At 69.8% G+C, this 55,917-nt stretch carries 50 protein-coding genes, 1 pseudogene and 1 riboswitch (2 of these 52 only partly in view); of the genes and pseudogenes, 21 read left to right on the forward strand and 30 right to left on the reverse strand.

Annotated elements, in window-relative coordinates; translation table 11 throughout:
* Positions 1 to 165, reverse strand: the start of a protein-coding gene (gene ilvD / locus ABTW65_RS21610; protein ID WP_350663885.1) for a dihydroxy-acid dehydratase. 1,683 nt of this gene lie to the left of the window's left edge; only the first 165 of its 1,848 coding nucleotides appear in the window; its start codon is at positions 163 to 165; its stop codon lies off the left edge, out of view.
* A 74-nt stretch (positions 166 to 239) separates the two neighbouring features.
* The gene (locus ABTW65_RS21615) at positions 240 to 1,307 is read right to left on the reverse strand and encodes a WD40/YVTN/BNR-like repeat-containing protein (protein WP_350663887.1); all 1,068 of its coding nucleotides are present in this window, start codon (positions 1,305 to 1,307) and stop codon (positions 240 to 242) included.
* Positions 1,308 to 1,435: 128 nt separating this feature from the next.
* Here ABTW65_RS21615 and ABTW65_RS21620 point away from each other — a divergent pair, with 128 nt between their 5' ends.
* From ABTW65_RS21620 to ABTW65_RS21640, 5 genes are all read left to right on the forward strand, one after another.
* Positions 1,436 to 2,188 (forward strand): HAD family hydrolase, encoded by a 753-nt coding sequence (locus ABTW65_RS21620; protein ID WP_350663889.1) that lies wholly within the window; start codon positions 1,436 to 1,438, stop codon positions 2,186 to 2,188.
* A 23-nt stretch (positions 2,189 to 2,211) separates the two neighbouring features.
* The gene (locus tag ABTW65_RS21625; protein ID WP_350664343.1) at positions 2,212 to 4,830 is read left to right on the forward strand and encodes a glycoside hydrolase family 65 protein; all 2,619 of its coding nucleotides are present in this window, start codon (positions 2,212 to 2,214) and stop codon (positions 4,828 to 4,830) included.
* A 30-nt stretch (positions 4,831 to 4,860) separates the two neighbouring features.
* A complete protein-coding gene (locus ABTW65_RS21630; RefSeq protein WP_350663891.1) occupies positions 4,861 to 5,748 on the forward strand; it encodes an EamA family transporter in 888 nt (295 codons plus the stop codon).
* Between the two features lie 120 nt (positions 5,749 to 5,868).
* Complete coding sequence (locus ABTW65_RS21635; RefSeq protein ID WP_350663893.1) at positions 5,869 to 6,126, forward strand: hypothetical protein; 258 nt, start codon at positions 5,869 to 5,871, stop codon at positions 6,124 to 6,126.
* Positions 6,123 to 7,046, forward strand: a complete 924-nt coding sequence (locus ABTW65_RS21640; protein ID WP_350663896.1) for an alpha/beta fold hydrolase — start codon at positions 6,123 to 6,125, stop codon at positions 7,044 to 7,046. The genes ABTW65_RS21635 and ABTW65_RS21640 overlap by 4 nt, the downstream gene beginning before the upstream one ends.
* On the opposite strand, the gene ABTW65_RS21645 is transcribed toward ABTW65_RS21640, so the two are convergent.
* From ABTW65_RS21645 to ABTW65_RS21665, 5 genes are read right to left on the reverse strand one after another with little or no spacing between them, the layout of a single operon-like run.
* A complete protein-coding gene (locus ABTW65_RS21645) occupies positions 7,043 to 7,825 on the reverse strand; it encodes an ECF transporter S component (RefSeq protein ID WP_350663898.1) in 783 nt (260 codons plus the stop codon). The two genes, ABTW65_RS21640 and ABTW65_RS21645, sit on opposite strands and share 4 nt — an antisense overlap.
* A complete protein-coding gene (locus ABTW65_RS21650) occupies positions 7,822 to 9,411 on the reverse strand; it encodes an ABC transporter ATP-binding protein (protein WP_350663900.1) in 1,590 nt (529 codons plus the stop codon). The genes ABTW65_RS21645 and ABTW65_RS21650 overlap by 4 nt, the downstream gene beginning before the upstream one ends.
* Positions 9,408 to 10,523 carry a CbiQ family ECF transporter T component gene (locus ABTW65_RS21655; RefSeq protein WP_350663902.1) on the reverse strand — a complete coding sequence of 372 codons (1,116 nt, stop codon included), beginning with the start codon at positions 10,521 to 10,523 and terminating at the stop codon, positions 9,408 to 9,410. Before ABTW65_RS21655 ends, ABTW65_RS21650 begins: the two co-directional genes overlap by 4 nt.
* On the reverse strand, positions 10,520 to 11,131 hold the full coding sequence (locus ABTW65_RS21660) for a hypothetical protein (RefSeq protein ID WP_350663904.1): 612 nt from the start codon (positions 11,129 to 11,131) through the stop codon (positions 10,520 to 10,522). The genes ABTW65_RS21655 and ABTW65_RS21660 overlap by 4 nt, the downstream gene beginning before the upstream one ends.
* Positions 11,125 to 12,198, reverse strand: coding sequence for a prenyltransferase/squalene oxidase repeat-containing protein (locus ABTW65_RS21665; protein WP_350663906.1), 1,074 nt, complete (start codon positions 12,196 to 12,198; stop codon positions 11,125 to 11,127). Before ABTW65_RS21665 ends, ABTW65_RS21660 begins: the two co-directional genes overlap by 7 nt.
* Positions 12,199 to 12,264: 66 nt before the next feature.
* Positions 12,265 to 12,387, reverse strand: a riboswitch (cobalamin riboswitch).
* A 78-nt stretch (positions 12,388 to 12,465) separates the two neighbouring features.
* On the opposite strand from ABTW65_RS21665, the gene ABTW65_RS21670 reads away from it, so the two are divergent.
* Entirely contained in the window at positions 12,466 to 13,104 is a 639-nt protein-coding gene (locus tag ABTW65_RS21670) for a glycoside hydrolase family 19 protein (RefSeq protein ID WP_350663908.1), read from the forward strand.
* A gap of 10 nt (positions 13,105 to 13,114) precedes the next feature.
* Here ABTW65_RS21670 and ABTW65_RS21675 read toward each other — a convergent pair whose 3' ends face one another.
* The 4 genes from ABTW65_RS21675 to gatC all read right to left on the reverse strand — a co-directional run bounded on the left by ABTW65_RS21675 (position 13,115) and on the right by gatC (position 17,390).
* Positions 13,115 to 13,879 carry an NYN domain-containing protein gene (locus tag ABTW65_RS21675; RefSeq protein ID WP_350663910.1) on the reverse strand — a complete coding sequence of 255 codons (765 nt, stop codon included), beginning with the start codon at positions 13,877 to 13,879 and terminating at the stop codon, positions 13,115 to 13,117.
* Positions 13,880 to 14,009: 130 nt separating this feature from the next.
* Positions 14,010 to 15,518, reverse strand: a complete 1,509-nt coding sequence (gatB, locus tag ABTW65_RS21680; RefSeq protein ID WP_350663912.1) for an Asp-tRNA(Asn)/Glu-tRNA(Gln) amidotransferase subunit GatB — start codon at positions 15,516 to 15,518, stop codon at positions 14,010 to 14,012.
* A complete protein-coding gene (gene gatA, locus ABTW65_RS21685; protein WP_350663915.1) occupies positions 15,515 to 17,011 on the reverse strand; it encodes an Asp-tRNA(Asn)/Glu-tRNA(Gln) amidotransferase subunit GatA in 1,497 nt (498 codons plus the stop codon). Before gatA ends, gatB begins: the two co-directional genes overlap by 4 nt.
* Positions 17,012 to 17,090: 79 nt before the next feature.
* Positions 17,091 to 17,390 carry an Asp-tRNA(Asn)/Glu-tRNA(Gln) amidotransferase subunit GatC gene (gatC, locus tag ABTW65_RS21690; RefSeq protein ID WP_350663917.1) on the reverse strand — a complete coding sequence of 100 codons (300 nt, stop codon included), beginning with the start codon at positions 17,388 to 17,390 and terminating at the stop codon, positions 17,091 to 17,093.
* A 90-nt stretch (positions 17,391 to 17,480) separates the two neighbouring features.
* Between gatC and ABTW65_RS21695 the strand changes: the two genes are divergently transcribed.
* From ABTW65_RS21695 to ABTW65_RS21705, 3 genes are read left to right on the forward strand one after another with little or no spacing between them, the layout of a single operon-like run.
* Positions 17,481 to 18,065: a TetR/AcrR family transcriptional regulator gene (locus ABTW65_RS21695; protein ID WP_350663919.1), complete on the forward strand. Its 585-nt coding sequence runs from the start codon at positions 17,481 to 17,483 to the stop codon at positions 18,063 to 18,065.
* Positions 18,062 to 18,844: an ABC transporter ATP-binding protein gene (locus ABTW65_RS21700; RefSeq protein ID WP_350663921.1), complete on the forward strand. Its 783-nt coding sequence runs from the start codon at positions 18,062 to 18,064 to the stop codon at positions 18,842 to 18,844. The genes ABTW65_RS21695 and ABTW65_RS21700 overlap by 4 nt, the downstream gene beginning before the upstream one ends.
* A complete protein-coding gene (locus ABTW65_RS21705) occupies positions 18,841 to 19,641 on the forward strand; it encodes a hypothetical protein (protein ID WP_350663923.1) in 801 nt (266 codons plus the stop codon). Before ABTW65_RS21700 ends, ABTW65_RS21705 begins: the two co-directional genes overlap by 4 nt.
* Before the next feature lie 4 nt (positions 19,642 to 19,645).
* On the opposite strand, the gene ABTW65_RS21710 is transcribed toward ABTW65_RS21705, so the two are convergent.
* Together ABTW65_RS21710 and ligA are read right to left on the reverse strand one after the other, a co-directional pair.
* Positions 19,646 to 21,913, reverse strand: coding sequence for a glycosyltransferase family 2 protein (locus ABTW65_RS21710; RefSeq protein ID WP_350663925.1), 2,268 nt, complete (start codon positions 21,911 to 21,913; stop codon positions 19,646 to 19,648).
* Positions 21,914 to 21,938: 25 nt separating this feature from the next.
* Entirely contained in the window at positions 21,939 to 24,044 is a 2,106-nt protein-coding gene (gene ligA / locus ABTW65_RS21715; protein WP_350663927.1) for an NAD-dependent DNA ligase LigA, read from the reverse strand.
* Positions 24,045 to 24,286: 242 nt separating this feature from the next.
* Here ligA and ABTW65_RS21720 point away from each other — a divergent pair, with 242 nt between their 5' ends.
* Positions 24,287 to 25,762, forward strand: coding sequence for a hypothetical protein (locus tag ABTW65_RS21720; RefSeq protein WP_350663929.1), 1,476 nt, complete (start codon positions 24,287 to 24,289; stop codon positions 25,760 to 25,762).
* Between the two features lie 6 nt (positions 25,763 to 25,768).
* Here ABTW65_RS21720 and ABTW65_RS21725 read toward each other — a convergent pair whose 3' ends face one another.
* From ABTW65_RS21725 to ABTW65_RS21740, 4 genes are read right to left on the reverse strand one after another with little or no spacing between them, the layout of a single operon-like run.
* Entirely contained in the window at positions 25,769 to 26,866 is a 1,098-nt protein-coding gene (locus tag ABTW65_RS21725; RefSeq protein ID WP_350663931.1) for a hypothetical protein, read from the reverse strand.
* A gap of 9 nt (positions 26,867 to 26,875) precedes the next feature.
* Complete coding sequence (locus ABTW65_RS21730) at positions 26,876 to 27,874, reverse strand: uroporphyrinogen decarboxylase/cobalamine-independent methonine synthase family protein (protein WP_350663933.1); 999 nt, start codon at positions 27,872 to 27,874, stop codon at positions 26,876 to 26,878.
* Positions 27,871 to 28,971 carry a tRNA 2-thiouridine(34) synthase MnmA gene (gene mnmA / locus ABTW65_RS21735; RefSeq protein WP_350663935.1) on the reverse strand — a complete coding sequence of 367 codons (1,101 nt, stop codon included), beginning with the start codon at positions 28,969 to 28,971 and terminating at the stop codon, positions 27,871 to 27,873. Before mnmA ends, ABTW65_RS21730 begins: the two co-directional genes overlap by 4 nt.
* Entirely contained in the window at positions 28,968 to 30,161 is a 1,194-nt protein-coding gene (locus ABTW65_RS21740; RefSeq protein ID WP_350663937.1) for a cysteine desulfurase family protein, read from the reverse strand. Before ABTW65_RS21740 ends, mnmA begins: the two co-directional genes overlap by 4 nt.
* Before the next feature lie 109 nt (positions 30,162 to 30,270).
* On the opposite strand from ABTW65_RS21740, the gene ppk2 reads away from it, so the two are divergent.
* Positions 30,271 to 31,161 (forward strand): polyphosphate kinase 2, encoded by an 891-nt coding sequence (ppk2, locus tag ABTW65_RS21745; RefSeq protein WP_350663939.1) that lies wholly within the window; start codon positions 30,271 to 30,273, stop codon positions 31,159 to 31,161.
* A gap of 4 nt (positions 31,162 to 31,165) precedes the next feature.
* On the opposite strand, the gene ABTW65_RS21750 is transcribed toward ppk2, so the two are convergent.
* The 3 genes from ABTW65_RS21750 to ABTW65_RS21760 form a co-directional block, all read right to left on the reverse strand.
* Positions 31,166 to 31,660 carry a phosphotransferase gene (locus tag ABTW65_RS21750; RefSeq protein ID WP_502890648.1) on the reverse strand — a complete coding sequence of 165 codons (495 nt, stop codon included), beginning with the start codon at positions 31,658 to 31,660 and terminating at the stop codon, positions 31,166 to 31,168.
* A gap of 172 nt (positions 31,661 to 31,832) precedes the next feature.
* Complete coding sequence (locus tag ABTW65_RS21755; RefSeq protein WP_350663942.1) at positions 31,833 to 31,982, reverse strand: hypothetical protein; 150 nt, start codon at positions 31,980 to 31,982, stop codon at positions 31,833 to 31,835.
* A 654-nt stretch (positions 31,983 to 32,636) separates the two neighbouring features.
* Positions 32,637 to 33,911: an HNH endonuclease signature motif containing protein gene (locus ABTW65_RS21760; RefSeq protein ID WP_350663944.1), complete on the reverse strand. Its 1,275-nt coding sequence runs from the start codon at positions 33,909 to 33,911 to the stop codon at positions 32,637 to 32,639.
* 451 nt (positions 33,912 to 34,362) lie between these two features.
* On the opposite strand from ABTW65_RS21760, the gene ABTW65_RS21765 reads away from it, so the two are divergent.
* Complete coding sequence (locus ABTW65_RS21765; RefSeq protein WP_350663947.1) at positions 34,363 to 34,902, forward strand: GNAT family N-acetyltransferase; 540 nt, start codon at positions 34,363 to 34,365, stop codon at positions 34,900 to 34,902.
* A gap of 12 nt (positions 34,903 to 34,914) precedes the next feature.
* Here ABTW65_RS21765 and ABTW65_RS21770 read toward each other — a convergent pair whose 3' ends face one another.
* The 3 genes from ABTW65_RS21770 to obgE are packed head-to-tail and all read right to left on the reverse strand — an operon-like array spanning position 34,915 to position 38,545.
* Positions 34,915 to 35,889, reverse strand: coding sequence for an endonuclease/exonuclease/phosphatase family protein (locus ABTW65_RS21770; protein ID WP_350663949.1), 975 nt, complete (start codon positions 35,887 to 35,889; stop codon positions 34,915 to 34,917).
* Complete coding sequence (proB, locus tag ABTW65_RS21775; protein ID WP_350663951.1) at positions 35,886 to 36,998, reverse strand: glutamate 5-kinase; 1,113 nt, start codon at positions 36,996 to 36,998, stop codon at positions 35,886 to 35,888. Before proB ends, ABTW65_RS21770 begins: the two co-directional genes overlap by 4 nt.
* Positions 36,995 to 38,545, reverse strand: coding sequence for a GTPase ObgE (gene obgE / locus ABTW65_RS21780; RefSeq protein ID WP_350663953.1), 1,551 nt, complete (start codon positions 38,543 to 38,545; stop codon positions 36,995 to 36,997). The genes proB and obgE overlap by 4 nt, the downstream gene beginning before the upstream one ends.
* Before the next feature lie 77 nt (positions 38,546 to 38,622).
* Here obgE and ABTW65_RS21785 point away from each other — a divergent pair, with 77 nt between their 5' ends.
* Positions 38,623 to 39,477 (forward strand): LLM class flavin-dependent oxidoreductase, encoded by an 855-nt coding sequence (locus tag ABTW65_RS21785; protein WP_350663955.1) that lies wholly within the window; start codon positions 38,623 to 38,625, stop codon positions 39,475 to 39,477.
* A gap of 66 nt (positions 39,478 to 39,543) precedes the next feature.
* Here the strand turns inward: ABTW65_RS21785 and rpmA are convergent, their stop codons facing one another.
* Both rpmA and rplU read right to left on the reverse strand, forming a co-directional pair.
* Positions 39,544 to 39,801, reverse strand: coding sequence for a 50S ribosomal protein L27 (gene rpmA / locus ABTW65_RS21790; RefSeq protein ID WP_350663957.1), 258 nt, complete (start codon positions 39,799 to 39,801; stop codon positions 39,544 to 39,546).
* Between the two features lie 36 nt (positions 39,802 to 39,837).
* On the reverse strand, positions 39,838 to 40,140 hold the full coding sequence (rplU, locus tag ABTW65_RS21795; protein ID WP_160024636.1) for a 50S ribosomal protein L21: 303 nt from the start codon (positions 40,138 to 40,140) through the stop codon (positions 39,838 to 39,840).
* A 287-nt stretch (positions 40,141 to 40,427) separates the two neighbouring features.
* Between rplU and ABTW65_RS21800 the strand changes: the two genes are divergently transcribed.
* From ABTW65_RS21800 to ABTW65_RS21820, 5 genes are all read left to right on the forward strand, one after another.
* Positions 40,428 to 41,210 carry a DeoR/GlpR family DNA-binding transcription regulator gene (locus ABTW65_RS21800; RefSeq protein WP_350663959.1) on the forward strand — a complete coding sequence of 261 codons (783 nt, stop codon included), beginning with the start codon at positions 40,428 to 40,430 and terminating at the stop codon, positions 41,208 to 41,210.
* Between the two features lie 109 nt (positions 41,211 to 41,319).
* The gene (locus ABTW65_RS21805; RefSeq protein ID WP_350663962.1) at positions 41,320 to 42,696 is read left to right on the forward strand and encodes an ABC transporter substrate-binding protein; all 1,377 of its coding nucleotides are present in this window, start codon (positions 41,320 to 41,322) and stop codon (positions 42,694 to 42,696) included.
* Positions 42,696 to 43,655: a carbohydrate ABC transporter permease gene (locus tag ABTW65_RS21810; RefSeq protein ID WP_350663964.1), complete on the forward strand. Its 960-nt coding sequence runs from the start codon at positions 42,696 to 42,698 to the stop codon at positions 43,653 to 43,655. The genes ABTW65_RS21805 and ABTW65_RS21810 overlap by 1 nt, the downstream gene beginning before the upstream one ends.
* Positions 43,652 to 44,488 (forward strand): carbohydrate ABC transporter permease, encoded by an 837-nt coding sequence (locus ABTW65_RS21815; protein WP_350663966.1) that lies wholly within the window; start codon positions 43,652 to 43,654, stop codon positions 44,486 to 44,488. The genes ABTW65_RS21810 and ABTW65_RS21815 overlap by 4 nt, the downstream gene beginning before the upstream one ends.
* Positions 44,485 to 45,960, forward strand: coding sequence for a mannitol dehydrogenase family protein (locus ABTW65_RS21820; protein WP_350663968.1), 1,476 nt, complete (start codon positions 44,485 to 44,487; stop codon positions 45,958 to 45,960). The genes ABTW65_RS21815 and ABTW65_RS21820 overlap by 4 nt, the downstream gene beginning before the upstream one ends.
* A 19-nt stretch (positions 45,961 to 45,979) precedes the next feature.
* Here the strand turns inward: ABTW65_RS21820 and ABTW65_RS21825 are convergent, their stop codons facing one another.
* A complete protein-coding gene (locus ABTW65_RS21825; protein WP_350663970.1) occupies positions 45,980 to 46,993 on the reverse strand; it encodes a helix-turn-helix domain-containing protein in 1,014 nt (337 codons plus the stop codon).
* 68 nt (positions 46,994 to 47,061) lie between these two features.
* Between ABTW65_RS21825 and ABTW65_RS21830 the strand changes: the two genes are divergently transcribed.
* A complete protein-coding gene (locus tag ABTW65_RS21830) occupies positions 47,062 to 48,273 on the forward strand; it encodes an MFS transporter (RefSeq protein WP_350663973.1) in 1,212 nt (403 codons plus the stop codon).
* A gap of 967 nt (positions 48,274 to 49,240) precedes the next feature.
* Here the strand turns inward: ABTW65_RS21830 and ABTW65_RS21835 are convergent.
* The 3 genes and pseudogenes from ABTW65_RS21835 to ABTW65_RS21845 form a co-directional block, all read right to left on the reverse strand.
* Positions 49,241 to 51,892, reverse strand: a pseudogene (locus ABTW65_RS21835) (Rne/Rng family ribonuclease); the annotation flags it as partial.
* Between the two features lie 411 nt (positions 51,893 to 52,303).
* Positions 52,304 to 53,500, reverse strand: a complete 1,197-nt coding sequence (locus ABTW65_RS21840; RefSeq protein ID WP_350663977.1) for a winged helix DNA-binding domain-containing protein — start codon at positions 53,498 to 53,500, stop codon at positions 52,304 to 52,306.
* A gap of 24 nt (positions 53,501 to 53,524) precedes the next feature.
* The gene (locus ABTW65_RS21845) at positions 53,525 to 54,253 is read right to left on the reverse strand and encodes a TIGR03936 family radical SAM-associated protein (RefSeq protein ID WP_350663979.1); all 729 of its coding nucleotides are present in this window, start codon (positions 54,251 to 54,253) and stop codon (positions 53,525 to 53,527) included.
* A gap of 99 nt (positions 54,254 to 54,352) precedes the next feature.
* Between ABTW65_RS21845 and ABTW65_RS21850 the strand changes: the two genes are divergently transcribed.
* Positions 54,353 to 55,342 (forward strand): endonuclease/exonuclease/phosphatase family protein, encoded by a 990-nt coding sequence (locus ABTW65_RS21850; protein WP_350663981.1) that lies wholly within the window; start codon positions 54,353 to 54,355, stop codon positions 55,340 to 55,342.
* Between the two features lie 36 nt (positions 55,343 to 55,378).
* Here the strand turns inward: ABTW65_RS21850 and ABTW65_RS21855 are convergent, their stop codons facing one another.
* Positions 55,379 to 55,747: a nuclear transport factor 2 family protein gene (locus ABTW65_RS21855; protein ID WP_350663984.1), complete on the reverse strand. Its 369-nt coding sequence runs from the start codon at positions 55,745 to 55,747 to the stop codon at positions 55,379 to 55,381.
* A gap of 48 nt (positions 55,748 to 55,795) precedes the next feature.
* Here ABTW65_RS21855 and ABTW65_RS21860 point away from each other — a divergent pair, with 48 nt between their 5' ends.
* On the forward strand, positions 55,796 to 55,917 hold the 5' portion of the coding sequence (locus ABTW65_RS21860) for a GNAT family N-acetyltransferase (protein WP_350663986.1). It continues 301 nt past the right edge of the window; only the first 122 of its 423 coding nucleotides appear in the window; it begins with the start codon at positions 55,796 to 55,798; the stop codon falls past the right edge of the window.

Genomic DNA, 55,917 nt, shown 5'->3' on the forward strand with positions numbered 1-55,917 from the left:
GTCACGGAGGTGGACATGGCCGGGCACGAACTCGGTGAACGAGTTGGCAATCGCGATGATCGGCTTGCCGAAGTCGTCATCAGTCATGCCGGTCGCGCGCCAGAGCGCGCGAGCACCCGCCATGTTGCGGCCCGAGGTCGAGGTTGCGGAGCGAAGAGTGGGCATGCCAGAAGGCTAGACCCGTCGGCACAGGTCTTCTGACACGCGCCACGCGATGGACTGTCGGCCCCGGACGGGACTCAGACCTTCGCGGCCCGAACCACCATCACGTCGGGGATGTCGCGGAGGATCTCGCGCCAGGTCTCGCCTGCGTCGGCGGAGGCCCAGACCGAGCCGTTGCGGGCACCGAAGTAGACACCGGCCGTCTCGTGGTCGTCGGCGCACATCGCGTCGCGCATGACGCCCACGTAGAAGTGGTCGGGCAGGCCCTTGTCGAGCGCCTCCCAGTGGTCCCCGGCGTCGCGCGAGCGCCACACGATCGGCTTGGCCTCCGGTGGGTAGCGGGACTCGCCGGCGCCGATCGGGAAGGTGAAGATCGTGTCCGGCTCCTTCGGGTGGACGACCATCGCGAAGCCGAAGTCGGTGGGCAGGCCGTCGGCGATCGACTTCCAGGAGCCCCCTTCGTCGTCGGAGCGGTAGACGCCGCCGTGGTTCTGCAGGTAGAGCCGCTCAGGACGGGCGGAGTGGCGGGCGACCTTGTGGACGCACTGGCCGAACTCGGGGTACTGCTGCCCCTCGGGCAGGAAGACCGCGATGATGCCGTTGTTGCGCGCCTCCCAGGTCTCTCCTCCGTCGCGGGTCTGGTAGACGCCGCCGGTCGAGATCGCCGCGGTCACCGAGTCCGGGTCGGTGGGGTGCGGCAGGATCGTGTGGAACGCCTGCCCACCGAAGCCCTCGCTCCACTCGGTGCGGTGTGGGTGGTCCCACAGCCCGCGCACCAGCGAGAAGCTGGCTCCGCCGTCGGTCGATCGGAAGATCGCGCCGGGCTCGACCCCGGCCCAGATCGTGCCCTCCGGCAACCCGGGCTGGAGCTGCCAGATCCGGGCCAGGCTCGCGTCGACGTCGTCGGGGAACGACATCGAGGTCTCGGTCCAGGTCTCGCCGCCGTCGGCCGAGGCGCGCACCAGCGCACCCAGCCACAGCGAGGAGCATCCGGCAAGGACTCGCCCGGTTCCGGGCTCGATCATGGCGGAGTAGATCTCCTCCATGTCATGGTGCGGACCGGTGAAGTCCCAGTCCTGCCGGGCGTCGTCAGAGCGCCCTATCCACAGACCCTTGCGGGTCCCGACAAGCAGCTGCGTACCCATGCCTTCCAGCATCCACCCGGTCGCCTTCTGTGGCCAGGAGATTTCGACGAGAGAACGGTGAGGGAAAACACCAGCCCCAGCGGGGGCGGATTCTTCGGCCTGGGCCACCCAGCCCCTAGCCTGAAGTCATGACCAGACCTGTTGCCTGGGAGACGTTCACCGCGATCCTCTTCGACCTGGACGGCGTGATCACGCCGACCGCTGTCGTGCACATGCGTGCGTGGGAGGAGATGTTCAACGCCTACCTGCAGGAGAAGACCCCGGGGGCGCCGGCCTACACCGACCAGGACTACTTTGCGTACGTCGACGGCAAGCCGCGCTACGACGGCGTCCGTGACTTCCTCGCCTCCCGCGACATCCGGCTTCCCGAGGGCACGCCGGACGACGCGCCGGAGCTCGAGACCGTTTGTGGTCTCGGCAATCGGAAGAACAACGCCTTCAACATGGTGCTCGAGCGCGACGGCGTCGAGGCCTACCCCGGCTCGGTGCAGTTCCTGGACTATCTGACCACCCTCGACGTCCGGCTCGGCGTCGTCTCGTCGTCGGTCAACGCGCCGACCGTGCTCAAGGCGGCCGGGCTGCTGGACCGTTTCGAGACGGTCGTGTCGGGAGCCGTCGCAGATGAGCAGGGCCTGCCCGGCAAGCCTGCACCGGACACGTTTGTCTACGCCGGTAAGGTCCTCGGAGCCACCCCGAGCGAGGCCGTCGTGCTCGAGGACGCCGTCTCCGGGGTGCGCGCCGGCAAGGCAGGAGATTTCGCGCTCGTCGTCGGGGTGGACCGTGGCGCAGGCCACGACACCCTCACGGCCGCCGGCGCCAGTCTCGTCGTATCCGACCTTGCTGAACTCATTCCAGACCCTGCTCGAGGAGCACAGCAGTGAAGACCAACGTCGGCCCGAACCCCATGGACCGGGCCCGTTACCCCATCGACCCGTGGCGACTGGTGGAGACCAGCTACTCCCCCGACGACCTCGGCCTGACCGAGACGCTCTTCAGCGTCGCCAACGGCTATCTCGGCATGCGCGGCACCCCCGAGGAGGGGCGCCCGACCTACGCGCACGGCACCTTCATCAACGGGTTCCACGAGACCTGGCCGATCCGCCACGCCGAGAACGCCTACGGCTTCGCCAAGACCGGCCAGACCATCGTCAATGCCCCCGACTCCAAGATCATGAAGATCTACGTCGACGACGAGCCGCTGACCTTCGGCACCTCCGATCTGGAGGAGTACGAGCGGGTGCTCGACTTCCGCGAGGGTGTGCTGCGGCGGCACCTGGTGTGGCGTACGCCTTCGGGCAAGCGGGTCGCGATCAAGTCGACCCGGATGGTGTCGATGACGCAGCGTCACCTCTCCATCCAGACCCTCGAGATCACGATGCTGAGCGGGGCGGCGCCGATCGTGGTCTCCTCCCAGCTGCTCAACCGGCAGGACGGCAAGGACGAGTACCACGTGCCGTCGGCGGCGCTGGGCGAGGGCATGGACCCGCGCAAGGCCTCCGCCTTCGACACCCGCGTCCTGCTCCCGCAGATGTCGGTCGCCGACGAGGAGCAGATGACCCTCGGCTACCGGTGCGCCAACTCGGGGATGACGATCGCGGTCAGCGCCGCCCACCAGATCGACACGCCGGACCCGGTCGAGACCGTCGTCCGTGCCGAGGACGACCTGGCCAAGACGGTCTTCCGGGTCGACGCGACCGAGGGCAGCACGCTGCGGTTGCAGAAGACCGTGGCGTACCACACCTCCCGCGGGGTGCCGGTGCGCGAGCTGGCCGACCGCTGCGGACGTACGCTCGACCGGGCGATCCGCCTGGGCGTCGGCCACTTCGAGCGCGACCAGCGCAACTGGTACGACGACTTCTGGTCCGCCGCCGACGTCGAGATCTCCGCCGCCACGGAGGACAAGGTCGAGGACATCGCTGCGGCCCAGCAGGCGATCCGGTTCAACCTGTTCTCGCTGGCCCAGGCGACCGCCCGCACCGACGGGCTCGGCGTCCCCGCGAAGGGCGTCACCGGCTCCGGCTACGAGGGGCACTACTTCTGGGACACGGAGTGCTACGTCGTCCCGTTCCTCTGCTACACCCAGCCCGAGGTCGCCCGCAACGTGATGCACGCCCGATCGGTGATGCTCCCCGCGGCCCGGCAGCGGGCGCTGGAGATGGCCGCGAAGGGCGCGCTGTTCGCCTGGCGCACCATCAACGGGCAGGAGGCCTCGGCCTACTACGCGGCCGGCACCGCGCAGGTGCACATCGATGCCGACATCGCCTTCGCGCTGATGAAGTACGTCTACGCGACCGGTGACATCGGCTATCTGATCCGCGAGGGCGTCGACATCCTGGTCGAGACCTCACGGATGTGGGCCGACCTCGGCTTCTGGCGCCACAACGGCGAGCCGTCCTTCCACATCCACGGGGTGACCGGGCCGGACGAGTACACCACGGTGGTCAACAACAACCTGTTCACCAACGTGATGGCCCGCTACAACCTGGAGAAGGCCGTCGAGACCATCGAGATGCTCCGGGCGGACTACCCGCGCGAGTACGCGCAGGTCATGGGCCGGCTCGACATCTCCCCCGACGAGGTCGAGGAGTGGGGCCGCTGCGCCGCCGCGATGCACATCCCCTACGAGGAGGGGCTCGGCATCCACCCGCAGGACGACAACTTCCTCGACCGCGAGGTGTGGGACCTGCCCAACACCCCCGATGACGTACGTCCTCTGCTGCTGCACTACCACCCGCTGGTGATCTACCGGTTCCAGGTGCTCAAGCAGACCGACGTGGTGCTCGCCCTCTTCCAGCAGGGCAACCGGTTCACCCCTGAGCAGAAGCGGGCCGACTTCGAGTACTACGACCCGATCACCACCGGCGACTCGACGCTGTCGGCTGTCGTGCAGTCGATCGTGGCGGCCGAGGTGGGCTACCAGGACGACGCGCTGCGCTACTTCTACGACGCGCTCTATGTCGACCTCCACAACATGCACGGCAACACCGTCGACGGGATGCACATCGCCTCCACCGGCGGCGTGTGGGGCGGGCTCGCGTTCGGCTTCGGCGGGATGCGCGACTACGACGGCAAGCTCTCCTTCGACCCGCGCCTACCGGTCCAGTGGGGCTCGCTGATCTTCCGGGTCCAGTGGCACTCGACCCGGATGCAGGTCGCGCTGACCAGCGACCAGATCGTGTTCACCGTCGTGGACACCCCGGGCGAGGAGTTCGACATCCCGATCAGCGTCCGTGGGAAGGAGTTCGTGGTCTCGAAGGGCTCGCCGGTCATCGTGCCGCTCGACGACCAGGGCCCGCGGATCGGCACCCACATCGACGAGGAGCCGCACGGCGGCATCCGCCCCGACGGATCGCGGATCACCGCCACCGTTCCCCCGCCGATCCCGCCGGAGCTCTACGAGCAGGACCACGTCGAGCACGCGACGCTCCCGCAGGAGTCGCGGCGCGGGTCGGAGCGGCTCGCGGAGGAGGCCAACAAGGCCCTCAACCTGTCCAACATCTCGCAGACGGACTCGGCGCAGTAGCGGGTCTTTACGTGGTCCTAGACTGACCGGGTGGTCAAAGCTTCTTCCTCTCAGCGGGCGAGGCTGGCCCACCCGGTCGTCCTGGTTCTGATCGGGATCGCGTCTGTGCAGATCGGCGCGACCTTCGCGAAGTCGCTCTTCGACGAGGTCACCCCGACGGCCATGGTGTGGCTGCGACTGTCGCTGTCGGCGCTCATCCTGCTGGCGATCACCCGGCCCCGGGTCCGCGGCCTCTCCCGCCGCGACTGGCTGGTCGTGGTCGCCTTCGGGGCCTCGCTCGGGCTGATGAACTGGGCCATCTACCAGGCGTTCGCCCGGCTCCCGATCGGGATCGCGGTCACCATTGAATTCATCGGCCCGCTCACGATCGCGCTGGTCACCTCGCGGCGGGCCCGCGACCTGGTCTGGGTCGCGCTGGCGGCCGCCGGGGTGGTGCTGCTCGGTCTCGAGCCCGGGCGGATCTCGATCGTGGGCGTGCTGTTCGCGCTGCTCGCGGGGGCCTGCTGGGCTGCGTACATCGTGCTGTCGAAGGCGACCGGAGCGCGGTGGGAGGGGCTCGACGGACTCGCTCTGGCCTCCACCGTCGCGGCGGTGGCGCTGACGCCTGCGGCGATGGCGTACGCCGACGGGCTGGGGTCTCCACACGTGTGGCTGGTCGGGCTGATCGTGGGCCTGATGTCGTCGGTGATCCCGTACTCGCTCGATCTCGTCGCCCTGCGTTCGATCAAGTCGGGGCTCTACGCGATCCTGATGTCGCTGGAGCCGGCCGCCGGCGCTCTGGCCGCGATCCTGATCCTCCACGAGGGACTCTCGGTCCTGCAGTGGCTGGCCATCGCCTGCGTCGTGGTCGCCTCTGCCGGGGCGACGCGCACCGGGAAGCCCGAACGCCACGTCCCGGCCGAGTCCACCCCTGTGTAGTGGGGCGTTTCACACAAGCGACATCCGCACGTCACTGACTCCGAACGTTGAGGTCACTACAGTTCGGTGACAACTCCCCCTCCGCCGCCCGGTCCGCCGCCTGTCTTTGGAGTTGCTCCGTTGTCGACCATCACCGCACCCGTACACACTGCTGCCGTCGCTCAGGTGGCCGCCCTCCTCGCCGCTCGCACAGCGGGGCGAATGGTCGGCCCGTTCCTACGACCCATCCAGCTGCTGCTCGCCTGGCCGGTGGCCTCCCACCTCGTCGCCCGGCACAACGCCAAGGCCGCCGAGGAGGTCCTCCTGCTGCGGCGTGCCGAGCGTGAGGATGTGCAGCACTATCTCCAACTGCTCGCTTCGGAGAGAATGACCGCATGAGTCTTCCGCGGGCGATGGCCGAGTCGACGATTGTGTTCCGGGACGTGCTCTCCGACGACGGCACGCTGATCCGCGCCTGGACCAACGACCCCGAGGGTGTGATCGACGGGCCGACGGTGCTGCTGTGCAACGGCCTCGGCACCAGCCCGTGGAACTGGCCGGCGCTGCTGCACACCTCGTGCGGCGTACGCGTCGTCTCCTGGCAGCACCGCGGCACCTCCGGCTCGGCGCGGCCGAAGGACCCGGAGCAGACCACCTCGAGGCACTTCGCCGAGGACGCTTTGTCGGTGATGGACGCCTTCGCGCTCTCCCGGCCGGTCGTGATGGGCTGGTCGATCGGGGTCAACACCGCGTTCGAGCTGGCCGCGGACCATCCCGAGCGCGTCTCCGGCGTCTTCGGCGTCGCCGGGGTGCCCGGCGACACGTTCAAGTCGATGCTCGGACCGCTGCGGCTGCCCGCCCCGGCGGCCGCGATCGTGACCCGGACCGCCTCGAGGGTGCTGTGCCGTACCGGCTCCCTGATCACTCCGCTGGCGGGGCGCCTCGACCTCGGACCGCGGGCGATCGAGGTGTTCTCGAAGGCCGGTCTGATCGGCAAGGTCCCTGATCCCGAGCTCGCAGCGGCGGCGCTGGCCGAGTTCTTGACCACCCCGGTCGAGTGGTACTTCCACCTCGCGCTGCGCACCTCCCAGCGCCGCTCGGTCTCGCTGCGCCGGATCAAGGTGCCGGTCGTGCTGGTCGCGGGCACCCGGGACCTCATCGCCGGGGCGCGCCACATGTCGCGGGTCGCCGCCGGGGTCAAGAACGGCACCTTCATCGAGCTCGACGGCACCCACTTCGTACAGATGGAGCAGCCCGACCGCGTCCACCAGCTGCTGCTCGGCTTTCTCGCTCGGGTCTCCGAGCATCAGCGCGTCTAGGGTGCCGAGACGACGCCTGTGACGGTGGCCCGGCGGGCGACGCGGCGCAGGGTGGCGAGGACGGCGGGGCCGAGGAGGGCGATGGCGACCGCGGTGGTGATCGCGCGCACGGTGTCCCAGCTGCTGGTCGAGGTGACCAGGGTGTAGCGCAGGAACGTCGCCAGGTTCTCGCCGAACGCGGCACCGGGTTCGTAGGAGAGGTTGCCGCTCGCGCCGGGCACCGTGACGCCGGTGAGCAGCGGCCAGCCCTGCAGGTTGAGGAGGAGCCCGTAGGCGTACGAGGCGAAGATCCCGTACGCCGCCAGCAGCCCGATCTCCCGGCGGCCGCTGGCGCGAGGCAGGAACCCGGCTCCCATCGCCACCCAGGCGGCGCCGAGCATCTGGTAGGGCAGCCACGGTCCGACGCCGGCGGTCACGAGCGCGGCGACGAACAGGCTGGTGCAGCCTAGGACGAAACCGAAGGCCGGACCGAAGACCCGTCCGCCGAGGATGAGCATGAAGAAGACCAGCTCCACCCCGCCGGTGCCGGCGGAGACGGCGCGCAGGACGGCCTCGATCGCGCTGAGCACGCCGAGGACCGCAATCATCCGGGTGTCGATCCCGCCCGTGGAGAGCTCGCTCAGCAGCACCACCAGCATCAGCGGCAGCAGCGCCAGGAAGATGAACGGCGGCTGCACCCGCTCGTAGCCGTGGAGCAGCAGCGGCCAGCCGAACATCATCAGCCCGGCCACGGAAATGATGGCGAGCAGGACGGCCGTGCGGGGCGAGAACCTGATCATCCCTCGCCCACCGCCTCGACGATCTCGCGTACGTTCAACCAGCCCGGGCCGAAGACCTTGCTCACCTGGGGCGCGAAGGCGGGCGACTCGGCCGTGACGCTGCGTACGTCACCGGCGGAGACCACCTCGCCGTCGGCGAGCACCACCACGTCGTCGGCGGCCTCGGCGACGAACTCGACGTCGTGGGTCGCCACCAAGACCGCCTTGCCGGCCTCGGTGAGCTCGCGCAGGATCTCGGACAGGGCGTGCTTGGCGGCGTAGTCGAGCCCCCGGGTCGGCTCGTCGAGAAGCACGACCGGCGGGTCGGCGCTCAGGATCAGCGCCAGCGCCAGGGCGAGGCGCTGGCCCTCGGAGAGGTCGCGCGGGTGCTGGCCGTCGGGGATGCCGGGGACGAGACTGTCCAGGATCTCCCGAGTCCGCGGGCCACCCGCGTCGCACTCCTCGGCCACCGTCTCCAGGTAGAGCAGATCGGCCGCGGTCTGCGGCAGCAGCCCGACGAGCTCGCGTCGCTCTTCGGGGTCGAGGGTCGCCGGATCCTTGCCGCCGACGTCCACCGACCCGGCCAGGCGCTTCTGGGTCCCCTGCAGCGTCCACAGCAGCGTCGACTTGCCCGATCCGTTGCGTCCCATCAGCGCCGTCACCCGCCCCGCGGGCAGCTCGATCGAGACGTCGTGGAGGACCGGCCTACGTCCTCTGGTGACGGTGAGACCGGAACTTCTCAGGCTTTTCCTGCACTTCTCTGGCGTTGCAACGCCTGAGAAGTGCAGGGATACCCGGTTAACCGGGTATTCCAACGACCGCGCCCGCCGCCTCGCATCCCGCACCGTGAGCGGCAGCGGCGACCAGCCGAGCTCGCGACCGAGCTCGACGAGCGGCGGGACGATGGGCGAGGTCTCCAGGACCTCGGCGGGGTCACCGACGGCGACGGAGCCGTCGCCGACGAAGAGCGCAATGCGGTCGGCGAACGGTACGACCCGCTCGAGGCGGTGCTCGGCGAGCACGACGGAAGTGCCGAGGTCGTGGACCAGCCGGGTGATGGTGGCGAGCACGTCCTCGGCGGCGGTGGGGTCGAGGGCGGAGGTGGGCTCGTCGAGCACGACGACCCGCGGGTGGGTGGTGAGCACCGAGCCGATCGCGACGCGCTGCTGCTGCCCTCCTGAGAGGGTACGCAGCGACCGCTGCCGCAGCTCGGCGATGCCGAGCAGGTCGAGGGTCTCCTCCACCCGGCGCCGCATGGTCGCCGGGGGAAGGCCGAGCTGCTCCATCCCGTAGGCGAGCTCCTCCTCGACCGTGTCCGTGACGAATCCGGCCACCGGGTCCTGCCCGACGTAGCCGATGATCCCGGCGCGCTCGCGCGGCGGCGTACGGACGATCGAGGCACCGTCCAGCAGCACGTCACCGTCGAGCACGCCGCCGGAGAAGCGCGGCACCAGGCCGGCGAGTACGCCGAGCAGCGTCGACTTCCCCGAGCCGGTCGGGCCGGAGACGAGCAGCAGCTCGCCCTCCTCGATGGTGAGGTCGACGTCCTTGAGCACGTGCTCGGAGGAGTCGGGCGGCGTGAAGGTGATGCCTCGCAGCTCGATCATGCGACTGCCTCCTCGTGAACGAGCGATGATGCCGGTAGCGGAGCGGCGACGGCCGGGACCAGCCCGACGAGCACACCCAGCATGGCGGTCAGCGTGACTTCCGGGACGGTGCTCACTCCCGGAAAGGCGACCGGGACCTGATAACGGGCGACCCACCAGCCCACGGCGACGACCACGATCCCGCTCAGCGCCACCACGACCTCCGGCCAGCGCCACCGGTCGGGCCGGTAGACGGTCCGCGTCACGCGGCGGCCGGCGAGCGCCAGCCCTCCGGCGGCGGTGCCGACGCCCAGGCTCAGCATGGTGGCGGCCAGCCAGCCAGGCGTGGTGCCGTCCAGCACCGCGTAGACGCCGGCGCAGAGCCCGACGAGCGAGACCAGCATGAGCGCCGAAGTGATCCGCCTGGTGGCGACCGGGACGCCGGCCGTACGTCCGTAGCCGCGGGTGTCCATCCCCGCCGCCAGCGCCATCGACCGCTCCAGGGCGTCCTCGAGCACCGGCACCAGGAAGCGGCGCAGGCGCCTGACGTTTCCGGTCGCACCGGCACGCAGCCGTTGCGCGGCGCGCACCCGCTGCACCGATTCGGCCAGCTGCGGCAGCACGGTCACGGCGACCACGACAGCGGTGCCGATCTCGTAGAGCGCCGGCGGCAGCGAGCGCAGCAGCCGCTTCGGGTTCGCCAGCGCGTTGGCCGCGCCGACGCAGATCACGATGACGCCCAGCCGCAACCCGTCGTAGAGGCCGGCCAGCAGCGCCTCGCGGGTGAGCGGCCCGAGCAGCCTGATCCCCAGCACCCACTCCGGAAGCGGGATCTCGGGCAGGTCGATGAGCACGTGGCCCGGCACCGCGCCCAGGAGCACTCGGAAGAGCACCCGGGTCACGACGATGAACACCGCGAGGCCGACGTAGAGCCGGAACGCCTTCGCCCACGGTTGCTCGCCTCGGCGCGCGGCGACCACGACCGACACCACCCCCACCAGGAGCAGGAGCAGCAACGGGTTGGTGGTGAAGGAGGCGTACGCAGCCAGGCCGATCGCCCACACCCACCAGGCGACGGGGTGCAGATCGCGGGGCAGGTGCGCGACCGCGGCCGTACGGAACAGGGTGCTCATCGCCGACGCCACCACACGGCACCGGCGACGGCGAAGAGTGCGAGGATCCCCGCGGGTGCGACCCAGGCGGGCAGATGCTCGGAGGCCGAATCTGTCGGTTCTTCCGGAAATAACTCCGGCGACGGGCTTGAGGGCGCCCCCACAGCATCCCCAAGCTCCGTCGCCGGAGCGGTAACGACATCGTCGTCTATCCACGTGAACGCAACACCCTGCCCGGAGGTCACGCTGATTTCGGTAACATTTCTGGAGGCGTAGCTCCAGGCCCCCGAATCGTCGGTGATCCAGAGCGACCAGTACGCGTCGGCAGGCGGCATCTGGGCGCAACCGGCCGCCTTCGGGCGCTCATCGACGCGGCATACGACGCTGGGCATCGAGGTCACAAAGGTGAGCGGATGTCCGGCCTTCTCGAAGAGATCGGCGCCGGTGTCGCCCTCCTCGGGCTGGACACAGGTGACCTCGGGGTCGCCACCCAGCGCGTTGGGCTCGACGACGACGGTGACCCCGTCACACGTCTCGGCGGCAGACGATGCGGCGACCGGGGCGAGGACGGGTGCGGTGGCCCCGGCGAGGAACGCCAGGGCCACCAACGAGGACCGCAGGATCAGCACGAGCTCTTCGCGGTCGCGTCCTTGGGCAGGAAGACCAGCGACGGCAGCGCCTGAGCAGCGGCGAGGCGATACATCCCCTCGGACTCCTTGGTCAGGCCCTTGGCGTTGCCCTCGGTCAGCGCGGCGTCGTCATAGGCCACCGCGCCGGCGTCGTCGCCACAGGTCACGACGTGGTCGGCGACCCAGGCCGCCGCCTTCTCCGCGGCAGCGGTCTCACCGGCGCGCCCGAACGCCCATCCGGCCAGGCCGGTGGTGTTGGAGTTGGCGATGTTGCCGGTGGCGGCCTTGAACGACCCGTCCTTCGCCTGGGTCTCCTTCAGCCACTCCACGCCGGCCTCGACGGCCTTCTCCGCCTCCGGGGACGCAACCCCGGACAGGGCGATCAGCGCGAACGCGGTGGCGTCGGCGTCCGGGACGGCCTTCGGGTCGGCGTCGCAGGTCTGGTCAGCGGCGGCGGGGTCGGCCGCGAAGGTGACCCGGAACCAGCCCTCCTCGCACTGCTGCCCGGCCAGGAACTCCGTCGCGGCCGCGGCTTCCTTGCTCTCGGCGTTGTTGAGAGCCCACACGGCGTACGACTGTCCGATGGTGTTGGAGTAGTCGGCCGCCTCCTTGTTCTTGGGGTCGAGCTTGTCGGCGATGCGGCCGTTCTCGGCGACCGTGCCCTCGAGCTGCTTCAGCAGACCGGGGTCGGAGGCGTCGACGTTCTGCTGGAGGACCAGCGCCTTCGCGGTGGCCCCGGCCGAGGTGATGGTGCCGAACCCGGGCGAGGTGTAGGCCTTCTTGTTCTCCATCACGGCCGCGGCGATCGTCGAGATCTCCTCGTCGTAGCCACCGACCTCGGCCAGCGCGATCCCGATGTCGGCGCTGAGCCCGAAGTCGTCGGTGCCGTACTGCGCGTTGCGGGCCACACCCTCCGGCGCCTGGGCCACGAGCCAGTCGGCCACCGAGGTGGACACCTTGGCGTCGTAGGTGGGCTTCTCCCCCTCCTCGACGGCTTTCTCGCCGCAGCCGGCGAGCGAGGTGAGGGCGAGGGCGGCGGCGATGCCACCGAGGACGGTCTTCTTCATGGTTCCTTCCGCGCTGTTCGTCGGGAAGGCCCAAGGCCGACCCGCTGCTTTCCACGACAGCGTCAGGTCAGTACGCGTCCGTCGGCAGGTGCTCCGGCTCGCCCAGGACACTCTCGGTGCCTGGGCCTACGGTTGCGGGTCAGCGCCGGGATTCGACCGGCTTCCCCCACCACGGCGTGTGTTGATTGAGGCTCTGCTATGCGGGGGCAATCCTATGCCTGGCGGGCCCTGCTTGCGGGATCGCCGTCGAGCAGTCACTCTGTCCCCATGCGCCACAGGATTCTCGGCCTTGTCGCAGCATCGATCTCGGCCACCCTTCTCGCCCTCTCCCCGACCACGACGGCCGGCGCGGAGGAGGCACGGACATCGGTCACGTACGTCGATCTGATCGCCATGTTCGGCGAGAAGGTCGGCGACCGGAGCACCGTCGAGACCGGGCTCCCGAGCCTCAACCGAGCGATGACCGACGCCGAGATAACCACCCCCTACCGGCAGGCGGCGTATCTGACCACTCTCGCCAACGAGAGCTCCTTCCACCACGACGCCAAGGGCCGCGACAAGCGGAAGTTCACCGGCCGCGGCTACATCCAGCTGACCGGCGAGGCCAACTACACCGACGCCGGCACCTACTTCGACATCGACCTGCGCCGCCGCCCCGAGCTCGCCCGGTCGCTGGACTACAGCGCCCCGATCTCGCGCTGGTACTGGACCGTCGCCCGCGACATCAACCCGCTCGCCGACGCCCTCGACATGGGCAAGGTCAACGCGGCGATCGGCTATCCCTCGAACAAGAAGGAGGACGCCGAGCGCTGCCGCGACTTCAAGGCCGCGCTGAAGCACCTCCACGGGTCGGTGCCCAAGGGCGTCAGATGCGCCCGCCCGGCCGCCTCCGCGCAGACCCGGTAGAGGACGTACGTCACTTCTTGGTGCGCTTGTCGCTGACCGCGATCGCGGAGGTGCCCTCATCCTTGAGCTCGAAGAGATCGATCGCCTTGATGAGCTTGGTCCAGGTCGCGTACCCGTAGTTGCGCGGGTCCTCGGAGGACTGGTTGCGGATGCGGGAGACCACGGTGCCGACCAGGGCCCAGCCGTCGTCGTCGGCGGCCGCGGCGATGGAGTTGCGCAGCAGCTGGATCAACCGGGCGTTGCGCTTCAGCGCCTGCCCGTTGGTCGCCGATGACGACTGCTTGCGTGTGCGCGTGGTCCCGGGCTCGGCGTCGACCTCGGTCTCCTCCTCGGAGCCACCGAGCTTCTCCACCACGGTGAACCGGGTGCAGGCGCTCTTGAACGGCGCCGGCGTCTTCTCCCGGCCATAGCCGTAGACCGCGCGGCCCTTCTCCCGCAGGTAGTGCACCAGCGGCGTGAAGTCGGAGTCGGAGGAGACCAGCGCGAACGCGTCCGGGATCGCCGCGTGCAACAGCTCGACCGCGTCGATGGCGAGCGCCATGTCGGAGGCGTTCTTGTGCGCGGTCAGGTCGAACTGCTGCATCGGCCTGATCGCGGCATCGTGCAGCTCCTCGATCCAGCCCTTGAGCTCGGACTTGGTCCAGTTGCCGTAAGCCCGTCGGATCGTCACCTCGCCGTACTCGGCCAGGTCGTTCAAGATGTCGTCGATCTTCGAGGCGGGCGCGTTGTCGGCGTCGATGAGCAGTGCGATACGGAAGGGCTCGGTCACGGTCACGCCGGACAGTCTGCCAGTGCACCCCATCGCCGAGTCGGCTCATCCTGACCAAAACCAACGCCGAGTCGGCGCGTCATGACGCGCCGACTCGGCGGAGTTTGTTGTCAGGACGAGCCGACTCGGCGTGGGATCAGGAGAGCTTCTCCAGGATCAGCTCGCGGACGCGCTTGGCGTCGGCCTTGCCGCCGGTCGCCTTCATGACCGCGCCGATGAGGGCACCGGCCGCGGCCTGGTTGCCGCCGCGGATCTTCTCGGCGACGGCGGGCTGGGCGTCGATGGCTTCGTCGACGGCGGCGCCGAGGGCACCGTCGTCGGAGACCACGGCGAGGCCACGGGCGTCGATGATCTCGGAGACCGTGCCCTCACCTGCGAGAAGACCCTCGAAGACCTGCCGGGCCAGCTTGTCGGTCAGCGTCTTGGCGTCGACCAGCTTCTGCACCTCGGCGACCTGCACCGGAGTGACACCGACCTCGGCGAGCTCGACGCCACGGTCGTTGGCGCTGCGGGAGAGCTCGGCCATCCACCACTTACGGGCGGCCTGCGGGGAGGTTCCTTCGGCGACGGTCGCCTCGATCAGCGACAGAGCGCCCGCGGCCCAGACGTCACGCATCTCCAGGTCGGAGTAGCCCCACTCGACCTGCAGGCGGGCCCGCTTGTCAGCAGTACGCTCCGGCAGGCTCGCTCGCAGCTCCTCGACCCACTCGCGCGACGGCGCGACCGGGACGAGGTCGGGCTCGGGGAAGTAGCGGTAGTCGTCGGCGTCCGACTTCGGCCGGCCGGCCGAGGTGGTGCCGGTGTCCTCGTGGAAGTGGCGAGTCTCCTGGAAGATCGCCTCCCCCGCGTCGAGGATCCCGGCGTGGCGCGACATCTCGAAACGTACGGCACGCTCGACCGAGCGCAGCGAGTTGACGTTCTTCGTCTCGGTGCGGGTGCCGAGCTCGCCAGAGCCCTTCGGGGACAGCGACAGGTTGACGTCGCAGCGCATCGAGCCCTGGTCCATGCGTACGTCCGAAACACCCAGACCCAGCAGGATCTCGCGCAGCGCGGCGACGTACGCCTTCGCCACCAGCGGTGCCTTGGCACCGGTGCCGAGGATCGGGCGGGTGACGATCTCGATCAGCGGGATGCCGGCGCGGTTGTAGTCGACCAGCGAGTAGTCGGCGCCGTGGATGCGGCCGGTCGCGCCACCGATGTGGGTGGTCTTGCCGGTGTCCTCCTCCATGTGGGCGCGCTCGATGTCGACCCGGAAGATCTCCCCCTCGACCTCGACGTCGAGGTAGCCGTCGTAGACGATCGGCTCGTCGTACTGAGAGGTCTGGAAGTTCTTCGGCATGTCCGGGTAGAAGTAGTTCTTCCGGGCGAACCGGCACCACTCCGCGATCGAGCCGTTGAGCGCGAGACCGATCCGGATCGCGCTCTCCACGGCCTTGGCGTTGACGACCGGCATCGAGCCGGGCAGGCCGAGGCAGGTCGGGCAGACCTGGGAGTTGGGCTCGCCGCCGAAGGTCGCCGGGCAGCCGCAGAACATCTTGGTGTTGGTGTTGAGCTCGACGTGCACCTCGAGCCCGAAGGCCGGGTCGTAGCGCTCCAGCACCTCGTCGAAACCGACCAGACCCAAAGAATCAGGCACAGCGGTCATCGGGCCACCTCCAGCTTGTCGATCGAGAGCACCGGACCGATGGCGCCCTCGAGGGCGGCACCGACGCGGTAGAGACGGGCGTCCTCCAGGACCGGCGCCAGGAGCTGTACGCCGACGGGCAGCCCGTCGACGTCGGAGACCCCGGCCGGGATGGAGATGCCGGGCGTACCGGCCAGGTTGGCCGGGATGGTGGCCAGGTCCTGCATGTACATGGCGAGCGGGTCGTCGAGCTTGGCTCCCAGCGGGAAGGCGGTCGACGGCGACGTCGGCGAGACCAGCACGTCGACCTGCTCGAAGGCCTTCTTGAAGTCCTCGATGATCAGCGTGCGGATCTTCTGCGCCTGGCCGTAGTAGGCGTCGTAGTAGCCGCTGCTGAGCGCGTAGGTGCCGAGGATGATGCGGCGCTTGACCTCGTCGCCGAACCCGGCGTCGCGGGACGCCTTCATGACGTCCTCGGCGGACGGGTCGCCGTCGGGGGTGACCCGCAGCCCGTAACGCATCGCGTCGAACTTGGCCAGGTTGGAGGAGCACTCCGCCGGCAGGATCAGGTAGTAGGCAGCCATCGCGTGCTCGAAGCTCGGCGTGGAGACCTCGACGACGTCGGCACCCAGCTTGGTGAGCAGGTCGACCGACTCGTTGAACTTGCGCATCACGTCGGGCGCCCAGCCCTCGCCGGCGAGCTCCTTGATGACGCCGACCTTGAGACCCTTGAGGTCACCGGTCGCGCCGGCGCGGGCCGCGTCGACGAGCCCCGTCACCGGGGTAGTCGTGGACGTGGAGTCGAGCGGGTCGTGGCCGCCGATGAGCTCGTGCAGCAGGGCGCTGTCGAGGACCGTGCGGGTCACCGGACCGACCTGGTCCAGCGAGTTGGCCAGGGCGACCAGACCGTAGCGGGAGACGGACCCGTAGGTCGGTTTCACGCCGACGGTGCCGGTGACGGCACCCGGCTGGCGGATGGAGCCACCGGTGTCGGTGCCGAGCGCCAGCGGCGCCTCGAAGGCGGCGACGGCCGCGGCCGAACCACCACCGGAGCCACCGGGGATCCGGTCGAGCTTCCACGGGTTCTTCGTCGGGCCGTACGCGGAGTGCTCGGTGGAGGAGCCCATCGCGAACTCGTCCATGTTGGTCTTGCCCAGGATCGGCAGACCGGCTTCCTTGATCTTCTTGACCACGGTCGCGTCGTACGGCGGGACCCAGCCCTCGAGGATCTTGGAGCCGCAGGTCGTCGGCAGGCCGGTGGTGGTCAGCACGTCCTTGACCGCGATAGGTACGCCGTCGAGAGCATGCAGCGCGTCACCGTTGGCCCGGCGCGCGTCGGAGGCGGCGGCCTGGGTCAGCGCGCCCTCGGCGTCGATGTGCAGGAAAGCGTGGACGTCGCCGTCGACCGCGGCGATCCGGTCGAGGTGGGCCTGGGTCAGCTCGACCGAGGTGGTCTCGCCAGCGGCGAGGGAGTCGGCCAGCTCGGCAGCCGACTTCAGGATCAGGTCGCTCATCGCGCTACCTCCGTGAGAACAGGTGAAGCGTACGGAGGCAGCGCGATGACGGCCTCATGGTTCGCTCGCTGACGCTCGCTCACTGCTCGTCCCCCAGGATCCGCGGCACCGAGAATCGCTGCTCCTCAACGCTCGGCGCGCCGGAGAGCGCCTGCTCCGGCGTCAGGCCGGGCACGACGACGTCCTCACGGAAGACGTTGGTCATCGGAAGCGGGTGGGAGGTGGCAGGCACGTCGTCGCCGGCAAGCCCCTGGATCGAGGCGACGGACTCGAGGATCACCTGAAGCTGCGGGGCAAGGTGATCGAGCTCGGCGTCGCTGAGGTCGATGCGGGCGAGGTCGGCCAGGTGCGCGACCTCGTCGCGGGTGATTTCTGGCATGCGCACATCCTAGGTGTCAGCGCCCCCAACTCTCACGTCGGTGAGCCGTGGCAGTTGCCAAGCCATAATGTTAGTGACTAACATTATGGCGTGGTCACTTCCAAGACGCTCCGAACCAGGGCCCGCATCCTCGATGTCGCCCTGGATCTGTTCGAGCGCCAGGGGTACGACGCGACGACCGTGAGCCAGATCGCCGAGACGGCCGGCATCACGCAGATGACCTTCTTTCGGCACTTCCCCACCAAGGACGCGGTGCTGGTCACCGATCCGTACGACCCGCTCATCGCCGAGGCGGTCGGGGCGCAGCCGCTGGGGCTACCGCCGCTCCACCGGGTCCGAGGTGGTTTCCTCAGCGCTCTCGCCGGGATCGCCGAGGTAGAGGACGCCACTGCCCGTCGACGCGTCGCGATCGTCGCTCGCCACCCGAGCCTGCGCGCGGCCGTCGCTGTGTCCACCCAGGACACTCAGGACGCGATCGTCGAGCGGCTGGCCGCTGATGGCGCTCCTCGTCTCGACGCCGTCATCGCGACCGCGGCCGTCCTCGGTGCGGTGACGGCGGCGCTGATGTCGTGGGCGGACCCCGACAGCGTCGCCCTCGACGACGACACGTCGCTCGAGGAGCTCGTACGTCACGCCCTCGACCAGCTCACCCCGACGACCGGCGAACGATCATGACCGCGCTACGCCTCGACGCCGTCAGCCACTCCTTCCCGGCCCACCGGTCGCCGTGGGCCAGGCGCCGCGAGGGCAGGCCACGCCTGGCGCTGGACGACCTCTCCCTCCACGTGGACCACGGCGAAGTGGTCGCGATGATCGGCCTCAACGGTGCCGGCAAGACGACCGCGCTGCGCGCGCTCGCCGGCAGGCTCCGCCCCGACTCCGGCACCGCGAGGATCCTCGGCAAGGACGCGGCCGACCTGCCACGGAGTGTTGCCGCACAGTTCGGGCACGTGGTCGACGCACCACTCGTCTTCGCGGATCTCACCGTGACCGAGAACCTTCGAGCCGCCGCGCGCCTGCACGGTTGTCACGCCGATCAGGCCGAGGAGCGGGCCACCGCCGCCAGGAACCGGCTCGGCCTGGATGCGTGGGCAGACGTACGCGCACGCGCTCTCTCCCAGGGCAACAGGCAGCGTCTCGGCATCGGGGGCGCCACGATCCACACACCGCGCGCGCTGGTGCTCGACGAGCCCACCAGCGCCCTCGACCCGCGTGGAGTGGTGATCGTGCGGGAGCTGGTGCGGGACCTGGCGGCACAGGGCGCGGCCGTCCTCGTCAGCAGCCACCATCTCGACGAGGTGTCCCGGATAGCCGACCGCATCGTGGCGGTCCACGCCGGCCGAGTGGTCGACACCTTCAACCCCAGCGGCCCCGATCTCGAGTCGCGCTTCTTCGCGAGCGTGCTCGCAGCCGAGCGCGAGGAGCCCCGAGCCTCCATCAGAGGAGAGACATGATTCCCGGTCTGCGAGCAGCCCTCCAGGTCGAGGCACTGCTGCTGCGCCGGTCGGTAGTCCTCCGGATCGCCGTTCCGGTGCTGGTCGTGCTCGTCCCGTGCGCCAGCTTCGGTGCCGTGGCCCTGGCGCGCTCCGACTACGGGGTCGGCGCGACCGCAGCGAAGCTGGCCCCGTACGCCACCGGCGACCCCGGAACCACCGTGATGGTGGCGCTCGCCCAGATCCTCAGCGTCGCGGTGCTCACCGCCGGCGGGTTCGCGACCGCATGGGCGTTCGGGCAGCCCTTCACCGACGGCACCGCAGGTGCATCCTTCGGGCTGACGGTGCCGCGCACCACGATCGCGCTGGCCCGCTGCCTGGTGATTCTCGCGAGCCTCGCGGCCGTCGTGCTCGCCGCGACGCTCGTCGGATTCGCCCTCGCCGCGCTGGCGGGCGTGACCCTCGCGACGGGGCCGGCGGACACCACCCCGGGACTCGGCCAGGCGACCGTCACCGCCCTCACCGCCGGGATGCTCGGCATCGGACTGGCCCTTCCGTTCGCCTGGGTCGCGACGGTCACCCGGAGCGCGTTCGGCACCATCGGCGTACTGATCGCCGTCATCGCCGCCACGCAGGTGATCGTCCTCCTGGGTGCCGGCTCCTGGTTCCCCTACGCGGCGTCGTCTCTGTGGACCGGCATGGGCGGGCCCGAAGCTGCCGCGGCCGTCGGCGTGCCGCAGCTGGCGCTGACCGCTGCCGTCGGCCCGGTCGCAGTGGTCGCCGTCGTGCATGCCTGGCAGCGCCTCACCGACGTGTAGCGGCCTAGGACGTCTTGTTCGGGCCGCCGCCGTTGGACGGCTTGCCGGTCGGCCTGCCTCCGGTGCTGGGCCGGGTGGACGGGGCCTGGGTCGGGTCGGCTGCCTGGGTGGGGTCGGTGGTCGGATTGGGCTCGGCGGCCTGAGTCGGCCGGTCGCTGGGCGTGGTGGTGGCCTGGGTCGGCGTGTCTCCCTGCGTCGGGGAGGGGTCGGCGGTCGACGCCGGAGTCGGGCTCGGCGAAGGAACCGGCTTGTCCTTCGCGGCGTCGCGAGCCTTCTTCTCCAGCGCACCATGGACGTCGCCGACCTCGGGTACGTCCGGGCTGCCCACCGGCGCCGCGAGCGCGACCAGCCCGGCCAGCATCACCGAACTGAAGGCCAGCACCAGTCCGCCGCGCCGAGCAGCAGGCGCGGCGACCGCGCTCCATGCCCAGATCCGCTCGCGACGGCGTCGCAGGTCGGCAGGCAGGTCGCTGTGGATCGCCGCCCAGCTGTTGATCGGAGCCAGCGCGTAGCCGATCCCCTGGAAGCCGAGCAGCGCCGCGATGGCGAGCCCGGTCGCCCCGCCGCTCACCCCGACCATGACCGCCATGGCCAGGCAGACGGCCGCGGCGAAGGTCTCCACCAGGTTGCCCCGCACCACGTCCCGCACCCGCGGCTGCCCCTTGATCTTCGGCGTACGCAGGAACGTGCCCTCACGCGAGACCAACCCGAGCCAGGAGGCCCGCGCGACGGTGACCCCGAGCGCCAGCCACAGCCCGAAGGCACCGAGCGCGTCGCGCCAAGAGGCCCCGCTGCGCAGGCGGACCAACGCGATCGAGCGGGCCGCGCCGAAGAGCACGAGCGCGACGGTGGCGAACAGGAGGAGGCCCGAGAGGCGGCGTACGACCAGTCCCCCACCCAGCATCAGGTCGAGTGCGCCGGAGATCAGGAAGAAGGTGAACAGGGCGCCGGCGAGGTCGCCGAACCACTGCAGCCCGCCGATGAGGTAGGCCCAGCGCTGCGACAGGGTCATCTGGTTCTCCTCGGTGCGACGTCCGGGGAGCAGCGAGCGCCAGTGCATGCGCAGGATCTGGATGCCGCCGAAGCACCACCGGAACCGCTGCTTCTTGAGCGTCTCGAAGGTCAGCGGCATCACGCCGTGGCCGTAGGAGCGGTCGACGTGCATGCCGTTGTAGCCCATCTTCAGCAGCCGCAGCGACAGCTCGGCGTCCTCGGTGATGCACCACTCGTCCCAGCCGCCGGACCGGATCAGGGCCGAGGCCCGGATCAGTCCCATGGTGCCGCCGAAGATGGCGCCGTTGCGCTCGTTGCGGGACACCTGGCTGACGTCGAAGAAGTAGCCGTAGGAGTGGTAGAGCCTGCGGAAGTACGCCGAGACATCCCAGTCCCGGTAGTCCTGCGGCGTCTGCACGAACGCCACCGACTCGTCGCTGAAGAGCGGGGCGTTGTGGGCCAGGAAGTCACGGGCGACGTGGTAGTCGGCGTCGACGATCCCGACGACCTCAGTGCGCGGGTTCATCCGGGTCAGCGCGTAGTTGAGCGCCCCGGACTTGAACCCCGGCCAGTTGGCGAGGTGGATGAAGGTGACCCCGTCGTACTGCTCGCAGAAGTCCTGCACCGGCCGCCACAGCGCGGGATCGTCGGTGTTGTTGTCGATGACCAGGATCTCGTACGCGTCGTAGTCCAGCTCGAGCATCCGCTGGAGCGTCTCGATGACCATCTCAGGCGGCTCGTTGTGGGTCGGGACGTGCAGGCTCACGAAGGGCCGGCCCCAGCCGGGGTGGTGCTCGCCGCGCACCGGCCAGCCACGCCAGCGGCGCCGGGCGAGCACGTCGACCATCTCCCACAGGTAGCCCACGCCGATGACGAAGACGAAGACCTCCAGCAGCCACAGCAGGCTCGACAGCGTCGTCGTCCACGCGCCGGGGTGGATCGTGACCGTCCACAGCCCCACATAGGTCAGGTAGAGCAGACCCACGTCGATGGTGAGCGCCCAGCCGACCAGACCGCGTACGTCCCAGTCCCGCGCCGCGGGCAGCCAGGCCAGCAGCGAGGCACCGAGGGCGACGCCGCCGATCGCGGCCCGGGTGACGTCCTGGCCGAGCAGCAGGCCGACCCCGAGGGCGGCCGCCGCGGTGACGGTCGCCGCGAGGATCGCCGTGGCCGCGGAGAGCGAGCCCGAGCGGGGCGTACGGATGGTGAACAGCAGCACGGTCGCCGGGACCAGCAGGACCGCGGCGACCGTGAGAAGTGGGGGAAGGGCGTCGAGCACGGCCCCACACTATGGGGGGTATTTCCTAGCCGAGTCCAGCGGGTCCGGCCTCCAGCAGGACCTTGAACGCCGCCTCGTCGAGGATCGGCAGGCCCAGCTCCTCGGCCTTCGCGGCCTTGGAGCCGGCGTTGTCGCCGACCACGACGTAGTCGGTCTTCTTGGAGACCGAGCCCGCGGCCTTGCCGCCGCGGCTGATGATCGCCTCCTTGGCGCCGTCGCGGGAGAAGTCCTCCAGCGACCCGGTGACGACGATGGTCAGGCCCTCGAGGGTCCGCGCCACCGACTCGTCGCGCTCGTCGGCGAGGGAGACCCCTGCCGTACGCCACTTCTCCACGATCTCCTGGTGCCAGTCGACCTGGCGCCACTCGACGATGGCCTCGGCGATGATCCCGCCGACCCCCTCGGTGGCGGCCAACTCCTCCTGGGAGGCGGCCCAGACGGCGTCCAGCGAGCCGAACTCGGTGGCGAGCGCCCGGGCCGCAGACGGGCCGACGTGGCGGATGGACAGCGCGACCAGCACCCGCCACAGCGGGACCTGCTTGCGCTCCTCGAGGTTGCGCAGCAGACCGAGCGCGTTGGCGTTGAGCACGCGGTCGCCGGCCCCGGCCTCCTTCTCGGCCTTCTTCGCGGCACGGGTGAAGAACGCGGTGGTGCCGAGCTTGGCCTCGTCGAGCGAGAAGATGTCGCCCTCGTTGGTGATCACCTCGGCGGCCAGCAGTGCGTCCGCCGCTTCGTAGCCCATCCCCTCGATGTCGAAGGCACCGCGTCCGGAGGCGAAGAAGACCCGCTCGCGCACCTGCGCCGGACAGCCGCGGTGGTTGGGGCAGCGCAGGTCCTTGTCGCCCTCCTTCTGCTCGGCGAGCGTGGTGCCGCACGCGGGACACTCGGTCGGCATCACCCACTCCGGCAGCCCCTCGGGTCGCAGCGGCAGCACCGGGCCGAGGATCTCCGGGATCACGTCGCCGGCCTTGCGGAGAATGATCGTGTCGCCGGGGCGTACGTCCTTCCGCTTCACCTCGTGGGCGTTGTGCAGCGTCGCGCGCTCGACGGTCGAGCCGGCGACCTTGGTCGGCTCCATGACGCCGAAGGGCGTGACCCGGCCGGTGCGGCCCACGCCGACGTCGATGGCGAGCAGCTTGGCGTTGACCTCCTCCGGCGGGTACTTGTAGGCGATCGCCCACCGTGGCGCGCGGCTGGTCGAGCCGAGACGGCGCTGCAGCGAGATCGCGTCGACCTTGATCACGACACCGTCGATCTCGTGCTCGGTGACGTCGTGGCGGTGCTCGCCGAAGTAGCTGATGAACTCCTCGACCTCCGCGAGGGTCTTGAGCACCTTGACCCGCTTGGAGGTGGGCAGCCCCCAGGCCTTCAGGGCGTCGTACGCATGCGACTGAGCGACCGGCTGGAAGCCCTGCCGGGCGCCGATGCCGTGGCAGACCATCCCGAGCTCGCGGGTCGCGGTCACCCGCGGGTCCTTCTGGCGCAGCGACCCGGCGGCGGAGTTGCGCGGGTTGGCGAACATCGGCTTGCCCGCGTCGACCAGGGAGGCGTTGAGCTTGTCGAAGGCCTCGATCGACAAGAAGACCTCGCCGCGCACCTCGACCAGGTCGGGCACCGGGAACTCGTCGGTGCCGGTGAGCCGGTGCGGGATGGACTTGATGGTGCGTACGTTCGGGGTGACGTCCTCACCCGTGCGGCCGTCGCCGCGGGTCAGCGCCCGGACCAAGCGGCCCTTCTCGTAGAGCAGGTTGATGGCGAGCCCGTCGACCTTGAGCTCGCACAGCAGCTCGGCCTGACCGGCGCCGTCCTTCGCGATCCGGGCGTGCCAGCCGGCCAGCTCGTCGAAGGAGAAGACGTTGTCGAGCGACTCCATCCGCTGCAGGTGGTCGACCGCGGTGAACTCCGTCGAGAACGTGCCACCGACCTTCTGGGTCGGCGAGTCGGGCGTCCGCAGCTCGGGGAACTGCTCCTCGAGCTCGTTGATCCGGCGCCACTTCTGGTCGAAGTCGGCGTCGGAGAGCGTCGGATCGTCGAGCACGTAGTAGCGGTAGCGAGCGTCCTCGATCTGCTCGGCGAGCTCCTGGTGCTCGTTCTTGTGCTCAGGGGCCGCGTCGGTCACGTCATCGTTCACGGGCACCATCTTGCCTGGTCCCGCCGACAATTTCCGACCGCATACCCACCCAGGCGTTTTCGGCGTTTCATCGACCCAAACGACACTCAACCCCCTCAATATCGACGCAACCCATCAACACCTGGGTGACGCGGGTCACGACGGAGGGTAAAGAGGGCTACTTTCCTCCCCCGTCGGGAGAGGCGGGCCGACACCAACCCCCAAGTGACCGCCTTGTGAGGTCTGCAGTGGTATCTCGGGTCGTGGTGACGCTGCTGGCGGCGCTCGCGCTTCTGCTGGCTCCGGTCGGTGCTTCGTACGCGCTCGGGCTGGGCAGCGCCTTCTCCGACGCCGAGGTCGAGGTGTCGATCGTCGAGCAGTCCAAGGACGGCGTGGTCCTCAGTGTCCACGGCACCGACTACACCGGCAAGGATCCGGGCATCGAGATCGCGCTCAACCCGGTCGGCTACCGCGGATCGGGCACGAGGAGCACCTTCGTCAAGTCAGTCGTGATCAACCCCGACGACCCCGACGACTGGACCTACGCCTTCACCCTCGACGCCGCACAGGTCGCCGAGCTCGACCCCGACACCGACTACCAGATCATGACGATGCGTGGCGGTGGGCGCGATCTCTACGACTCTGCCGATTCGCGGGCGGTGGGTGTCCCCTTCGACTTCGATGCGCTCACTCAGCCCAGCAGCTCACCGACTCCGGAGGAGCCTTCGGACGACACCGGGTCCTCGGACGGCTCGGGCTCGGGCACGGGCACGGGCTCCGGTGGCGGTACGTCCTCAGGTCGACCCGCAGGTGGTGACTCCGGCGACGGCGCCGAGGCCGGCTCCGGTGAGAAGCCGAGGAAGAAGGCGACCAAGAAGCCGTGGACCGCGCCCGAGGAGCCGCCGACGGCCAAGGGTCTGAGCCTGACCGGGCTCGACGACGCCTCCGTGGACGCGGAGGACGTGATCCGCGCTCAGGCCTCCGGATTCAAGCCCAACGAGACCGGCATCAGGGTCGTCGTCTACTCGACCCCGCTGGTCCTCTCGACCAGCGTCAAGGCCAACGGTCACGGCGTCGCGAAGTGGTCCGGCCGGCTTCCCAAGGACATCGGCCTCGGCAAGCACACCCTCACCTTCCAGGGCTCGGTGAACCGCGGGGTCTCGTTCGTCGTGACCGGCACCCCGAGCGACGGCGAGTGCGCCCAGGGCGGCTGCGCCCCTAAGACAGAGGCCGTCAAGCTGGCGGCGCCGGCCGAGGAGGGCGGCGTCGGCCCGCTGACCTGGATCATCGTCGCCTCGATGATCGTCCTCGCCCTCGTGGCCAGTGCCGTCGCCATGCTCGCCGGTCGCCGCAAGCGCGACGCGGAGTGGGACGAGCCGAGCTATGCCCAGGCACCGCGGTATCCCTCGGACCCGCGGCAGGCATCGGGGCCCTACCCGGCCCACCCGCGCCAGCAGACTCAGTCGCGGCCCGAGCCTCCGCTCCCGCGCCGGCTCCCCGAGGACCAGCAGCCGGTCCGGCACCAGCCGGGTCCCCGTCAGCCGGGTCCGCGGCAGCCTGCTCCGCGTCAGCCGAGCCACCGTCAACCGGCCCTCCAGCACCTGGAACCGCAGCACGCGGCTCCCCCGCAGCCTGCCCATCGCCAGCCGCGGCCGCCGGAGTCGTTCGCTCCGCCGAGCCAGCGGGGCCAGGTCTATGACAGCCCTGCCTACGAGGGCCAGCGGATCGCCGGACGCTGAGCGCGGTCAGCCGACCAGCGACTCACCCCGGCGGGCGGTCTCGGCCGCAACCGTCGGCCACAGGGTCTCCAGTGCCACCTCGAGCCCGGTCAGGACCGGGTCGAGGTCGTCGCCGGGGAACGGCGCGGGCGCCTGCTGGCGTACGACCGCACAGAAGGCGGGGAGGTCCCCCTCCTTCTGGTGACAGCGGACGGTCTCGGCCGAACCGTCGGTCCAGCCGTCGTAGCCGTCGCTGTCGCCCTTGGAGCAGGTGAGCGTCTTGGGGCACTTCCGCTGCCCGGCGGGCAGGTTCGGGGCATGGACCGCGGTGACGGTACCGCCGCCGGCGGTGGTGCCGACGACGCCGAAGGCGCCCTTGCCGTAGTCCGAGACGTCGGCCTTCTTGAACGAGTCGATGTCGGCGTACGCCATGGTCTCGAGCAGCCCTGCCGCGATCGCCCCGGCGGTCAGCGCGACCTCGCCGGTGCCGTTGGCGCCATCCGAGGGAAAGCCGCTGACCTGCGCCTTCGTCATCTTCATGGTCGTCTTGGTGCCGAGGCGCGGGTCGGTGACCAGGGCGATGAGATCGTCCACGTTCACCTCGAGATCGAGCTTGCGGGGATCGCCGGTGACCTTCTCGCCGACGTAGGCGGCCCGGCGCTCCTCTCCCCCGGACGTGTGGGAGACCATCAGCTGACCGGGCGTGCCGTCGTCGGTCGCGAGGTCCCAGGCAACGGTGGCCGCGCCGGTCTCGGCCTTCACCTCGACACAGCCTGCCATCCCGTCGTGGCACCAGGTCGAGAGCAGGTCGTCATCGACCGGGCCTGCCTTGACCTCCAGCGAGTGGTCGTCTCCCCACAGGAGCACGGTGCCGACCTCGTCCTGCTCGAAGTAGAGGTCGCCGCCCTCGAAGGCCTCCGGCTCGACGAGCACGCGCTGGAGCGTGATCGCCGCGAGCGCCTCGGGCGTCGCGGGCTGGTTTCCGGGCCGCAGATCGGCCGGGTCAATGCTTGCTGCTTTCGTCGGCACGGGCTTCTCGTCCGCCTCGTCCGCTTGGCGCACCTCGTTGCCGCAGCCGACGAGCAGAAGTGTCGCGGCCAGAAGTGCCATCCCCCGTTTTTGCATGGGGGGAATCTACGCCAGGTGACGTGCACTTTCGGTGAGGATTCGCAGGACGGTGCGGGCCCATCGCCCATCGGCCCCGGCGAGGCCGCACGCGGGCGTCAGGACGATGTCGTTCGCAGTATCCAGCCCGAGCATGTCGAGCCAGCGCTCCACGGTCTCGGTGACCAACTTGTCGGTGGGTGCAGCGCCCGCCGGAGCGATCGAGGGAACCACGCCGAGCGCGACAGTGTCCCCCGCCTCCAGGGCCGTGGCCAGGTCGTCATGGTCGGCGGCGGTGAGCTGGGTCAGATCGACGCTGATCCCCTTCGCGCCGGCGTTGCGGAGCAGGTCCAGCGGGGTCCCGGGAGCGCACGAGTGCACCCACGGGATCGCGCCCTCCTCGGCGATCGCACCGAGCACCCACTCCAGCGCCTGGGAGGCCTCGGGGAGGTCGACGCTGCGGTGCTTGCCGAATCCGGAGGCGGTCGGCACCTGGGCGTTGAGCACAGCGCTCAGCGCCGGCTCGTCGATCTGGACGATCAAGGTCTCCGCGCCCGGGAGGCGGCGGCGTACGTCACGGATGTGGGTGCGTACGCCGTCGGCCAGCGCCTGCGCCAGGTCACGCCGGGCGCCGTGGTCGGCGAGCAGCTTGTCGCCGCGCGGCCGCTCGACGGTGGCGGCGAGGGTCCAGGGCCCAGCGACCTGGATCTTGAACGCACCACCGCCGGAGGTGAGCGGCGAGTCCTGGACCAGCTCCTCGACGGTGTCGAGGTCCTGGGCGAGCAGGCTGCGGGCGCGCCGGTGGTCGACCCCGGCGGAGCCGGAGGTGCCGGTCAGCCGCCAGCCCGCGGGCTGCAGGTCGGCGTCGAGCCCCTCGAGGACCGCCAGCGCCCGGCCGGTCATGTTCGCGATCGCGCCGCGCGCGGGCAGCTCGGGCAGGTGCGGCAGGTCGGTGAGCTCGCCGAGGACGACGCGGCAGGCCTCTGCGTAGTCCTCACCAGGCAGCGACCCGACTCCGGTAGCCCTCACGCGAGAGCCACCCGGCGGGTCGTGGAGATGGTGACCGAGCCGACGACGCGGGTGCCTTCGTAGATAACCGCGGCCTGGCCCGGCGCGATGCCGTAGGCGGGGTCGAGCAGCTCGATCTCGGCTCCCTCGGGGACCACGGTCACCCGGGCCCGGTGCTCGTCGCCGTGCGCGCGCAGCTGCACGGTGCCCTCGAGGACACCCTCGGGCGCGCGTCCGGCCCACCGCGGCCGGATCCCGGAGAGCCCGTCGACGGCCAGGTGCTCCCTGGGCCCGACGGTGACGGTGCCGGAGACCGGCTCGATGTCGAGCACGAACCGTGGCTTACCGTCCGGCGCGGGCTTGCCGAGGCGGAGGCCCTTGCGCTGCCCGATCGTGTAGGCGTACGTCCCCTGGTGCTCGCCCAGGACCTCACCCGTCTCGTCGACGATGGGCCCGGACTCGTTGGGCGCCCGGTCGCCGAGCTTCTCGCGCAGCCAGCCGGCGTTGTCGCCGTCGGCGACGAAGCAGATGTCGTGGGAGTCGGGCTTGTCGGCGACGAGCAGGCCACGGCGAGCGGCCTCCTCACGCACCAGTGGCTTGGGGGTGTCACCGAGCGGGAACAGCGAGTGCTCGAGCTGGGCCTGGTCGAGCACGCCGAGCACGTAGGACTGGTCCTTGCCGGCGTCGACGGCGCGGTGCAGCTCGACGAGCCCGTCGGCCCCGGTGCGAAGCGTCGCGTAGTGGCCGGTCGCGACCGCGTCGAAGCCGAGCGCGAGCGCCCGGTCCAGCACGGCGGCGAACTTGATCTTCTCGTTGCAGCGCAGGCAGGGATTGGGGGTGCGCCCCTCGGCGTACTCCGACATGAAGTCCTCGACCACGTCCTCGTGGAAGCGGTCGGAGAGGTCCCAGACGTAGAACGGGATGCCGATCACGTCGGCGGCACGGCGGGCGTCGTTGGAGTCCTCGATCGTGCAGCACCCACGGGCGCCGGTGCGGTAGGACGCCGGGTTACGCGAGAGCGCCAGGTGGACGCCGGTGACGTCGTAACCGGCCTCCTTCGCGCGGGCGGCGGCGACGGCGGAGTCCACTCCCCCGGACATGGCGGCGACCACTCTCATCGCTGCAACCCCGCAGCCCGGCCGCGCTCGACCGCCGGCCCGATGGCCGCGACCAGCCGGTCCACGTCCTCGGTCGTCGTGGTGTGCCCGAGCGAGAAGCGCAATGAAGAGCGCGCCTGCTCGTCCGACTGGCCCATGGCCAGGAGCACGTGAGAGGCCTGAGGTACGCCAGCCGAGCAGGCCGCACCGGTCGAGCACTCGACCCCGGCGGCGTCGAGCAGCATCAGCAGCGAGTCGCCCTCGCACCCGGGGAACGCGATCTGGGCATTGTTGGGCAGCCGGTGGCGGCCGAGCGGCGCCAGGGCCGGGCCGTTGAGGTGGGAGTCCGGCACGACCGCCAGCACCTGCTCGACCAGCTGGTCGCGCAGCGCACCGACCCTGGTCGCGTACGCCTCCTGCTCCTTGACCGCGAGCTCGACGGCGGCCGCGAAGCCGACGATGGCCGCGGTCGCGTGGGTGCCGCTGCGTACGTCGCGCTCCTGGCCTCCGCCATGGACGAGCGCGGTCAGCTCGAGCTCGCGGCGCACGACGAGCGCCCCCGCGCCCACCGGGCCGCCGAGCTTGTGGCCGGTCAGGGAGAGCGCGTCGACGCCGCTGGTCGCGAAGTCGACCGGCACCGCGCCGACCGCCTGGACGGCGTCGGAGTGGACCGGGATCCCGTGTTCGGCGGCGATCGCGGCGATATCGGCGACGGGCTGCAGCGTGCCGACCTCGTTGTTGGCCCACATCACCGAGATGAGCGCGACCGAGGCGGGGTCGCGCTCGATGGCCTCCTTCATCGCGGCGAGGTCGATGCGGCCGGTCGCGTCGCACGGGATCAGCTCGACCTGCGCGCCCTCGGTCGACTCCAGCCAGTGCAGCGGGTCGAGCACGGCGTGGTGCTCGACGGTGGAGGCCAGGATTCGGGTGCGAGCAGGGTCCTGCCCGCGGCGCGCCCAGAAGGCACCCTTGAGCGCCAGGTTGTCGGCCTCGGTCCCACCGGAGGTGAAGACGACCTCCCCCGGCCGGGACCCGAGCGCCGCGGCGATCCGTTCTCGGGACTCCTCCAGCACCCGGCGCGCACGGCGCCCCGATGCGTGCAGCGAGCTCGCATTGCCGACCAGCGCCAGCTCCGCGGTCATCGCCTCGATCGCCGCCGAGGCCATGGGCGTGGTGGCGGCGTGGTCCAGATAGACGGTCCGGGGGTTCATCGTCTACCAAGGGTACGGCGCACCCGGCGTGCGCCACGAACCGCCGCCGACGGTCCGGGCGAGCTGCGTACGCAACCTGACGTTCACCTCTGATCCCTAGGTTCGTGCCATGTCCCAGGGATTCCGTGAATACATCGACAACCTGATCACCGAGGGTCACACGATCGGCGAGGATCACGATGACGACCCGGTGCTCCTGGACCCGGCCGGCAGGGCCGTTGACACCTGGCGCGAGAACTATCCCTACGCCGAGCGGATCGCCCGCGAGGTCTACGACGAGCAGAAGTACCTTCTCCAGGTCGAGCTGCTGAAGTTCCAGCGCTGGAACGACCTTGTCGGCGGCAAGCACGTGCTGATCTTCGAAGGCCGGGACGCGGCCGGCAAGGGCGGCACGATCAAGCGGTTCATGGAGCACCTCAACCCCCGCTACGCCCGCACGGTCGCGCTGTCCAAGCCGTCGGACCGTGAGTCGCAGCAGTGGTTCTTCCAGCGGTACGTCCAACACCTGCCCACCGCCGGTGAGATGGTCCTCTTCGACCGCTCCTGGTACAACCGCGCCGGAGTCGAGCGGGTCATGGGCTTCGCCTCCGACGACCAGTACGAGCAGTTCATGCACCAAGTGCCGCTCTTCGAGCAGATGCTCGTCGACTCCGGCATCACGCTCACGAAGTTCTGGTTCTCGGTAGGACGCTCGGAGCAGCGGACCCGGTTCATCATCCGCCAGATCGACCCGGTACGGCAGTGGAAGCTCTCCCCCATCGACGTACAGTCGCTGGACAAGTGGGACTCCTACACCGCCGCCAAGGAGGAGATGTTCCGCCGCACCGACACCGACCAGGCACCCTGGACCACGATCCGCTCCAACGACAAGAAGCGCGCCCGCCTCAACGCGATGCGCTACTTCCTCGCCAACCACGACTACGACGAGAAGGACGCCGACGTAGTCGGCACCCCCGACCCCCTCATCGTCCAGCGCGGGATCGACGCCGTCGGCGACTGAAGGATCAGCCAGGCCACGAGATGCGCCCCAGCTGCGCCTCGATGCTGTCGTCGAGCGCGCCGGCGTCATCCTGCGCCAACGGAAGAACCGACTCGTACGCCGCGACGAACGCTTTGCGCACATCGGCCGGTGTCGGGCGCCAGTCGCGGTAGCGCGTCCCGAGCAGGACTGCGGCCTGAGCGAGGTCGTCCACCCGGCGCCGGTACGTGGTCTCCTCCAGATCCAGGACCGCCGCGATCCTCCCCCGCGCCCAGAGGATGTTGGCCGACCTGAAGTCGTTGCCGACCAACTGGGCGCCCGGTGCCGGCGGCTCGTCGGTGGGGACCCGCTCCGGGTACTCGGCCATCGCAGCGTGCACCCTCGCGACCATCTCGCCCGCAGCCCCGACCTGGACGGGATCGGTGATGTCCAACAGCTCACCATCGACAACCCGCTGAAGCCCGAGCGAGAACCCATCGACCTCCACCTGGACCCTGCCGTCCCGAGCCGCCTGCGGCATCGACACAGGTATCCACGCTCCCCCAGCCACACCGTGAGTCGTGCGATCGCCTCCAAGCGCGCAAACACGCGTGGCCGCATCGACCACTTGGCGATCATCCGACAGCCGTCGACGGTGATCCACGCCAGACAGTTGGAGTCGCTGATCACCAGCCGTTCACAGGCCGCCACCTTCAGTCCCCAGTGCGCGGCCAGTACCCGGTCACCCAGTCCGTCGCCTCGGCCGCAGTGGCGAAGCCGAACCGCTCGGTCAGCGCAGCGCCTGGATCGGCTGACTCCCAGAGCATGCTGATCGCCGCCGTCAGCGCTTCGGCTTCGGTCATGGGTCGCAGTCAAGCAGGTGGGGTGTGGGCGTTGTTGGGTGTTGCGTGGTACTCGATCTCGAATGCTGATGGCCGCCGACCCTTTCGGGGAGGGTGTTCTCAACGGCTCCCGGAGTAAAGGACGGCCTTCGGCCGCCGGCTTCGCCGGTCGCCTTCGGCGATCATCTCGACAAGCTCGATACATCGCCTTGACACCGGGACCCGCCGAGAATTTTGGCTGTATATCGGGTCGGCGGCGAGGGTGTGGCGCAGCGGATTCAGTTGCGTACGGGTTTGGGATCCGTGGCCGGTCGCGCGACCGAGCGGACCATGGCTCGTCGATGCCTACGGCAGTGGGCGGGACCTTGTGAACCGTTCACAAGCGAGCCGTCGCTCTGATCGGGTCGAGTCCGGCGCTGGCGGGGTCATGAGTTCCCACTGATCCGGAGGGTCCCCACGGACGTGAAGGTTCCCCATCCTCCGGAGCGTGGGGAACCTCCACCGCAGTGGGGACGTGTCCCCGCCAGCAGGGAACGGCGAGCGTGGAGTCGAGAGTTGGCCGGAACGCTCGTTGGACACCGGGACGGACGGCTTCAGCGAAGGCTGAGCCCGTCGGCCGTGGGGTTGTCTGGCCCGACGGGCGGGGCCTGGTGGAGTGACTCCTCGCCCAGCCGGTTAGGGGCGGCGGGTGAACCGGATGGTGCCGTCGGGTAGTCGCTCATGGACGTACCCAGCGTTGTGTGCCAGGCGGTGATGATGCGGGCACAGCAATGCCCCGTCCTTCAGGTTGGTCTTCCCGCCTGTGGCCCAGGGTTCTAGATGGTGGGCATCGCACCATTCCGGTGGCATGTCGCAGCCCTCGGCTTGGCAGCACTTCTGCTGCAACCGGAGCGCCTTGCGTTGGATGGGCTGGAAGAACCTGCTGCCTCGGCCGGCGTCGAGGACTTCGGTGTCTCCGCCGAGGACCCAGGGGATGATGGTGGCGTTGCAGGCCATCCGCCGGGCTTCCGCTGCCGAGATGGTGGTGCCGTTGGTCTCGTCGTAACCCAGGGTCGCGATGCCGAGGTCCTTGCGGAGCTCCTCGAGGCTGATGACCACGTTGATGGTCGTCGCATCACCGCCGTGGCGAGGAAGCGCGGCGGGGTCGATGGTCTCGAGGAGCCGGGCGAAGCCCTGGCCCATCAGTCGCTCCCACGGCGGCAGCGGGGCACCCTTGGCGACGAGCTGCTGTTTGCGGGGCTGGGCATAGGCCTCCACCAGTCGCTTAAACCTCATCCCGACCGAGGTCGGCAACACTCCGTCGAAGCCGACGGTGCCGTCGTGGTTGTCCCACACCCTCAGCGCGGTCTTCTGCTGGGCACGTTCTTCCTCAGCCAACAACGCCTTTGCCTCGGCGTCCTCGAACCGAACCGGGTCGACCTCGGCCAAGATCCGTTCCCCGACGATGCGGAGCTCGTTGGCGGTCAGGCGGGTGGCGTAGTCGACCAGCAGCTTCTCAGCCAACACCAGGTCCTCAGCACTGGCTACCGGGTCGGTCTCGATCTTGTCGAGCGCCTTGGTGATTACCCTCGCCTTGTCCTGGGACACAACACCCTCAGCAAGGCCGGCAGCGACGAGCTCGTACTTCGCGACACTGGCCGCGAATTTGATCTGGGACCGGGCCACGCCCTTGTCGACCAGCAACTCAGCACGCATCCACGCGGAGGCGTCCTTGGCGCCGGTCTCCTCAGCAATGTCGCCTGCCGTGGCGAGCACCCGCAACTTCAATGCAGCCACCTTGGCCTGGATCTTCTCGAGCCGTTCCAGCCGGTCCTTCTTCTGCCTGGTGCGCCAATAGGCAGGGTCTCTGGTCAACAGCTTGTCGAGGGAGGATTCGATGGCACTCATCTCCGCATCGATCGCATCATCGGGGTTGGCGCCCCACGGGTTGATGTCGCGTTCGAGACTCATCGCGTCCCTCCCTTCAGAGGTGTGTTGTGATGGGTCTGATTCTACGCTCCTCACACCTATCTGGCCACCTATTTATGCAGGTCAGAGGCAGTTTCGCGGTGAGCGAACGATCTCGCATCTGTGGATGGTAAGTGGCCCGTAGGGCCACCCTTCCGCCCCATTAACCTCACCTGTCTCAAGCAAGATCTCTCCGCGCCACACCCCGGCCGCCGCCCCGATAGCCAGCCAAATCTTTTCTCGATCTGGTCCGGAGTCCAGGACCGCCGAAGGCGGCCGGCGAAGCCGGCGCCCGAAGGGCGTCCTTGACGCCGGACCAGATCGAGAAGACCCTCCAGAAAGGGTCGGCGGCCCCACCCCAACCAAGAACCACGGCACCCGACGAACCGGGCCCACCACCCACGTACGCTAAAAGCCCCTGACCACCCCAAAATCCCAGCTACCGTCCAAAGCCATGAAACCCCTCGGCAACGTGCCCTGGCCCCCAGACCCGATAGTCACCGACCGTCTGATCCTCCGACAGACCAAGCCCGAGGACAGACCAGGATTGGTAGAGCTCCTCACGGACGAAACCGTGCAGGCGTACCTCGGCGGCCCACAGCACACCCGAGAAGAGCTGGAACAGCTGATCCCCGAGGATCCCAACACCAGGCCCGGAATCTTCGCCGTCGAGCACGCGGGCGAGTTCATCGGAAGGATCACGATCCAGCGGCGCGATCGGGCGTGGGCACACCACGTACGCGAGGAGGGGGACGAGGTCGAGCTCGGCTACGAGTTTCTGCCGGCATCGTGGGGCACAGGCATCGCGACGGAAGCCACCCAGGCAGCGCTCGGCTGGATCGAGAAGACGCTCCCGGGCGAGCCGGTCGTCCTCACCACCCAGGTGGCCAACGAACGCTCCCTGCGCCTGGCCCGGAGGCTCGGGTTCGTCGAGGTGGAACGGTTCCTCGGCTTCGGAGCCGAGCAGTGGTTCGGGGTGCTCAAGACCGGTTAGCCCGGCCGTGACTCACTCCGAGGGAGTGCCGAGGTAGGCGACCAGGGCCAGGTGGTCGGTGCCGGGCACCTCGACCGTCTCGGTCGCCAGCGCGACCAGGTCATCGCCGATCAAGACGTGGTCGATGGCGGTCGAAGGCGGAAGAGGTACGCCGGCGAACCCCTCGGTCGGCCAGGTGGGCTGCCAGCCGGCGTTGCTGGCCCGGGCGGCGTCCTGTACGTCAGCATCGTCGAGCAGCTGCCGGACCGTGTGGTGGTCGAGCGAGGCGTTCAGGTCGCCCAGGACGAGGTCGGGCTTCTCCGCGGCCGTCTCCTCGATCATCAGCTCCTGCTCGGCCGGCCACGATGCGAGCGTGGGCGGCGCCGGGTGCGCGACGACGACCCGCCACTCTCCAACGTCGGCGACCCACGATCCCATCGACGTCTCGATCCGACGCGACTTGGTGATCGGCTGGTCGGCGAAGAGCATCGTGCCCGTGGTGCCGGGCGCGGCCTCGCCGATCCGGTAGGGCAGCTGGTCGCGCAGGGTCCGCGACAGCTTCGCGAACGCCGCCGGGGTGATCTCCTGGATGGCGAGCACGTTGACCTTGTGCGCGCGCACCGCCTCGACCACCACGTCGGTGTCGCCCTTGCCCTCGAAGAGGTTGGTGGTCATCACCGTCAACGGCTCACCGGCGCTGGTCGCCCGGGATCCGGCGTACAGCGGCGCCTGCCAGGCCAGGTGCACCGCCAACAACAGCGCGACGACCCCGGCGACGACCCCGAGCCGGATCCGCCCGGGACCGGTAGCCAGCCAGACCAGCACCAGGATCGCGATCAGACACAGGGCGTACAACCCGACGCCGAAGGGCGCGAACGCCGCCAGGCGCACCGCCCGCAGGTCCGTGCTCGCCAGGGCCCGGGAGAAGGTGATCGCCAGCGCGGGCAGGCCACAGAGGACCAACACTCCCCACGCCAGCACCAGCGGCACCCACCGGGCTCTGTTCACAACACCACCAGGTCGTCGCGGTGGATGACCTCGCGAGCGTACGCAGCCCCGAGGTTGGCCTCGAGATAGCCGGAGGAACGCCCGGCCAGCCGCGGGATCTCGTCGGCGTCGTAGTTCACCAGGCCGCGCGCGACGGCCACACCCGACGGGTCGACGACGTCGACGGGGTCTCCGGCATGGAACGCCCCGGAGGAGCCGGTGACGCCCGCCGCGAGCAGAGAGGCACCGCGGCGACTGATCGCAGCGACCGCGCCGGCGTCGACGGTGATCGAGCCGACCGGCTCGGTGGCGTGCTGGAGCCACAGCAGCCGCGCCGGGCGCCGCTTGCCGACAGCATGGAACAGGGTGCCGACCGGCTCGCCCGCCAGCGCGGACTCAGCCTGGTCGGCTGAGGTCAGCACGACCGGGACACCGTCGTCGACAGCGATCCGGGCGGCTTCCAGCTTGGTCACCATGCCCCCGGTGCCGACTCCGGCGGCGCCGGCCTTGCCGATGGTCACCCCGGCGAGGTCGGCCAGCGAGGCGACCTCGTCGATCCGCTGCGAGCCGGGCTGGGACGGCGGCGCGTCGTAGAGCGCGTCGACGTCGCTGAGCAGCACCAGCAGGTCCGCCTTGACCAGGTGGGCCACCAGCGCTGCGAGCCGGTCGTTGTCGCCGAACCGGATCTCCGAGGTGGCCACGGTGTCGTTCTCGTTGACGATCGGGAGCACGCCCAGGTCGAGCAGCTTCGACAGCGTCGCGTCGGCATTGCGGTAGTGCGCCCGTCGGTTCAGGTCATCGACGGTGAGCAGCACCTGACCTGCGATGATGCCGTGCCGGGCGAGCTCGTCGGTGTAGCGGTGAACGAGCAGACCCTGCCCCACGCTCGCCGCTGCCTGCTGCTTGGCCAGCGCCCTCGGACGCTTGGCCAGCCCCAACGGCGACAGCCCGGCCGCGATCGCCCCGGAGGAGACCAGGACGACCTCCTGTCCGGCGGCCCGAGTCTTGGCGAGTACGTCGACCAGACCACTCACCCGGGCCGGGTCGATGCCGCCGGCCGCGGTCGTCAGTGACGAGGAACCGACCTTGACGACGATCCGCCGCGCGCCGGTGACCTGGACACGACTCACTCGGCCTCCTTGGCCTCGGGATCGTCCTCGGCCCAGTCGCTGTCCGGGTCGTCCTCCCCGCCGATCTCGTACGCCACCGGGCCGGCCCCGTCACGCAGCCGACGGGCGACGTCGGCGCGGGCTTCGTACTCTTCCTTGGTCTCCATCCCGGCGTCGATCTCGCGTCGCCGGGAGGCAGCGGGGCGCTCCTCGTAGAAGCGCTGGTCCTCGCCGCGGCGGCCGAGCATCTCGGCACCGGTGTCGATCGAGGGGCGGAAGTCGAAGACGACCGAGTTGGCCGGGTCGCCGATGATGACGGTGTCGCCCTCCTGGGCGCCGAGCTCGACCAGGCGCGTCTCGACGCCGAGCCGGTTGAGGCGGTCGGCGAGGTAGCCGACGGCCTCCTCGTTCTCGAAGTCGGTCTGCCGCACCCAGCGCTCGGGCTGCGGGCCGCGGACGAGGTATTCGCCGTTCTTCGACACCTTGACCGTGAAGCCGTTCTTGCCCTCCGCGCCCTCGGGTCGCAGCACGATCCGGGTCGGCGGGACCACGGGGACGTCCTTGCGGGCGGCGGCCACCAGCTCGGCCATCGCGTAGATCAGCTGCTGGGTGCCCTCACCGGAGGCGGCGGAGATCTCGAAGACCTTCATCCCGCGCTTCTCGAACTCGCCGACGGTCATCTCGGCGATCTCGCGGCCGTCCGGGACGTCGACCTTGTTCAAGGCGACCAGCCGGGGCCGGTCCTCGAGGCCGCCGTGGCGGGTGAGCTCGTTCTCGATGACGTCGAGGTCATCGATCGGGTTGCGGCCCGGCTCGATGCTCGCGGTGTCGATGACGTGGACGAGCGCGGCGCAGCGCTCGATGTGGCGCAGAAACTCGTGGCCGAGGCCGCGACCGTCGGCGGCACCCTCGATCAGGCCCGGCACGTCGGCGACGGTGAAGGTGATCTCGCCGCCCTTCACGACGCCGAGGTTGGGCACCAGGGTCGTGAACGGGTAGTCGGCGATCTTCGGCCTGGCTCGTGAGATCGCCGCGATCAGGGACGACTTGCCGGCGCTCGGGAACCCGACCAGTCCGATGTCGGCGACGACCTTGAGCTCGAGCCCGATCTCTCGCGCCTCGCCGGGCTCGCCGAGGAGCGCGAAGCCGGGAGCCTTGCGCTTGGAGGAGGCCAGTGCCGCGTTGCCGAGCCCGCCACGGCCGCCCTCGGCGATGACCAGCTCGGAGCCCGGGCCGACCAGGTCGGCGAGGACGTTGCCGTTCATGTCGGTCACCACGGTGCCGTCGGGGACGGAGAGCACCATGTCCTCGCCGTGGGCGCCGTTCTTGTGGTCACCGGCGCCCTGGCCACCGTTGGGGGCCTTGCGCTTGGGACTGTGGTGGTAGTCGATCAGGGTGGTCACGTCGGGGTCGACGCGCAGGATGATCGATCCGCCCGGGCCGCCGTTGCCGCCGTCGGGGCCTCCGAGCGGCTTGAACTTCTCACGGTGGACCGACGCCACCCCGTGTCCGCCGCGACCGGCCTCGACGTGGAGGGTGACGCGGTCGACGAAGGTGGGTACAGCCATGGCTCCAGCCTACCGACGGCACGCCCCACACCTGTTATCCGCGCGACGCGTCGCGGCCTCGGGTGCAGACTGTGCGCATGCGTGTGGGAACAGTGATGTGGCCGATCGAGGACTGGCCGGCGATGGGCGAGCGTTGGGCGCAGGCCGAGCAGCTCGGGTTCGAGACGGCGTGGGTCTATGACCACCTGGCCTGGCGCGGGCACAGCCCGTGGGAGGAGGCGTTCACGTCGATGGCGGCCGCGGCCGCGCTCACCTCCACAATCCGGCTGGGCACGCTGGTGACCACCCCCAACTTCCGTACGCCGATCCCGACCGCCGCGGCGATCCGCAGCCTCGACCGGATCTCCGGTGGGCGCATCACGATCGGCATCGGCGCGGGCGGCGACGACCACACCTCCGACGGCGACGTGCTCGGGCGGGAGTTCACCCCTCGCGAGCGCGCCGACCGGTTCGCGGAGTGGACCCGCACCGTCGACCAGCTGCTGCGCGAGTCACCGGTGACGATCGACGGCGAGCACTGGCAGACCCACGAGGTCTCCGTCTCCCCCGGTCAGGTGCAGCAGCCGCGCACCCCGCTGTGGCTGGCCGGCAACGGCCCGCGCGGGATCCGGCTCGCCGCCGAGGTCGGCGACGGGTGGATCGCCAATCCGCAGAGCGACGACCCGAAGGCGTACGTCGCCGAGCGGCTCGAGATGCTCCGTACGGCCTGCGAGAAGGCCGGCCGGGACTACGACGCGATGCCGAAGCTCTTCATGTCCGGCTTCACCGACGAGCCGTGGACCGAGTCGGCCGACGCGTTCGAGGACCTCGTCGGCTCCTACGCCGAGATCGGGATCACCGACATCGCGATCCACTGGCCGCGTGCCGGGACCCGCTGGGAGGTCTCGCAGCAGGTCTTCGAGGCGATCGCACAGCGCGCGACAGAGCTCTGAGACAACCCCACAAGGCGAAAGGGCGCTCCCCAACGGGGAGCGCCCTTTCGAAGAAGTGCTATCGACTCAGGCGTCAGCCGGAACGATGTTGATCACGCGGCGGCCGCGGCGCTTGCCGAACTCGACCGCGCCGGACTGCAGGGCGAACAGGGTGTCGTCGCCGCCACGGCCGACGTTGGTGCCGGGGTGGAAGTGGGTGCCACGCTGGCGGACGATGATCTCGCCGGCGCTGACGACCTGGCCGCCGAAGCGCTTCACGCCGAGGCGCTGTGCGTTGGAGTCGCGACCGTTCTTGGTGCTTGCCGCACCCTTCTTGTGTGCCATCTTCTCAGTCCTTTAAGTGTCTCTAGAACGCCGGAATCAGGCGTTGATCGCGGTGACCTTGACCTGGGTGTACTTCTGACGGTGACCCTGGCGCTTCTTGTAGCCGGTCTTGTTCTTGTACTTCTGGATGATGATCTTCGGGCCCTTGGAGGCACCGACGATCTCAGCCGCAACCGAAGCCTTGTCGAGGCCGGTCGAGGTCACGTTCTCGCCGTCGACCAGGAGGACCACGGGCAGCGAGACGGCCGAGCCGTTCTCGCCGTCGAGGCGGTCGATCTCGATGACGTCGCCGACAACGACCTTCTGCTGCTTGCTGCCAGCCTTCACGATCGCGTACACCGCGGTCTCCTTCATTGCTCCGAACTCAAAGTCTTGTGTCGACCCGCGGCAAGGCAGACCGGACCCCGAAGCGATAGGTGCCAGCAGATGCCTGCAGGAACGGCGCACTGCGCACGCCGAGATTCAATCTTACGTACGCGGCGAGGTAGCCGCAAAACGCCGCGGCACCGTCCACTTGGACAATGCCAGTGACATGGTGCCCCAGAAGGCCCCGATCGCACCAACCGGGCGCCCGGTTTGGCCGCAGCCCCTACGAACCGGGCACGATTCCGGGCATGATGGCGCCCATGACCTCGACCGAACCGTCGCTCGCGAACGAGGCCCGGCAGGAGGAGATCCTGGCGCGCGCACGTACGACCGGCCGGGTCTCGGTGACCGATCTCGCGCCCGATCTCGGGGTGAGCGTCGAGACGATCCGGCGCGACCTCAAGGTGCTCGCCGACCGCGGCGTCGTTGAGCGGGTGTACGGCGGCGCGGTCGCCCTGGAGAGCGGCAGCTTCGAGACCTCGCTCGAGTTCCGGGCCGGCCGAGACGTCGACGAGAAGCACCGGATCGCCCGGGCCGCCCTCCAGCACCGGCACGGTGCGGAGACGATCTACATCGACGAGGGCACGATGCCGCAGTTCCTGGCCGAGGAGCTCGTCGGCCAGGGCCCCGCGACGATCATCACCCCATCGCTTCCGGTGGCCACGCGTCTCGCCGCCGATCCGGACCTCACCGTGATCGTCCTGGGCGGCCGGGTCCGCACCATCACCCGCGGCGTCGTGGACCAGTGGGCGACCCGGATGCTCGCCGACCTGGTGATCGACCTGGCCTACATCGGTGCCAACGGGATCTCCCGCGAGCAGGGCCTGACCACTCAGGACCCGTCGGTGGCCGCGGTCAAGCGCACCGCCATCGAACGATCGAGGCGCCGGATCTTCTTCGGCGCCCACACCAAGTTCGGGGCCTCCAGCCTGTGCCGTTTCGCGGGCGTACGGGACTTCGAGCTGCTCATCACCGGCACCGAGCTCCCGGCCTCCGAGGCTCGCCGGTTCTCGGCGCTCGGACCCCGGGTCGTACGCGCCTGAGAACGGGCAAGAACCGGGCGTTCCGGGCACGTTGACCGGGCTAGGGGGTCCGGCCGGAATTACGCCATCGTGGTCCGTGACGACAGTCACACTGCGAGGAGGCAGATCGATGCGGGCACGGAGACGGACCTCCGCAGCGCTGACAGCGCTCTCATTGGCCACGGTTCTATTGACGGCATGCGGCACCGGCGGGCTGGGCGCCGGCGGGACGAGCGCGGGTGAGCACAGCATCACGGTGCTGATGGTCAACAACCCCCAGATGCTCGAGCTCCAGGAGCTCACCGCGGAGCACTTCACCAAGGAGACCGGGATCGAGGTGAACTTCGTGGTCAAGGTCGAGCAGGACATGCGCGACACCGCGAGCACCGAGTTCGCCAATCAGTCCGGGATCTATGACGTGGCGACGCTGTCCAACTTCAAGATCCCCTACTACGCCGAGGCCGGCTGGATCTCCGACATGGAGAGCATCGCGAACGACCCCGAGTTCGACCAGGACGACATCCTGCCGCCGATGACCGAGGCGCTCTCGGCCAACGGCAAGGTCTACGGCCAGCCCTTCTACGGCGAGTCCTCGTTCCTGATGTACCGCAAGGACCTGTTCGAGAAGCACGGCATCGAGATGCCGGCCAACCCGACCTGGGAGCAGGTCGCCGGCTTCGCCGCCCAGATCGACGAGGCCGAGGCCGACATGCGCGGCATCTGCCTGCGCGGCCTGGCCGGCTGGGGCGACAACCTCGCCTCGATCACGACCGTGGTCAACACCATGGGCGGCACCTGGTTCGACGAGGACTGGAACGCCCAGGTCAACAAGGGCGGCTTCAAGAAGGCGGCCAACTTCTACGTCGACCTGGTCCGCGAGCACGGCGAGGCCGGCGCCGCGACCTTCAGCTTCCCGCAGTGCCTCAACGCCATGCAGCAGGGCAAGGTCGCGATGTGGTACGACGCCACCTCCGGTGCCGGGTCGCTGGAGGCCGAGGAGTCGCCGGTCAAGGGCAAGGTCGGCTACGTCGCCGCCCCGCACGACCAGACCGAGAACGCCGGCTGGCTCTACACCTGGGCATGGGCGATCCAGAAGGCGTCCCGACACCAGGATGAGGCCAAGGAGTTCGTCGCCTGGGCCTCCAGCAAGGAGTACGAGCAGCTGGTCATGGCCGACACCGAGAACGACACCGGCGGGCCGACCAACGTTCCGGCGGGCAAGCGGGCCTCGACCTATGAGGACCCCGAGTACCTCGAGGTGGCCGGCTCGTTCGCGACCCCGACCGTGAACGCGATCAAGAACGCCCAGGCCGACGACCCCGGGGTCCAGAAGCGGCCCTACAACGGCATCCAGTTCGTCGGCGTTCCGAGCTTCACAGACTTCGGCACCGAGTGCGCCAAGCAGCTCAGCAGCGCCATCTCGGGCTCGAAGACCACCGACGCGGCACTCGACCGCTGTCAGTCGCTCGCCCAGGCGTACGGCGACGTCCAGAAGGAGAAGCAGTGATGGCCACCGTGACCGCACCACTCCGCGAAACGAGCGAGCCGACGGCGACACGGCCGCCCACGGCGTACAAGAAATGGGGCCGGGAGTCGTGGAAGCTGCGCGCGCCGCTGCTGCCCGCGCTGATCTTCCTGATCGTGGTGACACAGCTGCCGTTCGTGGCGACGCTGGTGATGTCGTTCATGAACTGGAGCGCCCAGCCCGACGCCCCGGCGCGCAGCTTCGCCGGCTTCGACAACTTCAAGACCGTGTTCACGACGCCGGCCTACCGTACGGCCGTCCTGAACACGATCGAGATGACCGTGGTCGTCGTCGGGGTCAGCGCCGTGCTCGCCCTCGGGATCGCGCTGCTGCTCAACCACGCGTTCATCGGCCGCGGTCTGGTGCGCACGATGATGATCGCGCCGTTCCTGATCGTGCCGATCGCGGCCGCGGTCTTCTGGGGCAACGGCATCCTGATGACCGGGTTCGGCCTGGTCGACGGCGTGCTCGGTCAGCTCGGGGTGCCCGGCGCCCAGGACATCGCCTTCCTCACCGACCATCCCAAGCTGGCCATCGAGATCGAGCTGATCTGGCAGTGGACGCCGTTCATGATGCTGATCCTGCTCGCCGGCCTGCAGTCGCAGGATCCTGAGGTGCTGGAGGCGGCGAGCATCGACGGCTGCAACGGGTGGCAGACGTTCGTGCACATGACGCTCCCCCACGTACGCCGCTATCTCGAGCTCTCGATCGTGCTCGGCACGATCTTCATCGTCCAGAACTTCGACTCGGTCCTGGGCATGACCGGCGGGCTGAACTCCACCAACATCCCGTTCGCCGTCTACGAGACGTTCTACTCGGCCAAGGACTACGGGGTCGCCTCCGCACTGGGCGTCGTCGTGGTCATCGGCTCACTGATCATCGCGACCTTCGCGCTGCGCGTCGTGTCGTCCCTGCTGACCGACGAGGAGGCAAGCCGATGAACACCTGGAACCGGCAACGGGTGGCGAAGATCGTCATCCCGATCGCAGCGTGGCTGGTCGGCATCATCTTCGTGATCCCGATCCTCTACATGGTCCTGACCTCGCTGCACGCACCGCAGGACGCCCAGACGTACCCGCCCAGCTGGGGTGCCCCGCTGACGCTGGACAACTACACCGGCCTGTTCACCTCCGCGAACCCGATCACCCCGGCGCTGATCAACTCGGTGATCACCAGCGTGATCTCGACGCTGCTGGTGCTCGTCCTGGCCATCCCGGCGGCGTACGCCCTGGCGATCAGGCCGGTGAGGAAGTGGTCGGACGTGATGTTCTTCTTCCTCTCCACCAAGATGCTGCCGATGGTCGCGGGCATCCTGCCGCTCTACCTGTTCACGACGAAGGTCATCAACATGCCCGACAACGTGATCGTCCTGATCCTCATCTACACCGCGATGAACCTGCCGATCGCGGTCTGGATGATGCGCTCGTTCCTGGTCGAGGTGCCACCCGCGATCATCGAGGCAGCCTCGATCGACGGCGCCAGCACCTTCCGCATCCTGACCCGCATCGTGGGCCCGATCGCCATGCCCGGCGTCGCGGCCACCTCGCTGATCTGCTTCATCTTCGCGTGGAACGAGCAGCTCTACGCCAAGGTGCTCACCAGCGTCGCCGCGCAGACCGGACCGGTCTACGTGAACACCCTGATCCAGACCGAGCACGCCTACCTCGCCGAGCTGGCCGCCGGGGCGACGCTGATCTCGCTGCCCGTGCTCATCGCCGGGTTCGCGGCTCAGGACAAGCTGGTGCAGGGACTCTCCCTCGGGGCGGTCAAGTGACCCATCCGCGACTCACGACAGCCCGGCTCGGCGAGCTCTCCGCGTCCGTTGCCGTCCCTGCCTACGACCGCTCCGCCGTCACCCCCGGGATCGTGCATCTCGGGGTCGGTGGCTTCCACCGGGCCCACCAGGCGCGCTACGTCGACGATCTGCTCGCCTCGGGTGTCCGCGACTGGGGCATCGTCGGGGTGGGGCTGATGCCCCAGGACGTACGCATGCGGGATGCTCTCGCCGCGCAGGACCATCTCTACACGCTCGTCGAGCGAGCACCGGACGGGGGCGTGCGGGGGCGGGTGATCGGCTCGATCATCGACTATCTCTTCGCCCTCGACTCCCCCACGGAAGTGCTGGCGCTGCTCACCGACCCACGGATCCGGATCGTGTCGCTGACGATCACCGAGGGCGGCTATCACGTCAACCAGGCGACCGGCGGCTTCGACGCCTCCGACCCTGCCATCCAGGCCGACCTGCGGCCGGGAGCTGTGCCCTCGACGGCGTTCGGCTACGTCGTGGAGGCACTGGCTCGCCGCCGGGCCGCCGGGGTGCCGCCGTTCACGGTGATGTCGTGCGACAACATCGCCGGCAACGGGGAGGTCGCCCGGGCGATGCTGTCTTCCTTCGCCTCCTTGCGTGACCCGGGGCTGGGTGACTGGATCGGGTCGGAGGTGGCCTTCCCGAGCTCGATGGTGGATCGGATCACCCCTGCCACCACCGATGCCGACGTCGAGGAGATCGGCTGGCGATTCGGGATCGGAGACGCCTGGCCGGTGGTCAGCGAGCCGTTCTCCCAGTGGGTGCTGGAGGACCACTTCCCGCAGGGACGGCCGCCGTTCGAGCAGGCCGGGGTCGAGATGGTGCCCGATGTCGAGCCGTACGAGCTGATGAAGCTGCGGCTCCTCAACGCCAGCCACCAGGCGCTGTGCTACCTCGGCTATCTCTCCGGCTACCGCTACGCCCACGAGGTCTGCGCCGACCCGCTGTTCGTCGACTTCCTGCTCGGCTACATGTCGCAGGAGGGCACCCCGACGCTGCCGCAGGTGCCTGGCGTGGACCTGCCGGGCTACCAGCAGGAGCTGATCTCTCGCTTCGCCAACCCCTACATCCGCGACACTCTGGCGCGGCTGTGCGCGGAGAGCTCCGACCGGATCCCCAAGTGGCTCGTACCCGTCATCTCGGCCCAGCTCGCCTCGGGCGGATCCGTACGCCGATCGGCGCTCGTCGTCGCCTCCTGGGCCCGCTACGCCGAGGGTGTGGACGAGCAGGGCACGCCGATCGACATCGTCGACCGGCGCCGGGCCGATGTGACGGCCCGCGCGATCGCGCAGCGCGAGGACCCGCTCGCCTTCCTCCGCGACCCCGACCTCTTCGGCGACCTCGTCGACTCCCCTGAGTTCACCGAGCCGTACGCCGAGGCGCTGGCGTCCCTGCACGCCGTCGGGGCTCGCAAGACCCTCGAGACCTGGGGGCCGTAGTCCTCTCGCTCTCGGGGGCTCACTCAGGTGTCGTGTCCGACGGCAGAGCGGACCCGGCCAGCTCCTCGCCCAGTGCCGTACGCCAGTAGAGCACCTCGCGGCCGGCGCGGCGACGCATCACCACCCCGGCGTCGAGGAGCACACGCAAGTGGTTGCCGACGGCACCGACGGGCAGCTGGGTGAGTGCCGCGAGCTGCGTCGTGGAGCGTGGCGAGTCGAGCAGGGCGAGCACGCCGGCGCGGTTGGCGCCGATCAACCGAGCCAGGGCTCGGGCGGGGTCGGCGCCATCGCTGCCGGTTCCAGCGAGCGCGCCCGAGACCGGGTAGATGATCGCGTAGCGCTGCGGCAGATCCCAGGCCAGCCAGGAGCCGTCGCTGTGGACCGGTACGAAGCGGAGCTCGTGGGCGTCGGAGAGGTCGCGGGTGGGCAGGTCGTAGCCGTTGACCTGGAGGACCCCGTCACCGAGCCACTTCTTCTGCTTCGTGCCGAGCGTGTCGAAGACGCCGGCCCAGCCCTCGCTGGCGAGCTGGCTGGCGCGGGACACGATGTCGGCCTCCAGCACGCGTCGTCGACGCGGCCAGTCGGCTTGGACGGTCGCGGTCCAGATCCAGCGGAGCAGCTCGGTCACGGCGTCGCGGATCCCCGGTCGCTCCGCGGCGACCGGGAGGTCGCCGGCGATCTCGCGGAGCTCGGCCCGCATGCGCGGCTCCTCCCAGGCGAGCAGCTGGGCGAGCTCGTCCTCGAAGGTGGCCCCGTCACCGAGCGGTGGCGGGGTGAGGAAGTCGGCCATCCACCCGGGTTTGTCGCCGCGGCGGGGCCGCCACATCGTGGCGTCGAGCGCCTTCAGCATCGGGTCGGAGGCCAGCAGATCCCGGTACGCCTCGAGGTAGGCGGCGCGGAAGGATCGCTGCCACGGGGTCCCGTTGGCGTCGGGACGGCTGAGGACGGTCAGCGCGGCCACCGTCTCATGGAGCGGGGAGACCACGAACCTGCTCTCGGCCAGCAGGTCTGCCGGGATGATCCAGGTTCCCATCGCCACGACCTTTCGCGTGTGTGCGAATCATTATCCATCCGGGTCTCAACCGTCCCAGACTTCACAGCATGACGAGCACTTCCGCGCGGCCCGCACCGACGACGTACGGGCAGCTCTTCTCGATCCCGGAGTTCCGGGTCCTCTTCGCCAACCGCTGCCTGGTGATGATCTCGGTGGCCGCCTCGTCGCTGGCCCTCGGGACGATCATGTACGAGGCCACGGGATCGGCCCTGCTCAGCGCGCTGTCGATGTTCGGCGGGCCGCTGGTCTCGCTGGTCGTCTCACAGCTGTTCCTCGGGCTCTCCGACACCCTACGACCCCGCACCGGGCTGATGCTGCAGATGGCCGGGCCGCTGGTGGCCAACACGCTGCAGGCGGTGCCGGGCATGCCGTGGCAGGCACGGTTCGCGCTCCTGGCCATCCCCTACGCGGTGAACGCCATGCTCGCCGGCACGCAGTGGGTCGTGCTGCGAGACATCATGTCCGGCTCGTCCTATGCCCTGGGTCGTTCGACGCTGAACCTCGCCGTCGGCGGGATGCAGGTCGTCGGATACGGCCTCGGTGGCGTCGCGCTGCTGTGGCTCTCGCCTCAGACGCTGTTCGTGGTCGCGGCTGTCGTCAACCTGCTCAGCCTGGTGACGATGCGGTTCGGCATCAAGGACCGGCCGGCCCCGGGACGTACGTCGGAGGGGGTCGTCGCCAGGACCCGCCGGATCAACCGGCTGCTTCTCGGCTCGCGGATCACCCGGCCGCTCTATCTCGCCGGGTGGGTGCCGAACGGGCTGATCGTCGGCTGCGAGGCGCTCTTCGTGCCCTATGGTCACGGTTCGCTCGCGGGCTATCTCTTCGCCGCCGGGGCGGCCGGGATGATGATCGGCGACCTGGGCGCCGGCCGCTTCCTGACGATCCCTCAGCGCGATCGTCTGATCGGCCCGATGCGCTATCTCCTGGCCGCGCCGTTCCTCGTCTTCTGGCTATCCCCGCCTGGCCCGGTCGCGGTGTGCGCGGTGTTCCTCGCCTCGGTCGGCTACGCCGCGTCACTCCCGCTGCAGGAACGCCTCATCACCCACACCAGCGACGACATCCAGGGCCAAGCGCTCGGCCTCCAGGGCCAGGGCATGATGATCGGCCAAGCCATGGGCGCCGGCATCGGCGGCGCCATCGCCACGTACCTCTCCCCCGGCCACACCATGGGGCTCCTGGCCGCGGCCTCGTTGCTGGTCACCATCGGGCTCACCCCTGGCCTTCGACGCTCCGCCCCGCCCTCGCTGGGCCGGTAGTCGCGGGCGGAAAACGCCGGAGCCCCGGCCACCGCTGGTGCGGTCGCCGGGGCTCCTGGGACGTACGTCAGCTGTCCTCCGACGGCGTGGTCGAGCGGCTCGCGCCACCGCGGGTGCGGGTCACGACCTTCGGCGCCGGGGTCGAGGCGGTGCCGTTGCTGACGACCGGCGCCTCGGACTTGGTCGCGGTCATCACCGCGCCCTCGCCGGCGCTCACGACCTCGCGGCGGGCGCCGCGGCGCTGCCGGGTGACCACCTTGGGCTTGGAGTCGACCGGCTCGGCCGCGACCGGCTCGGCCACGATCGGCTCCGGCTTCGACTCGGGCTCGGTCGCCTCGGGCTCGACGGCCGGGGCCACGGGAGCGGGCTCCTCCTCGGCGACCGGCTCCGCCGTGACCGGCTCGGACGCGGCCGGCTCAGGCTTCGACTTGGTCGAGCTGCCGACAACCGCGGCCAGGACCGGGCGGCCGGTCGTGGCGGCACGGCGGGTGCGCGTACGCGTGGTGACCTTCGGGGCCTCCGGCTCGGCCGGGGTCTGCGGCTCGGCCGGGGTCTGCGGCTCGACCGGGGTCTCCGCGACCGGGGTCTCGGCAGGGGTCTCGACCGGCTCGGTCGCCGGGGTCGACGCCTTGGACCGGCGCGAACGGGTGCGGGTCGTGACCTTGGGTGCCTCGACCGGCGCCGCCTCGGTTGCGGTCTCGACGGGCTCGGCCACCGTGGGCTCCGCGGGGGTCTCGACCGGCTCGGCCACCGGGGCCGACGCCTTGGACCGACGCGAACGCGTACGGGTGGTGACCTTGGGGGCCTCTGCCGGCTCGGCGGGGGTCTCGACGGGCTCGGCGACCTGGGCAGCCGGCTCGTCGGTCTTCTCCACGCTGTCGTTCTGTCCGGCCATGGCGGCGAACTCGGCGGGCGTGGGCGTCTTGGCGGACTCCTCGACGGGCTCGGCGCGGTGCTCGGTGCCGATCTCGTCCTTGCCCTTGCCGCGGCCACCGCGACCGCCACGACGGCGTGAACGCGGCTCGTCAGGGGCGACACCGGAGGACTTGCCGGCCTCGACCGGGTGCTCGTGGATCACGAGGCCACGACCGCCACAGGCGTCGCAGTTCTCGGAGAAGGCCTCGAGCAGGCCGGTGCCGATCCGCTTACGGGTCATCTGCACCAGGCCCAGCGAGGTGACCTCGGCGACCTGGTGACGGGTCCGGTCGCGGCCCAGGCACTCGACCAGGCGACGAAGCACCAGGTCACGGTTGGACTCAAGGACCATGTCGATGAAGTCGACGACGATGATGCCGCCGATGTCGCGCAGCCGGAGCTGGCGCACGATCTCCTCGGCCGCCTCGAGGTTGTTCTTGGTGACCGTCTCCTCCAGGTTGCCGCCGGAGCCGGTGAACTTGCCGGTGTTGACGTCGACGACGGTCATCGCCTCGGTGCGGTCGATGATCAGCGAGCCACCCGAGGGCAGCCAGACCTTGCGGTCCAGGCCCTTCGCGATCTGCTCGTCGATGCGGTACGCGGCGAAGGCGTCGGCCTCGCCGTCGTACTTCTCCACGCGCTCCTCGAGGTCGGGGGCCACCGACTGGACGTAGTCCTTGACGGTCTCCCACGACGAGTCGCCGGAGATGACCAGCTTGGCGAAGTCCTCGGTGAACAGGTCGCGGACGACCTTGAGGGTCAGGTCGGGCTCGCCGTAGAGCAGCTGCGGGGCGTTGCCGCCCGCCTTCTTCTCGATGTCTTCCCAGCGCGCCTTGAGCCGCTCGACGTCACGCGTGAGCTCGTCCTCGGCGGCGCCCTCTGCAGCGGTGCGTACGATCACGCCGGCCGTGTCGGGGACGATCTCCTTCAGGAGGGTCTTGAGGCGGTTGCGCTCGGTGTCGGGCAGCTTGCGGGAGATGCCGGAGGTGGTGCCGTCGGGCACGTAGACCAGGAAGCGGCCGGCGAGCGAGATCTGCGAGGTCAGGCGGGCGCCCTTGTGGCCGATCGGGTCCTTCGTCACCTGGACGAGCACCTTCTGGCCGGAGGTCAGCACCGACTCGATCTTGCGGGGCTGGCCCTCCTTCCAGCCGAGCGAGGCCCAGTTGACCTCACCGGCGTAGAGCACCGCGTTGCGACCCTTGCCGATGTCGATGAACGCGGCCTCCATGCTCGGCAGCACGTTCTGGACACGGCCCAGGTAGACGTTGCCGATCAGGCTGGTCTGGCTCTCGCGGGCGACGTAGTGCTCCACGAGCACTTTGTCCTCGAGCACAGCGATCTGGGTGAGGTCCTCGCGCTCACGGATCACCATGACCCGGTCGACCGACTCGCGGCGGGCCAGGAACTCGGCCTCGCTCACGATCGGGGCGCGACGACGACCGGCCTCGCGGCCCTCGCGGCGGCGCTGCTTCTTGGCCTCCAGGCGGGTCGAGCCCGCCAGCGCGGTGATCTGGTCATCGCCGGTGCGGCTCTGGCGGACCTTGGTGACGGTGTTCTCCGGGTCGTCCCCGGCGGCGGGGTCGCCCGAGGCCTCGCCGGCCCGGCGACGACGGCGACGACGGCGCGAGGAGGTGCCGCCCTCGCCCTGGTCGGCGTCGGCGTCCTTGCCGGCGTCGTCGCTCTCGGCCTCGGCGTCGTCGGACCTGTCGTCGGTGTCGGACGCGTCGGAGCCGTCGGCGTCGCCGTTGGCACCCTTGCGACGGCGGCGGCCGCCACGGCGGCGGCGACGACGGCCGTTGCCGCCGCCCTCACCATCGTCGGCCGAACTGTCGTCGGACTCGGTGTCGGACTCGGTCTCGGGCTCGGTGGTCTCGGCCTCGGGCTGCGTCTCGTCGGCGGCCTTCTCCTCGACCGGGGCCGCGTTGCGCGGGTTGCGCTTGCGGGTCCGGGTCGGGGCCGCCTCCTCCTTCGCGACCTCCGCGGCGACCTCCGCGGCGGGCTCGGTGGCCTGCGGCTCGTCCTCGGCGGGCGCCTCGACAGCGGCCTCGACCGGCTCCTCGACGGGCTTCGGCTCCGCCGTCTTGCGCGTACGCCGGCGGGTGGTCGTCTTGGTCGGCGCCTGGAACAGCACCGCGGGGGCCGGCGGACCGGCCTGCTCGGCCTCGGTCTCCTCGAGGGTCTCGTCGTCGAGCTCCTCCGCAGGGGTCTCGACGGGCTCGGGCGCGGGCGCGGCGGCCTTCTTGGCGGCCGTCTTCTTCGCGGTGGTCCGCTTGGCGGCGGTCTTCTTCGCCGCCGTCTTCTTGGCCGGAGCCTCGACGGTCTCGGCGGGAGCCTCGGGGGTCTCGGAGGTCTCGGCCTCCGGCGCGGCGGTGGCCTCGGTGGTCTCGACCTCGGCCGGCGCCGGGGCGGCGGCCTTCTTGGTCGTACGCTTCCGGGTCGTCTTCTTCGCCGCCGTCTTCTTGGCGGGAGCCTCGGCTGCCTCGGCTGCCTCAGCGGCCTCGGCGGCGGGGATCTCAGCTGCCTCCGCCGGGGCCGCGGCGGCCTTCTTGGTGGTGCGCTTGCGCGTGGTCTTCTTCGCCGCGGTCTTCTTCGCAGGGGCGGTCTCGCCGGTCGCTTCCGCGTCGGGCGTGGGGGTGTCGGTCACCGGAGTCTGCGGCGTTTCAGCGCCGTTCTCGGTGTTCTCGACAGTGGTCTCGTCGGCCATGCCGTTCTCCTCATCCAGGACCTTCACAGGTGCCGGATAGTCAGGTGCCGGGAAACGGGCGCTGCGCAGTATCGATCTTTTTCCACGTAGCAGCCGCGTCGCGGCGCAAAGCTTGTCAGGGCGGCGGCATCCTCCGCAGCGGTGCGTCACAGGTGGCGGTTCGTCACCTGCCGCGGTCGCTCGGCCGTCCGGGACCTTCCCGGGCGAGTCGCTCTCACTGACCTGCTAGGCCTGCGTCGCGGTCTGGTGACGCCCTACCTCCTGCGTGCCGGAGTGCGGCCCCGGAGGGTCCACGCCGGCGAGGCGTCGTCGGACTGTCCATTCCTCGGGTCGGGCCCGATTATTTGAGCAGTCGTCTCGGAGTATCGCATACACCCTGTCGACAGACCGATATCCGGACACCAACGAAACTCAGGGAAGCACGGCTTCCTTCATCTGGCGCGACTTGTAGACGTTCACGATCACCACGCCGTCGAGCCATGCGGTGAGCCGCTCAGCCTCGGTCTCCAGCGCCTTCCGGCCCGCGTCGCCGATGTCGTGGCGCACGATCGGGTGCACCCGGCCCTCGTCGTCCTGCGCCCAGGCCCCGACGATCCGGCCGTCCCACCAGGCGGTGTTGCCGGCGTTGCCGTTGGAGTCGAAGAGGTACGCCACATCCTCCGCGTCCAGATAGAACCCGCGTTCCCTCCAGCCCATGACGGTGGGGTCGAGGGTGGGCAGCAGCGCGCCCCACGGCTCGATCTCGGGCTCTGGCGAGGTGGCGATCGGGTCATCAGGGAGCACCCATCCGGTGCCGCCGCCCTCGAGCTCGACCTCCACGGCACCGACCGCGGCGAGCGCGGCCCGCACCGCCGACTTCGTGGACCCGAGCCACCAGACCAGATCGGCCTCGGTCCCGGGGCCGAAGGTCCACAGCCAGCGGCGGACGAGCTCGGCATAGCCCTCCGCGGGCGCAAGCGGGGCCGGCACCTCGTCGAGCCACGACTCGGTCAGCGTCCAGGCAGGCTTGTTCAGCCGCCAGTGACCGAGGTTGGTCGCCCGGATCAGCCGACCCTGCGCGGCGAGGGTGCCGATCACCCAGCGGCCGATCGGAAACTCCCCTCCCCACTTCTTCCCCGGCGTGCCGAGCTGGAAACGCGCGTCCAGCTCCGGCACCAGCTCACGCAGCTGGCTGGTCGTTCGCGGCACGCCGTCGGCCAGCGCCGCCAGCGTCGCCGCGTACGCCTTCTCGATCCAGCCGTCCTGGTCCTCGTGGATGCCGCCGGCGGTCAGCCACTTGTAGAGGTTCTTCTCCTCCTGGGCCGCCACCCGGGCCGAGGCGCTTCCCAAAGCAGCCGGGATCAGGTCGCGCGGAAAGGCGAAGAGCGTACGCCGCATCGCCAGCTGCTTGACCAGAGAACGCTCCTCGTAGAGCGCTCGTTCGACGTCCTCGACCTGGAGGTCGTTAACCCGCGCGTGCAGGGCCAGGTGGACGGTCGCGGCCTCGGTCGCGTGCCAGGCGGTCATCGCCTGCGTCGCGGCCGCCACGTCGGCGTACCTGTGAGCGGGGGCGAGCCCGTGCCTGCGGGCCAGCCTCGCCCGGCGCTCGCGATCGGTGACCATTCTCATCGGCAGAGCCTCACCGAAAGCACGTTAGTGGAGCGGGTCGCCGATCGTGCCGGAAACCTCGTCGAAGATGCCCTGGCTGAGCCGGGTCAGGAGCGGCAGCCCACCGTGCTCGGGGCCGACCTTCAGGCCGCCGATGCGCTCCAGTCCGGTGACGACGTCGTCGGGACGTACGGTCGGGGTGCCATGCTTGAGCAGGAGCTCCAGCCGGGAGCCACGCTCGCGGGGCGCCGAGCTGAGACGTACGACCGCGCCTCGGGCATCGAACTCACGCAGGCCCTTCTTGGTCATCCGGGAGACGATGACCTCCTCGGCGCCGAGGAACGCCTCGACCGCCGCTGCGGCCTCCTCCGGCGCTGTCGGCAGGTCGATGATCCACTCGCTGCCGGTGAGCAGGTCGGCCAGCGCGCCCTTGGGCGAGGTGGCGGTGTCGACGACGTCGATCAGGTCCAGGCCGTCGGGCATGACCTCGTCCAGGGCAGCCTTGGTCGCGGCCGGGTCGACCCTCTCGCGCAGCCCCAGCTCGACGTACTCGGCCTCGCTCGCCGCTCCTGTCGGCGCAGCGCCGGCGTAGGAGATCCGCGGGTGCGGGTTGAAGCCCGAGGAGTACGCCACCGGGATCCGCGCCCGCGCGACCGCGCGCTCGAAGGCGCGGCTGAAGTCGCGGTGGCTGGTGAACCGGAGCCGGCCGCGCTTCGCGTAGCGGATGCGGAGACGCTGGACCGGCGGGGCCTGCTGTTCGGGCTGTTGACGCACGGGTCGATTATGTCGGTCCAGGGGCGCGATCACCCATCCGGCGAATGGAAAGCGAACGGTCTGTAACGGTTTGCACACCAAAAATGGGAGACTCGCGCGGTGAGCCACCACAGAAGCAGGAAGTTCTCGGTACGCCTCAAGGAACTTTTGCCGATCTTCGCGGTGGTCCTCACGGTCGGCGCCATCGCTGCCCTGACCGTCCTCGCGCCCCGGCTGAGCGACTCCAGGCAGGCCTCTGCGGACGCCTCCCCCTCGCCGAGCGCCGAACCCGATGCCAGTCCGTCGGCCTCCGCCTCGGCGCTGTCGGAGCCGCTGCCGAAGTTCAAGACGCTCGACGCACCGCCGGCGATCGACAAGGTCCCGAAGAAGCCGAAGATCGACCCGTGCGCGGTGCCGCGCAACCTGACCGTAATGACCTTCAACATCAAGGGCGGCCGGGTCTCCCCCGGCGAGCTCGGCGGCATCGCGAGCGTGATCCGGGACTCTGGTGCCGACGTCGTACTCCTCCAGGAGGTCGACCAGAACCGCCGCCGCTCCGGCAACGTCGACCAGCCGGCGATCATCGCCTCGCACCTCGGGATGCAGTCGGTCTTCGGCGCCAACGCCTACATCACCGACCGCGGTGGCTACGGCACCGCGATCCTGTCGCGCTACCCCATCGACGGCTACGACAACACCCACCTGCCCAACCGCGACGGCAAGGAGCAGCGCGGCGTGCTCCGGGCCAACATCATCGTCGAGGGCCAGCGGCTGGTCGTCTTCAACACCCACCTCGACCACACCTCCGACTCGCTGCGGCAGGCCCAGATCGGTGCGGTCATGTCCAAGGTCAACGCCTACGACGGCGCCAAGCTCCTCGGCGGCGACCTCAACGCAGGCGACGGCTCCGGCGTCCTGGGCACCGCCCTGGCCACCCTCTCCGACGCCGGCGCCTCGTTGGGTTCCAGCCACGACGGCGGTGGCCGCGTCGACTACCTGCTCCCCAACTCCTGGCTCACCGCCGGCGACGGCAACGTCACCCCCACCGGCCTCTCCGACCACCACGCCGTCAGCATCGACTTCGCCATGCGCGGCGCCGCGGACTGCTGAGGCTTCAGCGTCGGGTGCGACGGCCGGTCCAGCGCGTCAGTAACGCTCGACCGATACGGCTCGCTTCGGCGGGTCGTACGCCTCCGGCCAGAAGTCGGTGACACGTGTGATCCGCCCGGCGTCGATCTCGAGGAACGTCTGCGACTCGCCCGCCTCATCATCCATCCGCCAGTCGAACCAGACCACGGCGCGCTCGTCGTCGGCGATCACCACCTTCGGCGTCAGGTGCCACTCTCCGGGGTAGGTCTGATTGAACTCGAGGAACGACGCGCGCCCGTTGATCAGCTCGCGCGTCTGCGGCATGTCGTAGACGACGTCGTCGGCCAGCAGCGCCGTCCAGGCGTCCCAGTCCCTCGCCTCGAGGAGTTCGAGATATCTGCGTCCAAGTGCGCTGTTGTCCGACATGGCGGCAACCTACCGGTGGTCGAGCGAGCGCGTGGGAGACTTCCCGCCGTGATCGAGTTGCGCCCAGCGGTTGTTGCTGACGTCCCCTCACTCCTGGAGTTGTGGGAGGTGGCGGCGGAGAACGACGCGCGGCCGACGGACTCCGCGGTAAAGGTCGAGACGTTGATCGC

It is taken from the genome of Nocardioides sp. NPDC127503, from assembly GCF_040302165.1.
Classification (GTDB): domain Bacteria; phylum Actinomycetota; class Actinomycetes; order Propionibacteriales; family Nocardioidaceae; genus Nocardioides.

What these genes read in the sequence shown, in the direction of transcription:
- ABTW65_RS21615 (WP_350663887.1), bottom strand. Translation starts at nt 1,307, where the DNA reads ATGGGTACGCAGCTGCTTGTCGGGACCCGCAAGGGTCTGTGGATAGGG.
- ABTW65_RS21620 (WP_350663889.1), top strand. Translation starts at nt 1,436, where the DNA reads ATGACCAGACCTGTTGCCTGGGAGACGTTCACCGCGATCCTCTTCGAC.
- ABTW65_RS21625 (WP_350664343.1), top strand. Translation starts at nt 2,212, where the DNA reads ATGGACCGGGCCCGTTACCCCATCGACCCGTGGCGACTGGTGGAGACC.
- ABTW65_RS21640 (WP_350663896.1), top strand. Translation starts at nt 6,123, where the DNA reads ATGAGTCTTCCGCGGGCGATGGCCGAGTCGACGATTGTGTTCCGGGAC.
- ABTW65_RS21645 (WP_350663898.1), bottom strand. Translation starts at nt 7,825, where the DNA reads ATGATCAGGTTCTCGCCCCGCACGGCCGTCCTGCTCGCCATCATTTCC.
- ABTW65_RS21650 (WP_350663900.1), bottom strand. Translation starts at nt 9,411, where the DNA reads ATGATCGAGCTGCGAGGCATCACCTTCACGCCGCCCGACTCCTCCGAG.
- ABTW65_RS21655 (WP_350663902.1), bottom strand. Translation starts at nt 10,523, where the DNA reads ATGAGCACCCTGTTCCGTACGGCCGCGGTCGCGCACCTGCCCCGCGAT.
- ABTW65_RS21665 (WP_350663906.1), bottom strand. Translation starts at nt 12,198, where the DNA reads ATGAAGAAGACCGTCCTCGGTGGCATCGCCGCCGCCCTCGCCCTCACC.
- ABTW65_RS21670 (WP_350663908.1), top strand. Translation starts at nt 12,466, where the DNA reads ATGCGCCACAGGATTCTCGGCCTTGTCGCAGCATCGATCTCGGCCACC.
- gatB (WP_350663912.1), bottom strand. Translation starts at nt 15,518, where the DNA reads ATGACCGCTGTGCCTGATTCTTTGGGTCTGGTCGGTTTCGACGAGGTG.
- gatA (WP_350663915.1), bottom strand. Translation starts at nt 17,011, where the DNA reads ATGAGCGACCTGATCCTGAAGTCGGCTGCCGAGCTGGCCGACTCCCTC.
- gatC (WP_350663917.1), bottom strand. Translation starts at nt 17,390, where the DNA reads ATGCCAGAAATCACCCGCGACGAGGTCGCGCACCTGGCCGACCTCGCC.
- ABTW65_RS21700 (WP_350663921.1), top strand. Translation starts at nt 18,062, where the DNA reads ATGACCGCGCTACGCCTCGACGCCGTCAGCCACTCCTTCCCGGCCCAC.
- ABTW65_RS21705 (WP_350663923.1), top strand. Translation starts at nt 18,841, where the DNA reads ATGATTCCCGGTCTGCGAGCAGCCCTCCAGGTCGAGGCACTGCTGCTG.
- ABTW65_RS21725 (WP_350663931.1), bottom strand. Translation starts at nt 26,866, where the DNA reads ATGCAAAAACGGGGGATGGCACTTCTGGCCGCGACACTTCTGCTCGTC.
- mnmA (WP_350663935.1), bottom strand. Translation starts at nt 28,971, where the DNA reads ATGAGAGTGGTCGCCGCCATGTCCGGGGGAGTGGACTCCGCCGTCGCC.
- ABTW65_RS21740 (WP_350663937.1), bottom strand. Translation starts at nt 30,161, where the DNA reads ATGAACCCCCGGACCGTCTATCTGGACCACGCCGCCACCACGCCCATG.
- ppk2 (WP_350663939.1), top strand. Translation starts at nt 30,271, where the DNA reads ATGTCCCAGGGATTCCGTGAATACATCGACAACCTGATCACCGAGGGT.
- ABTW65_RS21750 (WP_502890648.1), bottom strand. Translation starts at nt 31,660, where the DNA reads ATGCCGCAGGCGGCTCGGGACGGCAGGGTCCAGGTGGAGGTCGATGGG.
- ABTW65_RS21755 (WP_350663942.1), bottom strand. Translation starts at nt 31,982, where the DNA reads ATGACCGAAGCCGAAGCGCTGACGGCGGCGATCAGCATGCTCTGGGAG.
- ABTW65_RS21760 (WP_350663944.1), bottom strand. Translation starts at nt 33,911, where the DNA reads ATGAGTCTCGAACGCGACATCAACCCGTGGGGCGCCAACCCCGATGAT.
- ABTW65_RS21765 (WP_350663947.1), top strand. Translation starts at nt 34,363, where the DNA reads ATGAAACCCCTCGGCAACGTGCCCTGGCCCCCAGACCCGATAGTCACC.
- obgE (WP_350663953.1), bottom strand. Translation starts at nt 38,545, where the DNA reads ATGGCTGTACCCACCTTCGTCGACCGCGTCACCCTCCACGTCGAGGCC.
- ABTW65_RS21785 (WP_350663955.1), top strand. Translation starts at nt 38,623, where the DNA reads ATGCGTGTGGGAACAGTGATGTGGCCGATCGAGGACTGGCCGGCGATG.
- rpmA (WP_350663957.1), bottom strand. Translation starts at nt 39,801, where the DNA reads ATGGCACACAAGAAGGGTGCGGCAAGCACCAAGAACGGTCGCGACTCC.
- ABTW65_RS21800 (WP_350663959.1), top strand. Translation starts at nt 40,428, where the DNA reads ATGACCTCGACCGAACCGTCGCTCGCGAACGAGGCCCGGCAGGAGGAG.
- ABTW65_RS21805 (WP_350663962.1), top strand. Translation starts at nt 41,320, where the DNA reads ATGCGGGCACGGAGACGGACCTCCGCAGCGCTGACAGCGCTCTCATTG.
- ABTW65_RS21810 (WP_350663964.1), top strand. Translation starts at nt 42,696, where the DNA reads ATGGCCACCGTGACCGCACCACTCCGCGAAACGAGCGAGCCGACGGCG.
- ABTW65_RS21815 (WP_350663966.1), top strand. Translation starts at nt 43,652, where the DNA reads ATGAACACCTGGAACCGGCAACGGGTGGCGAAGATCGTCATCCCGATC.
- ABTW65_RS21825 (WP_350663970.1), bottom strand. Translation starts at nt 46,993, where the DNA reads ATGGGAACCTGGATCATCCCGGCAGACCTGCTGGCCGAGAGCAGGTTC.
- ABTW65_RS21830 (WP_350663973.1), top strand. Translation starts at nt 47,062, where the DNA reads ATGACGAGCACTTCCGCGCGGCCCGCACCGACGACGTACGGGCAGCTC.
- ABTW65_RS21840 (WP_350663977.1), bottom strand. Translation starts at nt 53,500, where the DNA reads ATGAGAATGGTCACCGATCGCGAGCGCCGGGCGAGGCTGGCCCGCAGG.
- ABTW65_RS21855 (WP_350663984.1), bottom strand. Translation starts at nt 55,747, where the DNA reads ATGTCGGACAACAGCGCACTTGGACGCAGATATCTCGAACTCCTCGAG.